We start from the raw sequence: 57,671 nt of genomic DNA, 5'->3' as shown, positions 1-57,671 counted from the left end.
GGGACTGCCCGGCACTTGACTTGATTTGTGGGTGTTCTGACTGCTCAGCCGCGAGTCGGCGCGGCCAGCCGTCCCACGCGCGCGCTCGCGAAAGCGCCCCCGCAAACGACGGCTGCAGAATCGGTCGGCACGCCGGTAGCGTTCATGTCGAACGTATCGGCGTGGTCGCTTCGAAGCGCGCGCCCGAACAGCACGCGGATGACGGCTGCGGATGCTCCACGCCTTCCGACCGCCGTTTTGCGGAGGTCGGACTTGACGGCGAGGGGGCCACATGGCACCGGCAGAGTTGTCATAGTCGCTTCGGGTTGTGCGGAATTCGGCGCACTTTAGCGCCGTTTAGAGAATTTTGTCTAGTTTTACTGTGCAGTCCGGCTCGCAACCATGGGACAAATTACCGCCGCGTATTGGGAGTCGCGTCGAATTTCCAGCAAGATCGGCGTACTGCGTGCTAACTCGCAGCTTACTCGACGCAAGCCACGGCGTACACGCAGCCAATTTTTACAGGCTGTCGAGCGTATGTTTCAACTCGGCCGGGTCGACTTCGCCCAGTTTCGTGGAGCGGATTTTCCCATTTGCGTCGATCACTACGGTAAATGGCAGGCCGCCCGCATTATTGCCGAAGCTACGCGCAAGATCCGCGCCGCCGAAGCCGGTGACGTAGACGGGATAGGCGACCGGCACTTTCTTAAGAAAATCGTTGACGTTCTTCTCGCTATCGACGCCGAGTCCGATGAACGTGATGCCTTTCTTTTCGTAATCGCGCTGCATCGCGGAGAGCGTCGGCATTTCCTTCACGCACGGTCCGCACCACGACGCCCAGAAGTTCACGACGACCGGCTTGCCCTTGAACGCCGCGAGCGGTTGCGACGTGCCCGAAGCGCCCGGCGGCGTCGCCTTCCACAGTTGATCGACGGCGTTGCCGCTCGGCTGCGTCGCGGCCACGGTATCGCCGCCAGTGAACAGATGGCCCGCGTAGAAGCCGCCGACGGTCGCGGCGACGGCGACCACGAGGGCCGCCAGAATGCGTGTGCTTTTCATGAGCGTAGAGAAGATAGATCAGCCGCTGATCTCGAGCGGCGGGACATCGGGGTGATCGAGCAGCGTGCGTACGGCCGCCGCGTTCGCGCGGGCGAGGCGGCCGCGGTTGTCCGCGCGCACCGCGCCGCGCAGATCGTCGGGACCGTAGAGCGCGATATGCACGCCGACCGGCTCCTCGTCGCGTGCGCGATGCAGAAAGCTCAACGTCTCCACATAGCCGCGCCCGGCGAAGTGCCGCGTCTCGGACACGTCGTATTGCACGATCGCGTTCAGCAGATAAATCGCGACTTCCTTGGGATTGTCGCAGAAGCATTGCAGATGAATATCGGAGTGCTCGCCTGCGGTGCCGTTGAGCACCGCGCCCGTCAGATATGGATCGAAGGGTGTCAGGCGCTCCATCCAGTCGAGCGCGACTTCGCGCATCCGGCGCAGCACGGCTGGCTGGCTGTCGCTCTGGAAAATCGCCTGATACTCGCGGATTTCCTCTTCGATCTGGTCGTTATCGGGCAGGAACTCGCCGCCGATCTTCGCCTCGCCGACGACCTGCCGCGCAGCCTTGCGCTTGGCGGTGGAGTAGTCGAGGCCGTCTTCGGCGATCATCCTCGCGGCAGCGATCGCGATTTCCTCGCGCACGCGCTGCGGATCGAAATGTGATTTGCGAACCATGCCGGAATGATACTAGATAAGCTCGAGCGGCCCTTTTGCGGGCCAAGGGCGGCAGGCTTGCGCCGGGGGAAAAGCGCTTAGCCTGCTCGGTTACAATATGCGCCTTCAGGCGCCTTTCTGCACGGGTTTGCCCTCAGGTTCACCGGTACGGCGCCGTTCCTGTTTTCGCATCTCAATCGCCCGCGCGGCGCGACACGGTTTATGCACATCCACATCCTCGGCATCTGCGGCACCTTCATGGGCGGACTCGCCGTCCTGGCGCGCGAGGCGGGCCACAAGGTCACCGGCTGCGACGCCGGCGTCTACCCGCCGATGAGCACGCAACTCGAAGCCCAGGGCATCGAACTGATCGAAGGTTACGGCATCGAGCAGCTCGCGCTCGAGCCGGATCTCTTCGTCATCGGCAACGTGGTGACGCGCGGCAATCCGCTGATGGAAGCCATCCTCGATCGCGGCCTGCCATACACATCCGGCCCGCAGTGGCTCGGCGAGCATGTGCTGAACGGCAAATGGGTGCTCGCGGTGGCGGGCACGCACGGCAAGACCACGACGAGCTCGATGCTCGCATGGCTGCTCGAAGACGCGGGCATGAATCCCGGCTTTCTGATCGGCGGCGTGCCGTTGAACTTCGGCATTTCCGCGCGCCTGACCGATTCGAGCTTTTTCGTCATCGAAGCCGACGAGTACGACACGGCATTCTTCGACAAGCGTTCGAAGTTCGTGCATTACCGTCCGCGCACGGCCGTGCTCAATAATCTCGAATTCGATCACGCCGATATCTTCCCCGATCTCGCGGCCATCGAAACGCAATTCCACCACCTTGTGCGCACGGTGCCGGGCGTCGGGCGCATCGTCACGAACGGGCGCGAGGCGGCGCTGGAACGCGTGCTCACGCGCGGCTGCTGGTCGGGCGTCGAACGCTTCGGCGTCGAAGGCGGATGGCAGGCGCTGCCCGTCGAACAAGGCGCCGCCGTCGACGAGCAGTTCGCCGTGTATTGGGAAGGCGAGCGCCAGGGCGTCGTCGACTGGCAGGTGCAGGGCGAGCACAATCGGATGAACGCGCTCGCTGCGATCGCGGCCGCGCGCTCGGTCGGCGTGCCGGCGGCGCAATCGGCGAAATCGCTCGCGAGTTTTCGCAACGTCAAGCGGCGCATGGAAGTGAAGGGCAGCGTCGACGGCGTCACCGTCTACGACGACTTCGCGCATCATCCGACCGCAATCGAGACGACCGTCGCGGGCCTGCGCACGCGCATCGGCAATTCGGATACGTCGCGCATCCTCGCCGTGCTGGAGCCGCGCTCGAACACGATGAAACTCGGCACGATGAAAGCGCAATTGCCGGCGAGTCTCGCGGGCGCGGATCTCGTCTTCGGCTACGGCGCGCGCGAAGGCCGCGACAAGCTCGGCTGGAATCTCGCAGAAGCGCTGTCCCCGCTCGGCGACAAGGCGCGGGCATTCGACGAAATTGAACCTCTGGTGAAGGCGGTCGCGGCCGCCGCGCGCCCCGGCGACCACGTACTCGTGATGAGCAACGGCGGCTTCGGCGGCGTCCATCAGAAACTGCTCGACGCGCTTTCGGCGCGTGGCGCAGGAGGACATTCGTGATTCTCTATCTGCACGGCTTTCGCTCGTCTCCCCAATCGTTCAAGGCGCGCGTGATGCACGCGCGGCTCGCGGAACTCGGGAGGCTCGGCGAATGGCAGTGCCCGTCGCTGCCGGTGTCGCCGTGCGATGCCGTCGCGCTGGCCGAATCGCTCGCGGCGGGCGAGAAAGCGGGCGATGTGACCGTCGTCGGCAGTTCGCTCGGCGGCTATTACGCGACGTATCTCGCGGAGAAACACGGCTGGCGCGCCGTGCTGCTCAATCCGGCGGTCGTGCCGGATCGCGATCTGAGCCATTTTCTCGGCGAGCAGCCGTTGTGGCACGGCGGCGGAACGATCACCGTGCTGCCGCGCCATCTCGACGAGTTGCGCGCGCTCAAGGTCGAATCGATCACGCGGCCCGAGCGCTACTATCTGATCGCGGCGACGGGCGACGAAGTGCTCGATTACCGCACGATGCTCGACCACTATCCCGGCGTGCGAACTACGCTGATTCAGGGCAGCGATCACGCGATCAGCGACTTCCCGGCTTATCTCGCCGATGTCATCGCGTTCTGCGACCAGGCGCCGCCACCCGTGCGCGCGACCGCAGCCGCCTGAGCCCATTCATTCGCCGGCGCGCGGCAAGCGCGGCCCGGTCCACCGTTTTACGAGAGTATTGAGTGAACGTTTTCTTCGAGGAATCGGGTAGTTTCAAGGCCGGATCGGTGTTGTCGAAACAGGGCGACGCGTTCCAGGTCGAATTGCCGGGCGGCCGGCGCGCGAAAGTGCGCGCGAAAGACGTGCTGATCGAGTTCGAGAAGCCCGCAGCCGGCGATCTGATGCAGGAAGCCGACGCCATCGCGCAGGAGATCGATCTCGACTTCCTGTGGGAATGCGCGCCCGACGAGGAATTTCCGTTCGCCGCGCTCGGCGCGGATTACTTCGGCGACAAGTTCGGACCCGCCGAACGCGCGGCGCTCGTCCTGCGCATGCACGGCGCGCCGGTTTACTTCCGGCGCAAAGGGCGCGGCCAGTATCAGCGCGCGCCGCAGGAACAATTGCAGATGGCGCTCGCGTCGCTCGAACGCAAGCGTCAGCAGGCGCTCGTGCAGCAGGGCTGGGAAGAGGAACTGAAGGCGGGCAAGCTGCCCGATGCGCTGAAGGGCAAGGCGATCGGCCTGCTCACGAAGCCGGACAAGAATTCGATCGAGTACAAGGCGCTCGAAGCGGCGGCGGCGGCGCGCGGCATCTCGCAGGCGCGGCTGATGCTCGAATGCGGCGGCATCGCGTCGCCCCGACAGTTGCACGAGGCGAAGTTCCTGTCGGAGTCCTTCCCGCACGGCATCGGTTTTCCGTCGGTGCAGCCGGGACCGCTGCCCGAGGATTTGCCGGAAGCGCACGTCGAAGCGTTCTCCATCGACGACGTCACCACCACCGAAATCGACGATGCCTTCTCCGTCGAGCATCTTTCGGATGGCCGCGTGCGCGTGGGCATCCACATCGCGGCGCCGGCGCTCGGCATTACGCGTGGCGACACGATCGACGCCATCGCGCGCGGTCGTCTCTCCACGGTCTACATGCCCGGCGACAAGATCACGATGCTGCCCGACAACGTCGTCGACGTGTTCACGCTCGGCGAGGGCGGGCTGCGCCCGGCGCTGTCGCTGTACATCATCGTGAATCGCGAGACGCAGGATATCGTCGCCACTGAAACGCGCGCCGAACGCGTGTTCGTGAAGAGCAACCTGCGCCACAACCATCTCGACGAGTTCGTCACCGAGGAAACGCTCGCGGCCGGCACGGGCGACTATCCGCACAAGGAAGACATCGCCGTGCTGTGGCCGCTCGCGCAGGCGCTCTTCGAAAAGCGTCAGCAGGCGCGCGCGACTTACGGCCTCAAGCGCGAAGTGCAGCGCAACAACGACTTCAACTTTTATGTCGATGGCGAGCACATCACGATCACGCCGCGCCGTCGCGGTTCGCCGCTCGATCTGATCGTCGCGGAACTGGCGATTCTCGCGAATTCGTCGTGGGGCGCGTTCCTCAACGATCACGGCGTGCCGGGCATCTATCGTTCGCAGCGCGGCTTCGGCGGTCCGGGACCGAAACGCACGCGCATGCAGACGACGCCCGCGCCGCACGAAGGCCTGGGCGTCGCGCAATATGCGTGGAGCACGTCGCCGCTGCGCCGTTATGTCGACCTCGTCAATCAATGGCAGTTGCTCGCGTGCGTGCAGCATGGCGTGACGGCCAAGCTCGCCGCGCCGTTCAAGCCGAAGGACGCGGACCTTTTCGCCGTCGTGCAGGGTTTCGACGACACGTACACCGCGTATGCCGATCACCAGCGCCGCATGGAGTATTTCTGGTGCCTGCGCTGGCTCAAGCAGGAGAACAGGAAGCACGTTCCCGCTTCGGTCATCAAGGACGATCTCGTGCGGCTCGAAGAGATTCCGCTGATCCTGCACGTGCCCGGCCTCGGCGTGCATGCGCGCGGCACGCGTGTGATGCTCGAAGTCGTATCGATCGACGAGCTGACGGTCGAAGCATCGTGCCGTCTGCTGCATGTGATCGACGCGCCGTCCGCGAGCGCGCCGGTCGAGGAAGAAGAGGCGGAAGAAGAGATCATCGAGACGAGCGATCTTTCTGCCGAAAGCGAAGCCGAAGCGCAGGCGGAAGCGTCGGTGGAGCAGCCACAACCGGAAACGCCCGACAACGCGCAGGAACCGACGCCATGAAAGACCAATACGCGGTGATCGGCAATCCGATCGAGCACAGCAAATCGCCGTGGATTCACGCGAAGTTCGCCGCGCAGACCGGCGAGCCGATCGAATACGGCCGCATTCTCGGGCCGCTCGATGGCTTCACGCGTGAAGTGAAGGCGTTCATCGCGTCGGGCGGACGCGGCATGAACGTCACCGTGCCGTTCAAGCTCGAAGCGCACGCGCTCGCCGATTCGCTGTCGCCGCGCGCGGCAGCGGCGGGCGCGGTGAACACGCTCGCCTTCGGGCCGGATGGCGTGCGCGGCGACAACACCGATGGCGTCGGCCTCGTGCGCGACATCGAAGTGAATCTCGGCGTGAGTCTGAAAGGCGCGCGCATTCTGCTGCTCGGCGCGGGCGGCGCGGCGCGCGGCGTCGTGCTGCCGATCTTCGATCGCGCGCCGGCGGCGCTCACCATCGTCAACCGCACGGCGGCGAAGGCGCATCAGCTCGTCGATCAGTTCGCGCAGAACGCGTCCGAGTGCGGCGTGCGTTTCTCGGGCGGCGGCGCCGACAGCGCGGAAGCCGGGCAGTACGACGTGATCGTCAACGCGACCGCGGGCAGCCTCGACGCCGCCTTGCCCGATTGCGACGACGGCGCGTTCGGCGCGGGCACGCTCGCCTACGACATGATGTACGGCGCGCAGCCGACCGTCTTCATGCAACACGCGTCGAAGCTCGGTGCGCGCGCATCGGACGGTCTCGGCATGCTGGTCGAGCAGGCCGCCGAATCGTTTTTCATCTGGCGCGGCGTGCGCCCGGATGGCGGCGCGGTGCTGCGCGATCTGCGCGCCGCGCTGGCCGCGAAAGCCTGACATGACCACCGCGCCCGTCGGCAGCCAGGGCAGCCGCTCGCCGCGCGTGCGCAAAGCGGTGCGGCTCGGCCCGGCGCGCTGGATCGCGTACGGCGTATCGGTGCTCGGCATCGCGTTCATCGCGACGCAAATGTGGTTCTTCGCGCAGATCGGCATCTGGACGATCGTCAATCCCGGTCCGACGGCCTTCATGCGCGCCGACGCGTGGACGCTCGCGAAGACGCATCCGGGCATTTCGCTGCAACGCACCTGGGTGCCGTACGAGCAGATTTCGCGCAATCTGAAGCGCGCGATCATCGCTTCGGAAGACGCGAATTTCGTCAATAACAACGGCTACGAAACCGACGCCATCCTTCAGGCGTGGGAGAAGAACAAGGCGCGCGGAAAAATCGTCGCGGGCGGCTCGACCATTTCGCAGCAGCTCGCGCGCAACCTGTTTCTGTCGCGCGAAAAGAGCTATGTGCGCAAGGCGCAGGAGCTCGTCATCACCTGGATGCTCGAGTTCTGGATGGACAAGGAACGCATCTTCGAGATCTACCTGAATTCGGTCGAGTGGGGCAACGGCGTGTACGGCGCAGAAGCGGCGGCGCGGTATTACTACAAGACATCGGCGGCGAAACTGACGGCCTGGCAGAGCGCGCGGCTTGCGGTGATGCTGCCGCGCCCTAAGTATTTCGACGACCATCGCAATGCGCCGTATTTGTCGCAGCGCGCGGGCGTCATCGCACGGCGGATGGGGGCGGCGGAGCTGCCGCAGTGAAATTTAGCTGGCCGCGATAAACAACGCAAAGCCCTGATAATTCAGGGCTTTTTTGTTTTCCAGAAGCTTTCGGCTGCAAGCTTCTCTCCCATTATGTGAGCATGACGATCACATATTGAATAAATCGAAGAGCCGGAACTACAATCCGGCCAAAGCCTGAAACGGCACACGCGGGCGACGACCGGAGCGACTTCCGGCGCGCACGACCAGAACAATGGAGACACGTCATGCATTCGATCGCACGCCCGCGCTCGCGGGCCTCCTTGCACGATTCGTACGCTCATTCCATCGGGGGCGCGCCCGCGTGCGTCATCCGGCGCGCATCGTGATCGACGAGGGATTCGCGCCATGACCAAATTCCAGACCCCTGAAACCGACGTCGCCGAGGCGGGCGCAGCGCGCGCCAAGTCCAACGGCGCGAGCGGGACGAAGCACACACCCGATCCCGACGCCATCGCGCTGCCGAGCGCGCTCGTCGACATCACACCGCAGCAGGCGGGCACGCAGACGCTGTTGCGCGGCCTCGCGATTCTCGAAGCCGCCGCGAACGGCGCGCGCGACCTGCGCGCGTTCGGCGCGGCGCTCGGCACGACGCGCAGCACGACGCATCGGCTCGTGAGCTCGCTCGTGCAAGCGCGCTATCTGCGTCAGGTGCAGGGCGGCTATCTGCTCGGGCCGAAGCTCATCGAACTCGGCACGATCGCGCTCGAACAGATGCCGCTCACGACCGTCGCGCGACCGCATCTGCAGGCGCTCGCCGAGCATACGCACGACACGATCCATCTCGGCGTGCGCGACGGCGACGACGTGCTCTACATCGACAAGATTCCGGGCACGCGCGGCCTGGAGATGCGTTCGCGCGTCGGGCACCGGATGCCGCTCGCGTCGACGGGCATCGGCAAGGCGATGATGCTCGACCTCGAAGCGAACGCGTGGAAGAAGCTGCTGGAAGCGTCGCATCGCGTGCTGGCGAGGATGAGCTTCAAGCCCGACAACCGCCCCGACTTCGACACCTTTCAGCAGCGCATGACGCGCTATGCGCAAGGCGGCTTCACGTTCGATCTCGAAGAGAACGAGGCGTCGATCCGCTGCGTTGCCGCGCCGGTGCGCGATGCGTCGGGCGCGATCGTCGCGGCATTGTCGGTGGCGAGCACCATTCCCTACATGCCGCACGAGCGCATGGAGGAACTGATTCCGGTCGTGCAGCGCGAAGCGCACGCGATCTCCGAGGAACTTGGCTGGCGCGCGCCGCAGGCCGCCCGCAGGATCAAGCGATGACCGCATCCGTTTCCACGCCCGCGCTCGTCGCGCTCGACTGGGGCACGACTTCGCTGCGCGCCTATCTGCTTGGCGCCGACGGTCTCGCCCTCGATACGCGCGCATCGTCGGCGGGCATCATGAATCTGCCGGCGGGCGGGTTCGATCAGGCGTTCGAGCAAACCTGCGGCGCGTGGCTCGACGCGCACGCGCACTTGCCGGTGATCGCGGCGGGCATGGTCGGCAGCGCGCAGGGCTGGGTCGAAGCGCCGTACGTCGAAACGCCGGCGAACGCCGATGCGCTCGTCGCGGGCATCGTCGATGTGAAGACGGCGCGCGGCGTCGTGCTGCATGTCGTGCCGGGCGTGCTGGAGCGCGGCGCGTTGCCCAACGTGATGCGCGGCGAGGAAACGCAGATTTTCGGCGCGCTGGCGAGCGAGCCGGCGCTCGGAAACGCGGGCGGCGCGCTGATCGGACTGCCGGGCACGCACGCGAAGTGGGCGTTCGTCGCCGATGAGCGCATCGAGCGTTTCTACACCTTCATGACGGGCGAGACCTTCAGCGCGCTGCGCGATCACACGATCCTCGGCCGCACGATGCATCCCACCGCGACGCACGACGAACAGGCGTTCCTGCGCGGCGTCGATACGGCGCGCGATGCCGGTCATCCCGGCGTGCTCGCGACGATCTTCAGCACGCGCACGCTCGGCCTCACGGGCCAACTGAGCGCGGAGCAGCAATCGGATTATTTGTCGGGCCTGTTGATCGGCCATGAATTGCGCGGGCTGAACGAAGTGCTTGCGCGCGAACAATCCGCGCTCGCGGGAAAGCCCCTGCGCCTGATCGGCAACGATGCGCTTTGCAATCGCTATCGCGCCGCGCTCGCGCGTTTCGGATGCCACGATGCCGCCACGGTCGCGCACGCCACCGAGCACGGCCTTTATGGAATCGCCGCGCTGGCCGGGCTGGTCGCGGCCAGGCGCGCGGCCTGAAAAGGAGAGAACACGATGCAGCCTCCCATCAATCTGCCGGCGCCCTACGGCATGCACGCCGGTCTCGCAAAGGCGTTCGCCGCGTGCCCGCTGATCGCGATACTGCGCGGCGTCACGCCCGCCGAAGCCGCCGATCACGGCCGCGCGCTCTATGAAGCGGGCTTTCGCATCGTCGAAGTGCCGCTGAATTCGCCGCAGCCGTTCGACAGCATCGCGGCGATCCGTCAGACGCTCCCCGCCGATGCGATCGTCGGTGCGGGAACGGTGCTGCATCCGAGTTACGTCGATAGCGTGAAGGCCGCGGGCGGCGAGCTCATCGTGATGCCGCACAGCGACGCCGATGTCGTGCGTGCCGCGAAGGCGCAGGGTCTCGCGTGCGCGCCGGGCGTCGCGACGCCGAACGAGGCGTTTCTCGCGCTGAAGAACGGCGCGGACGTGCTGAAGATGTTTCCCGCCGAGCAACTCGGCCCAACGGTGACGAAGGCATGGCGCGCGGTGATCGCGAAGGACGTGCCGCTCGTGCCGGTCGGCGGTATTGCGCCGGACAACATGGAGCCGTTCTTGAGCGCAGGCGCGAACGGCTTCGGCCTCGGCTCGGCGCTCTACAAGCCGGGCCAGAGCGCGGACGTCACGGCGCGGCACGCGAAGGCGTTCATCGACGGACTGGCCGTTGCACGAGGCGCAGCCAAATGAACCGCCTCGCCGGCAAGGTCGCGATGGTCACGGGCGCGGGACGCGGCATCGGCGCGGCGATCGCGCTGGCGTTCGCGCGCGAGGGCGCACGCGTCGCGCTCGCGGAACTCGACATCGGCACGGCCCGCGAAACGGCCGAGCGCATCGGGGAAGAAACCGGCGCGAACGTCATCGCGGTCGAAACGGACGTGACGCAAAGCGCATCGGTGAAGGAAGCCGTCGCGCAGACCGAAGCCGCGCTCGGCCCGCTCGACGTGCTCGTGAACAACGCCGGCATCAACGTGTTCTGCGATCCGCTCACGATGACCGACGACGACTGGCGCCGCTGCTTCGCCGTCGATCTCGACGGCGTGTGGAACGGCTGCCGCGCGGTGTTGCCGGGCATGGTCGAGCGCGGGCGCGGCAGCATCGTGAACATCGCGTCGACGCACAGCTTCAAGATCATTCCGGGCTGCTTTCCGTATCCGGTGGCGAAGCACGGTGTGATCGGCCTCACGCGCGCGCTCGGCATCGAGTACGCGCCGAACAACGTGCGCGTGAATGCGATCGCGCCGGGTTACATCGAAACGCAACTGACGCTCGACTGGTGGAATTCGCAGGCTGATCCGAAGGCCGCGCGTCAGGCGACGCTCGATCTTCAGCCGATGAAGCGTATCGGCGAGCCGCGGGAAGTCGCGATGACGGCGGTGTTCCTCGCATCGGACGAGGCGCCGTTCATCAACGCGAGCTGTATCACCGTGGATGGCGGGCGAAGCGCGCTGTACCACGACTGAAGCAAACGAGATCACGAAGGAATGACGCACTGGCCGCTGTGCGGACATCAATCAACAAGAAAGCGGCCACACACTTCGTAGCGCCCGCGCGCGGGCATTTTTCGACATCGGAAAAAGTCGGGAGACAAAAAATGAAACGCAGACTGTTCCTCACGCTGATCGCCGCTGCCACGGCAACGAGCGCGTCCATGATCGCGGCGCCGGTCGCGCAGGCCGCCGACGAGGTCAAGATCGGCTTCCTCGTGAAGCAGCCGGAAGAGCCGTGGTTCCAGGACGAATGGAAGTTCGCCGAAATCGCCGCCAAGGAAAAGGGCTTCACGCTCGTGAAGATCGGCGCGCCGTCGGGTGAAAAGGTGATGAGCGCGATCGACAACCTCGCCGCGCAGAAGGCGCAGGGCTTCATCATCTGCACGCCGGACGTGAAGCTCGGGCCGGGCATCGTCGCGAAGGCGAAGGCCGACAAGCTCAAGATGATGACGGTCGATGACCGCCTCGTCGACGGTTCGGGCAAGCCGATCGAATCCGTGCCGCACATGGGCATTTCCGCATACAACATCGGCAAGCAGGTGGGCGACGGCATCGCCGCCGAGATCAAGAAGCGCGGCTGGGACATGAAGGATGTCGGCGCGATCGACGTGACTTACGAGCAATTGCCGACCGCGCATGACCGCACGGCCGGCGCGACCGATGCGCTCGTCGCCGCCGGTTTCCCGAAGGCGAACATCGTCGCCGCGCCGCAGGCGAAGACCGACACCGAGAACGCGTTCAACGCCGCGAACATCGCGCTGACGAAGAATCCGCAATACAAGCACTGGGTCGCCTACGGCCTGAACGACGAAGCCGTGCTCGGCGCGGTGCGCGCAGCGGAAGGCCGCGGCTTCAAGGCGGACAACATGATCGGCATCGGTATCGGCGGATCGGACTCGGCGTTGAACGAGTTCAAGAAGCCGAATCCGACGGGCTTCTACGGCACCGTCATCATCAGCCCGAAGCGCCACGGCGAAGAGACGTCCGAGCTGATGTACGCGTGGATCAAGGACGGCAAGGCGCCGCCGCCGCTCACGCTCACGACCGGCATGCTGGCTACGCGTGAAAACGTGGCATCGGTGCGCCAGCAGATGGGACTGGCATCGAACTAAGTCTTTCGTGAGGGAAGCGGGCCGCGCGTGCGGTCCGCTCGAGAATAGGAGGCGATGTGTCAGCGACGCTGCGTTTTGACAATATCGGCAAGGTGTTTCCAGGCGTGCGCGCGCTCGACGGCGTGTCGTTCGACGTCAACGCCGGCGAAGTTCACGGTTTGATGGGCGAGAACGGCGCGGGCAAATCGACCTTGCTCAAGATTCTCGGCGGCGAGTATCAGCCCGATTCGGGGCGCGTGCTCATCGACGACAAGGAAGTGCATTTCGCGAGCGCGGCGGCATCGATTGCCGCGGGCATCGCGGTGATTCATCAGGAATTGCAGTACGTGCCGGATCTGACCGTGTCCGAGAATCTGCTGCTCGGCGCATTGCCGAACCGGCTCGGCTGGGTCGACAAGCGCGCGGCCAAGGCGCACGTACGCGAGCGGCTTGCGGCGATGGGCGTCGATCTCGATCCGAATGCGAAGCTGCGCAAGCTGTCGATCGCGCAGCGGCAGATGGTCGAAATCTGCAAGGCGCTGCTGCGCAACGCGCGCGTGATCGCGCTCGACGAACCGACGAGTTCGCTGTCGCATCGCGAGACGGAAGTGCTCTTCAAGCTCGTGCGCGATCTGCAGGCGGATAACCGTGCGCTGATCTACATCTCGCATCGCATGGACGAGATTTACGAACTGTGCAACGCGTGCACGATTTTCCGCGACGGGCGCAAGATCGCCTCGCATCTTTCGCTCGCGGATGTGCCGCGCGAAACGCTCGTGCAGGAAATGGTCGGGCGCGAGATCAGCGACATCTACAACTATCGCGCGCGTCCTTTGGGCGACGTGCGCTTCTCCGTGAAGAACGTGGAGGGCGATGCATTGAGCGCGCCCGCGAGCTTCGAAGTGAAGCGCGGGGAGATCGTGGGCTTCTTCGGGCTCGTCGGCGCGGGACGCAGCGAGCTGATGCATCTCGTCTACGGCGCGGACAGAAAGAAGGGCGGCGACATCGTGCTCGACGGCAAGCCGATCAAGGTTCGCAGCACCGGCGAGGCGATTCGTCACGGCATCGTGCTGTGTCCGGAGGATCGGAAGGAAGAAGGCATCGTCGCGATGGCGACGGTGGCGGAGAACATCAATATTTCGTGCCGGCGACACTATCTGCGCGGCGGGCTGTTTCTGGATCGCAAGAAGGAGGCGCAGACGGCCGAGCGCTTCATCCAGTTGCTGAAGATCAAGACGCCGAGCCGGAAGCAGCGCATCCGTTTTCTTTCGGGCGGCAATCAGCAGAAGGCGATTCTGTCGCGCTGGCTCGCGGAGCCGGACCTGAAGGTCGTGATTCTCGACGAACCGACGCGCGGCATCGACGTCGGCGCGAAGCATGAGATTTACAACGTGATCTATCAGCTTGCGGAGCGCGGCTGCGCGATCGTGATGATTTCGTCGGAATTGCCGGAAGTGCTGGGCGTGTCGGACCGGATCGTCGTGATGCGGCAGGGGCGTATCGCGGGCGAACTGGCGCGCGAGAAGGCGAGCGAACAAACAGTGTTGAGCCTTGCGCTGCCGCAGGCGGAAACGGTCGCGCAGGCGGCGTAAAGACGAGAGGAGCGAATCATGGAAGCAAGAGAAAACATCGTGGGGCAGGCGACGGAAAGCGTCGCGAACGCGCTGATCCCGCAAAAGAACGACAAGCAGAAGTGGTGGCAGCAGATCACGGAATACAGCCTGATCGTGATCTTCATCGTGATGTTCGTGACGATGTCGCTGACCGTCGATCACTTCTTCTCGATCGAGAACATGCTCGGCCTCGCGCTGTCGATCTCGCAGATCGGCATGGTCGCGTGCACGATGATGTTCTGCCTCGCGTCGCGCGACTTCGACTTGTCGGTGGGCTCGACGATCGCCTTCGCCGGTGTTCTGTGCGCGATGGTTCTGAATGCGACGGACAACACGTTCATCGCGATCATCGCGGCGGTGGCTGCGGGTGCGGTGATCGGGTTTGTGAACGGCGCGGTGATTGCTTATCTGCGAATCAATGCGCTGATTACGACCTTGGCGACGATGGAAATCGTGCGCGGGCTCGGGTTCATCGTGTCGCACGGGCAGGCGGTGGGTGTGTCGTCGGATACGTTCATCGCGCTCGGCAGTCTGTCGATGATCGGGATTTCCCTGCCAATCTGGGTCACGCTTGCGTGCTTCGTCGTTTTTGGCGTATTGCTCAATCAGACGGTGTATGGACGTAATACATTGGCTATCGGCGGTAATCCCGAGGCTTCGCGGCTCGCGGGGATCAATGTCGAGCGCACGCGTGTGTGGATCTTTTTGATTCAGGGCGCTGTGACCGCGCTGGCTGGGGTCATTCTCGCTTCGCGGATCACGTCGGGGCAGCCGAATGCCGCTCAAGGCTTCGAGCTCAATGTCATTTCTGCTTGTGTTCTTGGCGGTGTTTCTCTGCTGGGCGGTAGGGCGACGATTTCCGGTGTCGTGATTGGCGTGCTCATCATGGGTACTGTCGAGAACGTCATGAACCTTTTGAATATCGACGCGTTTTATCAGTACCTCGTGAGAGGGGCTATCCTGCTTGCTGCCGTTCTGCTCGATCAGTTGAAGAATCGCGGGTCGCGGGATTGATGTTTTGCGGTTGATGTCGTTGTTGATGTTTTGCCGTTGATGTCGCTGGATTCCGTTTTCGTGTCGGTCTATTAGCACTGCCCCTGTGCGGGGCGGCACCTACTTTCTTTGCTGCTGCAAAGAAAGTAGGCAAAGAAAGCAGCTTTTCAGGCCCGCGGTCACACGCACGTTGGGTAGTACTCTCGTCCCAGGCGGCACTCGCCTAAAGAGTGCCCTCGAAGGACTAACCGGGCTTGGCTCGCGCACGGTCTGCCGCCCGAAGGTGTTGAGAACGCTGGTTCAGCACGAAATGGCTTCGGCACAGCGCTACGCGCTGCCGCCGGGCATGCAAGGGAAACCAGCGGGCGGCAAGTGCAGTGAGATGGAGATGGCAGCAAAGAAGCACGCGCGGACCCGATTGACCGGTCGGCCGCGAAGCGGGCTGGAGCTATTTGGTGCTGAACCAGTTTGGTGTGTGGTGCGAGGTGGCAGACCGTGCGCGAGCCAAGCCCGATGGGGCCTATGAGGGCACTCCTTAGGCAGCCCACGAACGACGAGAGGACTACCCAAATTGCGTGTGACCGCGGGCGTATCGGAAGCTGCTTTCTTTGCTTACTTTCTTTGCAGCAGCAAAGAAAGTGAGTGCCGCCCCGCACAGGGGCAGTGCTAATAGACCACTAAGAAACCGGGATCCGGCGAAAAGCGCAAAGCAAACAAGCGCGACAAGCGCAGCAAGGAGAGACAAAACCCAATGTCAACGATCGAAAAGAACCTCGCAAGATACCCCAGCCTGCAAGGCAAAACAGTGCTGATAACCGGAGGCGCAACTGGCATCGGCGAAGGCTTCGTCGAACACTTCTTCGATCAGGGCGCGAAAGTCGCCTTCTTCGACATCGACACCGACGCTGGCGAAGCGCTCGCCGACCGCCTCGGCGCGGCTCTGCAAGAAGGCCAAACGCGCCCGATGTTCCTCAACGTCGACCTGACCGACATCGACGCATTGCGCAAAGGCATCGCCGACGTAAGAGCCGCCCTCGGCCCCATCAACGTGCTCGTCAACAACGCCGCCAACGACAAACGCCACGCAATCGAAGACGTCACGCCCGAGTCGTACGATGCAGGCATCGCGGTCAACATCCGCCATCAATTCTTCGCGGCGCAGGCCGTCATCGACGACATGAAGCGCGCGGGCGGCGGCTCGATCATCAATCTCGGCTCGATCAGCTGGATGCTCAAGCAAGGCAACTTCCCCGTCTACACGACGTCGAAATCGGCAGTGCAAGGCATGACGCGCGGCCTCGCGCGCGATCTCGGCAAATTCGGCATCCGCGTCAATACGCTCGTGCCGGGCTGGGTGATGACCGAAAAGCAAAAGCGTCTGTGGCTCGACGAGGCCGGCAAGGAAGCAATCAAGCAAGGCCAGTGCATCGACGGAGAACTGCTGCCCGCACACCTCGCGCGCGCGGCGCTCTTTCTCGCATCGGACGACAGCAAAATGATCACGGCGCAGGACATGATCGTCGACGGAGGATGGGCCTGATGAATCCGATGCGAGCGCAACTTCTCATCGACAGCCAGTGTTCGCTCGGCGAAGGCGCGACGTGGTGCGCCGCGAGCGGCCGCTTCTGGTGGACCGATATCGAAGGCAAGAAGCTGTGGCGCTACGATCCGCGCGACGGCGCGAGCGAATCGTTCGACATGCCCGAGCGGCTCGCCTGCTTCACGCCGTGCGCCGATGCGCGTTTCCTGCTGCTCGGCCTCGCATCGCGGCTCGCGTTCCATGAAATCGCGACGGGCAAGATCGAAACCATCATGGAAGTCGAAGCCGATCTGCCGACGCGCCTCAACGACGGCCGTTGCGACCGCGAAGGGCGCTTCGTGTTCGGCACGAAACACGACGTGGACGATGCGCAACCGGTCGGCGCGTTTTATCGGCTGAACGCGGATCTGTCGCTGGAAAAGCTGCCGCTCGGGAATTGCGCGATCTCGAATAGCATCGGCTTCTCGCCCGATGGCGCGACGATGTACTACTGCGACTCGCCCACGCGTCAGATTCGCGTATGCGACTATCCGACGTTCGACAACGACCGCGTGTTCGTCGAGCTGACGGATGCGACCGGCGTGCCCGACGGCTCGATCGTCGATGCGGACGGCGGCTTGTGGAACGCGCAGTGGGGCGGCGCGCGCGTCGTGCGCTACGGAAGCGACGGCCGCGAGACGGCGCGCATCGGCGTGCCGAGCGCGCAGCCGAGTTGCGCCGCGTTCGGCGGCGCGGACTTCGGCACGCTGTATGTGACGACGGCGCGCATCGGCCTCGGCGAAACAGACGCGCACGCAGGCGGCGTGTTCGTCGCGACGCCCGGTGCACGCGGCATCGCGGAAGCCGTATTTGCGGGCAAGGCGTAACCAGAACACGAGGCGGCGCGCGATCGACGCGCCGCCCGACTCATCCCGGCAACGCCGGGTTCTTCGCCTCTCGATGGAGCACGAGTCATGGCTGTCGCGCGAACAGAGCAAAGACCGAATCCTGCATCGACGTCCAAGGAACAGGCGAACGCCCGCCGTGCGCGTCTCGCCGCCGCCACCGAACCGCCGATCCGTCCCGGCCCGAGCACCGCGGTCGTCGCGATGGGCGGCGCCGATGTCGACGGCTGCATCACGCTCGCCAACGCGCATTTGCGGCTCGAGCTGGCACCGTCGCTCGGCGGCGGCATCACGCGCTTCGACTGGCGGCACGAAGGCACGCTCGTGCCGATCTTCCGGCCGTGCGTCGAGCCGGGACCGGACACCGATCCGAATCAGCTCGCGTGCTATCCGCTTTTGCCGTATTCGAACCGCATCGGCAACGGACACTTTCAGTTTTCCGGACGCTCGATCGACGTGCCGTGCAATCGCGCGGGCGAACCGCTGCCGCTGCACGGCGATGGCTGGCTCGGCGCGTGGGAAGTCGCGGAGCAGGATTCCGCGCGCGTGCGTCTCACGCTCGATTGCAGCGGCGGCACGCCTTACGCGTTTCGCGCCGCGCAGACTTACACGCTCGACGAAGCGACGCTCGCCGTGACGCTCGATGTCGAAAATACCGGCGACGAAGCGCTGCCGTTCGGCCTCGGGCTGCATCCGTTCCTGATGCGCGAGGCGGACACGGAGTTGTCGGCGGCGGCGGGCGGCGTGTGGCTGTGCGGCGACGACTGGCTGCCTGTGCGGCATGTTCCGACGCCGCCCGCGTGGCAATTCGGCGTTGCGTATCCGATGCCATCGGAAATGGTCAACAACGCGTTCACCGGATGGAGCGGGCGCACGAGCGTGCTGTGGCCGAAGCGCCGCCTGTCGCTGACGATCGCCGCCGACACCGATTACTACGTGCTCTACGCGCCGCCCGGCGAAAGCTTTTTCTGCTTCGAGCCGGTCGATCATCCGATCAACGCGGTGAATCTGCCCGGCGGTGGGGAAGCGAACGGCATGACTGTGCTCGAACCGGGCGAACGCTTGTCGCGGGAATTCCGCTTCACCGTCGAGCGCACCGGGGAAGCGACGCGGCGCGGAAGGCCGCGCACGCGGGCAGGCGCGAAGGCGCGGGCACGGGACGCGGCGCGCTGATCCGCGCCGGAAGCGCGACGGAAGCGCGACGGAAGATGACGCCACGCACGCTAAAATGCGTGGCATCGACGTTTTCAACATCTTCCCGCCATGTCCTTCATCGAATCGCTCAATGCCGCGTGGTCGCGGACTCAATCGCTTCTGTGCGTCGGCCTCGACCCGGAGCCGGCGAAGTTTCCCGGCGCACTCAACGGCCGCGCCGACGCGATCTTCGAGTTCTGCAAGACCATCGTCGATGCAACCGCGCCGTATGCATCGTCGTTCAAGCCGCAGATTGCGTACTTCGCGGCGCATCGCGCGGAAGATCAGCTCGAAGCGCTGATCGCGCATATCCACGAGAAGCACGCCGGCATTCCGGTGATTCTCGATGCGAAGCGCGGCGATATCGGCAGCACGGCCGAGCAGTACGCGAAGGAAGCGTTCGAGCGCTATCGGGCCGATGCCGTCACCGTGAATCCGTACATGGGCTTCGATTCCATCGAGCCGTATCTCGCGCATGAGGGCAAGGGCGTGATCGTGCTGTGCCGCACGTCGAACGCGGGCGGCTCCGATCTGCAATTTCTCACGACCGATGGCAAGCCGCTGTATCAGGTCGTCGCCAGGCTCGCGGCGGAAAAGTGGAATGACAAGGGCCAGTTGGGCCTCGTCGTCGGTGCGACGTTTCCGAAGGAAATCGAAACGGTACGCGGGATCGTCGGCGACATGCCGCTTCTGATTCCGGGCATCGGCGCACAGGGCGGCGATGTCGAAGCAACCGTGCGCGCGGGCCGCACCGCGAACGGCACGGGCATGTTGATCAATTCGTCGCGCGCGATCATCTACGCCGGCAAGGGCGATGATTACGCGCAAGCCGCGGCCGAAGCCGCGAAGAAGACGCGCGATACGATCAATCAGTATCGGTGAGCGCGCGCTTCAACTATCGGCAATAGGCGCGAACAGCGCCTCGATGTCTTCGGCGGAGAACTTCTCCACCGCGCGCGCATCTTCGGACAGAATGCCCGCCGCGAGCGCTTAACGATGGCGATGTACAACGGCGGCTCGGTCGGCAATGTGACGTTCGATTGCGGCCGAAGGTCTTCCGACCCATCCAGCGGGCCACCTGATCCTTGCTGAACGTGACGGAATCGGCCGGATTGTCGATGCGCTTGTTCATGCGATCGACGCGCGCTCAGCGCTCGCTCTGATCCATGAACTCCAGCAGCCTGCGCAACGCATGCGCGGCGGCCTGCGTTCGCACTTGTTCGCGGTCGCCCTTGAAATGCTGGGTCTCGATCTGCGTATTCAGACGATTGCTCCATCCGAAGCACACGGTACCGACCGGCTTCGCCTCGCTGCCGCCCGCCGGTCCCGCCACGCCCGTAATCGACACCGAGACCTGCGCGCGGCTGTTGCGCAGCGCGCCTTCGGCCATGGCCTTCGCGACCGGCTCGCTGACCGCGCCGTGCTGTTCGATCAGCGTCGCGGGCACGCCGATCATCTCGATCTTCGCGAGATTCGAATACGTGACGAAGCCGCGCTCGAACCACGCGCTGCTGCCCGAAATATCGGTGATGGCGGTCGCGACCATGCCGCCCGTGCACGACTCGGCGGTGGCGAGCATCAGCCGTTCGGCGTGCAGCTTGTTGCCGACGCGAATCGCAAGTTGGTGAACGACGGTGTCGGTTGGCATGGCGGTGGTCTCGATGGATGGAAAAAATCAGACGGTCATGCGCCAGAGCGCGATCACGAGCAGCGTGAAGAACGCCGCGACGAGATCATCGAACATGATGCCGAAACCGCCTTTCAACCGGCGATCGAAATATCGGATGGGCGGCGGTTTCACCATGTCGAAGAAGCGGAACACGACGAACGCCCACAATTGCCCGGTGAAGGTCGCGGGCGTGACGAGCAGCAGCACGAGCCAGAACGCGACGATCTCGTCCCACACGACCGGCGACGGATCGTCGGTGCCCATTTTCTTCGCGGTGAAGCCGGTGAACCAGCATCCGGCGATGAAGCCGGCGACGATCAGCGCGCCCCATTCCGCGACCGTCAGATGCGGATTGAACACGACGAACGACACCCATGCGAATAACGTGCCGACCGTGCCCGGCACGATGGGAGACAGTCCGCTGCCGAAGCCGAGCGAAAGAATATGAAGCGGATGGTCGAGCATGAAGCGCGCGCTCGCCCGGCGCGGCTTGCTGCGCGGCGCGGCCGGGTCGCCCGCTAGCGTGGGGTCAGTCTGCATGGAAATGATCGAAGCCTTGCAACGTCAGGGAGAGCGGGGCGCCCGACGCATCGCGCCAGGCGATTGCGGGCGCACCGGATGACTCGATTGTACCGATGCGCGTCAGCGGCACTTTCACGTCCGTCGCGATTTTGGCGAGCGCGTCGCGGGCATCGATGGGCGCGGTGAAGCAGAGCTCGTAGTCGTCGCCGCCCGCGAGCGTGCATTGTCGGCGCGCGGTTTCGGGCAGCGCGCGCACGGCATCGGAGCACGGCACGGCATCGGCATCGACGACCGCGCGCACGCCCGAACGCTTCAGGATGTGCATGAGATCGCCCGCGAGGCCATCGGAGATATCGAGCGCCGCGTGCGCCACGCCGCGCAACGCCATGCCCAACGCGACGCGCGGTTCCGGGCGCTCCAGCGCGCGCCGCCAGGCGGAAGCTTCCGGCGCGGACCACTCGCCGCGAATCGCGCCGAGGCCCGCGCGCGCGTCGCCCAAGGTGCCGGATATGTAGATGTCGTCGCCGGGACGCGCCGCATCGCGACGCAATGCCGCACCCTGCGGCACGTCGCCGAACACCGTGATGCAGATGTTGAGCGGCCCGCTCGTCGTATCGCCGCCGACGAGCGCGCAATCGTGACGTTCCGCGAGCGCGAAGAGACCGTTGCTGAACGCTTCGAGCCACGTTTCGTCGGCGCGCGGCAACGCCAGCGCGAGCGTGAACGCGTGCGGCTTCGCGCCCATCGCGGCGAGATCGGACAGGTTCACCGCGAGCGCCTTGTGACCGAGCGCGTACGGATCGACATCGGGAAAGAAGTGGCGTCCTTCGACCAGCATGTCCGTCGAAATGGCGAGCTGATGGCCAACCGGCGGCGCGATAAGCGCGCAGTCGTCGCCGATGCCGAGCGGCTTCGCGGCCTCCTCGTCATGACGCGGGGAAGGCGCCGTCGCGCGGCGTGCAAAGAAACGGTCGATCAGTGAAAACTCGGAGAGCATGCGTCGGCGCTTGAGGTTGATTGTTGCAATGCACGATGAAAAACACAGCGCGCCGAAACCGGCGCCGCATCTCGAAAACACTCGGCCGATGCCCGCGAAGGCTTGCCGGACGGACCGACCAGACGTTTTCCAGTCATGGCACTTGTAGCCGAAATGCATGGAGCGCGGTCCGAAACCGCGACTGATTGGCGCTACAATGCGTTCGAACTTCCATTCTAATTCCCGCACTGCTAGCCCGCCTTATGACGACTGACGCCAATACCAAGTTGCGCGAAGCTGCGCTCGACTATCACGAGTTTCCGGTTCCCGGGAAGATCGCGATCGCCCCCACCAAGCAGATGATCAACCAGCGCGACCTCGCGCTGGCTTACTCGCCGGGCGTCGCGTTCGCGTGTGAAGCGATCGTCGAAGATCCGCTGAACGCCGCGCGCTTCACCGCGCGCAGCAATCTCGTCGGCGTCGTCAGCAATGGCACGGCCGTGCTGGGCCTCGGCAACATCGGGCCGCTCGCATCGAAGCCGGTGATGGAAGGCAAGGCCGTGCTCTTCAAGAAGTTCGCCGGCATCGACGTGTTCGATATCGAGCTGAACGAAAGCGATCCGCACAAGCTCGTCGACGTGATCGCCGCGCTCGAGCCGACTTTCGGCGGCATCAATCTGGAAGACATCAAGGCGCCGGACTGCTTCATCGTCGAACGCGAATGCCGCAAGCGCATGAAAATTCCCGTCTTCCACGACGATCAGCACGGCACGGCCATCGTCGTCGCGGCGGCGATCACGAACGGTCTGAAGGTGGTCGGCAAGAACATCGGCGAAGTGAAGCTGGTCGCGTCGGGCGCGGGCGCGGCGGCGCTGGCGTGCCTGAATCTGCTCGTCGATCTCGGCATGAAGCGCGAGAACATTTTCGTGACGGATCTGGCCGGCGTCGTCTACAAGGGCCGCACGGAGCTGATGGACCCGGACAAGGAGCTCTTCGCGCGCGAAACGAGCGCGCGCACGCTCGCCGAAGTGATCGAAGGCGCGGACGTGTTCCTCGGGCTTTCGGCCGGCGGCGTGCTCAAGCAGGACATGGTCAAGCAGATGGCCGCGAAGCCGCTGATTCTCGCGCTCGCGAATCCGACGCCGGAAATCCTGCCGGAACTCGCGCTCGAAGTGCGCCCGGACGCCGTGCTCGCCACCGGCCGCACGGATTATCCGAATCAGGTCAACAACGTTCTGTGCTTCCCGTTCATCTTCCGCGGCGCGCTCGATGTCGGCGCGACCGTCATCACGAAGGAAATGGAAATCGCTGCGGTGAACGCCATCGCGGAACTGGCGCGTCAGGAGCAGAGCGATATCGTCGCGACGGCTTATGGCATCCAGGATTTGTCGTTCGGCCCGGAATATCTGATTCCGAAGCCTTTCGATCCGCGTCTCATCGTGAAGATCGCGCCGGCCGTCGCGAAGGCGGCGATGGACAGCGGCGTGGCGACGCGTCCGATCGAGGACATGGAAGCGTACGAGCAGCATCTGCAGCAGTTCGTCTATCACAGCGGCACGACGATGAAGCCCGTGTTCCAGCTCGCGCGCAGCGTCGAGCCGGAGAAGAAGCGCATCGTGTTCGCGGAGGGCGAGGAAGAGCGCGTGCTGCGCGCGGTGCAGATCGCCGTCGATGAAAAGATCGCGAAGCCGATTCTCATCGGCCGTCCGGCGGTCATCCAGCAGCGCATCCAGAAATTCGGCCTGCGTCTCGCGCCGGGCGTCGATTTCTCCGTGGTCGATACGGACCACGACGAGCGCTATCGCGATTTCTGGCAGACGTACGCGAAGATGATGGCGCGCAAAGGCATCAGCCAGCAGATGGCAAAGCTCGAAATGCGCCGCCGCACGACGCTGATCGGCGCGATGCTCGTGCAGAAGGGCGAAGCCGACGGCATGATCTGCGGCACGGTGAGCACGACGCATCGTCATCTGCACTTCATCGATCAGGTGATCGGAAAGAAGGAAGGCGCGAACGTGTACGCGGCAATGAACGCGCTCGTGCTGCCGGGGCGTCAGATTTTCATCGTCGATACGCACGTGAACGTCGATCCGACGCCCGAGCAGCTCGCCGAAATCACGATGCTCGCGGCGGAAGAAGTGAAGCGCTTCGGCATCGTGCCGAAGATCGCGCTCCTGTCGCATTCGAACTTCGGCACCAGCAATGCGCCGACCGCGCAGAAGATGCGCGACGTGCTCGCGATCCTCAAGGAACGCGCGCCCGATCTCGACGTCGACGGCGAAATGCACGGCGACGTGGCGCTCGATGCGCGTCTGCGCAAGGAAGTGCTGCCCGAATCGACGCTCGAAGGCGACGCGAACCTGCTGATCCTGCCGAACATCGACGCGGCGAACATCTCGTACAACCTGCTGAAGACGGCGGCGGGAAGCGGCATCGCGATCGGGCCGATCCTGCTCGGCGCGGCGAAGCCGGTTCACGTGCTCACTTCATCGGCGACGGTGCGGCGAATCGTCAACATGACGGCATTGCTGGTGGCGGATGCATCGGCGGCGCGCTGATCGCGGCTTGCTTTGACCAAGAACGCGGCGGGCTTTCCCGCCGCTTTTTTTGCGCGAAAAAAAAGCGTGCCGTGGACACACGGCACGCCGCGAAAAAAGCAAAGGAGTGTTTGCTTTACACGCAAAAAGCGGGATCGAACGGCAAGCGCGATGCCGCGAAACTGGCGACGAGTGAGGCGGCTCGTCCAACGCTTCAGATCCCACGAGCAGATTATTATCCTGACTGGGATAAAAATCTCTCAGATTTCGGCTAATTCTTCGGATGATTACGTCATCAGAATTTGCGGGATCGGTCCAAACTGCGAAAAAATTTCCGATTTTCGGGCGAACGTTGCTTCGCCCTGTCATTAGCGATACCCTTACATCTTTCATGGTCGTGAATTCTGGTGTAACGCGAGGACAACCGTTTGGTGACACGCGCGAGGGCTCTTTCGTTTTTCGTCGCCTTGAGCGTCCTGTTGGGCGCGTGCGGCAAGGATGAACCTCGAAGCGGCGTTCAGGAGATGGTTGCTTCGGCGAGTCCGGCGCCCGTCTCGCCGGCCGAACCGGTCCGTGAAGCGCAGGTGCGGCAACCGCAAGCGACCGGCGAGCAGGAGCGCGACGGGCTGGCCACCGTCTACATTGCGCAGTTGCCCAAGCAGGCGGTCGCAACCTTGCGGCTGATCGAAGCGGGCGGCCCTTTCCCTTTCGAGAAGGACGGCGTCGTGTTCGGCAATCGCGAGCGTTTGCTTCCGCGGCATCCACGCGGCTACTACCACGAATACACCGTTCCCACGCCTCGCGCGCGGGATCGCGGCGCGCGCCGGATCGTGTGTGGCGGTCCGAAGAAGAAGCTCGACGATTGCTACTACACGGACGACCACTACGCCAGTTTCAAACGCATTGCGGATCAACTACGGGATTAACGGCATGAGCGACAACATCTACGCGCACGACCACAGCGTCGCGGGTGATCTTTTCGCCACCGGCGATGGCAACCTGTTCCAGCGAGTATTGCGGCTACGCATGACAGAACACGACAACAGACCCGACGACGAGACCAGGCCCGAGGAGCTCCATCCGCAAGAGGATTCGGAATCGCTGTTCGCAACCGTGCGGCCGAACATCGTGCAGTCGATTCGCGCGTTCCGGGTGCAGGATCTCGCGGACGAAGCGAACCGCCTCGGCCAGCATTTCCTGTACGCGTATCTCGGCCATGCGCAGAGCAAACAGGAAGTGCTCGAGACTATCGCTCTTTCGTTTCTCTTTCCCAAACACTTCGGCAAGAACTACGACGCGCTTTACGATTCGCTCACCGATCTCGTTCACAAGGCGGGCTCGCAACCGGGTTTCGTGATCGTGCTGGAACAACTGCCGATCGCGCAGAAGTTCGACAAGGAAGGCCGCGAAGTGCTGCTGGACGTATTCCGCGACGCGGCGGAATTCTGGGCGGAAAGGAAAGTGGCTTTCCGCGTGTTCTATTCGTTCGTCTGAGCATTCGAACCAAGGCCGGCGCAAAGCAGGAAAATAGCCCGATGGGTTTCCATCGGGCTATTTTTTTACCAGCCGCCCCAGCGCGCGGCCAGCGCCGCCAACACCGCAATGCCCGCCGTCTCCGTGCGCAGCACGCGCGGGCCGAGCCCGAGCGTGGAAAAACCCGCATCGACGATCGCGGTTTCTTCCGCGGGCGAAAAACCCGCTTCCGGCCCGATCAGCAAAGTGACGGGACTCGCCGGCGGATCGACGGGCAACGATGCGAAGCTGACTTCGGCGCGCGGCGAGAGAAGGAGGCGCAGTTCGCCGTCGATGGCGGCGGGCAGGTCGGCGAGCCAGGCGCCGAGATCGCGTGGCGGCGCAACCTCGGGCACGCGATTGCGCCCGCATTGCTCGCACGCCGCGCGCGTGAGCGCCTGCCAGTGCGCCTGACGACGCAATGCGCGCTCGCCGGCGAGACGCACGACGCCGCGCTCGGCCGTGATCGGCGCAATGCCCGAGACGCCGAGTTCCACCGCCTTCTCGATGAGCCAGTCCATCTTGTCGCCGCCCGCGACGCCTTGCGCGAGCGTCACGCGATACGGCGGCTCGGCTTCGCGATCGCTGTGTTCGTCGATGCGCGCGGTCGCCGCGCGTTTGGCGATATCGACGAGCTCGCCGCGATATTCGCCGCCGCGGCCATCGAAGAGTGTGATTGCATCGCCCGTTTGCAGACGCAGGACGTGCACATGACGCACGACGTCATCCGGAAGGGCGAAGGTTTGGCCTGCGCAGAGCGGGCCGTCGACATGAAAACGTGGCATGAATGATTGATCGCGGACTCGGCCGTCCGCGGATAGTGAGAATGCCTGCGCGCTCAGCGCAGATGCCGCGCGATCGCCCAGCGATAGCCGTCCGGATCTTCGATCTGCGCGAAGCGGTCGCCCCAGAACTGGTCCTGCGGCTCGATGAGCGCCTTCGCGCCGACTGCGAGCGCCTGATGGAACGTGGCGTCGACGTCATCGACGTATAAATAGAAGGACTGCGGCGCCATTTGCCCCGCGCTCTTCGGCGTGCGCGCCTGCGAACCGTACGCGCCTTCGGGCGCGAACATCACGATCAACTGCCCGCGATACGTCATCTCGACATGGATGACCGTGCCGTCGTCGTTGACGCTGTCGCGCACCGCGAAGCCTAGCGCTTTTTCATAAAACGCAATGCTCACGCGTGCGTCGCGCACGGTGAGATACGGAGTCAGCCAGGGCACGTCGGCGGGGCGAGGGTCGGTCATCGAAAGCACTCCTTGAAGCCTTGCTGCTGCACATTGGGAAACATTTTGCCATGAAGACGTACGATCAATGGACCGGCAAGGAACCTGCGCGATACGCCGCGCGCCGGACGGATTTCGCCAGATGAACGTCCGTTGACCGCGCGCGTTACCGTGTAAGGTCACGGATTGTCATGCCGCCGTGACAGTGCGGCGACGCGTGAAGTGCACGGAACATGCCCGCGCCCGGGACGTCCGGACGCACCGGATTTGCGCCCTTACAGACGCGTGTCAATCGGACCGGTCTGTTAGAATGATGGGCTTCCGATCCTCGTCGTTTCTCGTCGTTTCCAAGTCGTTCCGGTCCTGAAAACGTGGTGTGTGCGGGTCCGGCCCGAGTGAGAAGTACTGCAAGAGAAGCACCGCGGATCATTTCAGCACCTGCCCAGACTCGACATGACGATCCCGACCTCCAGCCAGACCGCCCTCATGGCCAACGCAATCCGCGCGCTCGCCATGGACGCCGTTCAACAAGCCAACTCCGGCCATCCCGGCATGCCGATGGGCATGGCGGAAATCGGCGTCGCGCTGTGGTCGCGCCATCTGAAGCACAATCCCGCGAATCCGCACTGGTTCGATCGCGACCGTTTCGTGTTGTCGAACGGTCACGGCTCGATGTTGCTGTATTCGCTGCTGCACCTCACCGGCTACGACCTGCCGATGAGCGAGCTCAAGAACTTCCGTCAACTGCATTCGAAGACGCCGGGCCATCCGGAATACGGCATCACGGCCGGCGTCGAGACGACCACGGGCCCGCTCGGCCAGGGCGTCGGCAATGCGGTCGGCATGGCGCTCGCCGAGGCGCTGCTCGCCGCCGAATTCAACAAGGCTGACGCGAAGATCGTCGATCACTACACGTACGTGTTCCTCGGCGACGGCTGCCTGATGGAAGGCATTTCGCACGAAGCGTGCTCGCTCGCGGGCACGCTCAAGCTCAACAAGCTGATCGCGCTGTACGACGACAACGGCATTTCCATCGACGGCCACGTCGAGCACTGGTTCCACGACGACACGCCGAAGCGCTTCGAAGCGTATGGCTGGAACGTGATCCGCGCCGTGGACGGCCACAACGTCGATGCAGTCGATGCCGCTATCGCCGCCGCGAAGAAGTCGGACAAGCCGACGCTGATCTGCTGCCGCACGGTCATCGGCAAGGGCGCGCCGACGAAGGCGGGCGGTCACGACGCGCACGGCGCGCCGCTCGGCGACAAGGAAATCGCGGCGACGCGCGCGGCGATCGGCTGGAACTACGGTCCGTTCGAAATTCCGCAGGAAGTGTATGCGGCGTGGGACGCGAAGGAACAAGGCACGCACGCCGAAGCGGAATGGAACAAGGCGTTCGACGCCTACCGCGCGAAGTACGCGTCGGAAGCGAGCGAATTCACGCGCCGCATGAGCGGCGAGCTGCCCGCGAACTGGGCCGAAGCTGCCGCGAAGATCATCGAGGACGCGAATCAGAAGGCCGAAACCATCGCGACGCGCAAGGCCTCGCAGAACGCCATCGAAGGGCTGGCCGCGGCACTGCCGGAACTGCTCGGCGGCTCGGCCGACCTGACCGGCTCGAACCTCACCAACTGGAAGGCTTCCAAAGCCGTTCGCGCCGCAGGCGACGCCGAAAACGCGAATCCGGAACACGCGGGCATCCAGTGGGGCAATCACATCAACTACGGCGTGCGCGAGTTCGGCATGTCGGCTGCGATCAACGGCATCGCGCTGCATGGCGGCTATCGTCCGTTCGGCGGCACGTTCCTGACGTTCTCGGACTACAGCCGCAACGCGCTGCGCGTCGCCGCGCTGATGAAGTCGCGCTCGATCTTCGTCTTCACGCACGATTCCATCGGTCTCGGCGAAGATGGTCCGACGCATCAGTCGATCGAACATGTGTCGAGCCTGCGCCTGATCCCGAATCTGCAGACGTGGCGTCCGGCCGATACGGTCGAAACGGCGGTCGCGTGGACGCATTCGATCGCGCACAACGGCCCGTCGACGCTGATTTTCAGCCGCCAGAATCTGCAATTCTCGCCGCGCAACGACATTCAGATCGCCAACATCGCGAAGGGCGGCTACGTGCTGCGCGACTGGAACGACGATATCCCCGCGCGCAAGATCATCCTCATCGCGACCGGCTCGGAAGTGCAGCTCGCGATGCAAGCCGTCGAGGCGCTGGCGAAGGAAGGCATCGGCGCGCGCGTCGTGTCGATGCCGTGCACGAACGTCTTCGACAAGCAGGACGCCGAGTATCGTGAGCGCGTGCTGCCGAAGGGCGTGGCGCGCGTGGCGATCGAAGCGGGCGTGACGGATTTCTGGCGCAAGTATGTGGGCCTCGAAGGCGGCGTGGTCGGCATCGACACGTTCGGCGAGTCGGCTCCGGCGGGCGCGCTGTTCAAGCATTTCGGCTTCACGGTGGAGCATGTTGTCGCGACGGCGAAGGCCGTCCTCGCCGCGCAGTAAAATTCGCGGTCAGCGAAGCAGGTTTTTTTAAGCCAAGGAGATAGACCATGACGATTCGCGTTGCAATCAACGGCTATGGCCGTATCGGCCGCAACACGCTGCGCGCCCTCTATGAAAACGGCAAGAAGCACGACATCGAGATCGTCGCCATCAACGACCTCGGCGATGCCAAGACCAACGCGCACCTGACGCAGTACGACACGGCGCACGGCAAGTTCCCGGGCGAAGTGTCGGTGGACGGCGATTACCTCGTCGTCAACGGCGACAAGATCCGCGTTCTGGCGAACCGCAACCCGGCCGAACTGCCGTGGGGCGAGCTGAAGGTCGACGTGGTGATGGAGTGCACCGGCTTCTTCACGACGAAGGAAAAGGCGAGCGCGCACATCAAGGGCGGCGCGAAGAAGGTCATCATCTCGGCGCCGGGCGGCAAGGACGTCGACGCGACCATCGTGTACGGCGTGAATCACAACGTGCTGAAGGCGTCGGACACGGTCATCTCGAACGCATCGTGCACGACGAACTGCCTCGCGCCGCTCGTCAAGCCGTTGAACGACAAGATCGGCCTGGTGAACGGTCTGATGACCACGATCCACGCGTACACGAACGACCAGGTTCTGACGGACGTGTACCACGAAGACCTGCGCCGCGCGCGCTCGGCCACGCACAGCCAGATCCCGACGAAGACGGGCGCTGCTTCGGCCGTCGGCCTCGTGCTGCCCGAGCTGAACGGCAAGCTGGATGGCTACGCGATCCGCGTCCCGACGATCAACGTGTCGGTCGTCGATCTGTCGTTCATCGCCGCGCGCGATACGACGGTCGAAGAGATCAACAAGATCATGAAGGAAGCGTCGGAAGGCGAACTGAAGGGCGTGCTCGGCTACAACGATGCGCCGCTGGTTTCGATCGACTACAACCACAACCCGGCTTCGTCGACGTTCGATTCGACGCTCACGAAGGTGTCGGGCCGTCTCGTGAAGGTGTCGAGCTGGTACGACAACGAATGGGGCTTCTCTAACCGCATGCTGGATACGGCGGTCGCCCTCGCGAACGCGAAGTAAGTTTCAGCCTGCTGAAACGACAAAGCCGCTCTTCGGAGCGGCTTTTTTTCGCCTCAAGCTTTGCTCGGAACGGGAAAATGCACGCCCGCACGCTGCGCCGCGTTGACGATGTGACCTTCGATCGCGCGGCCGGCCTTCTCGCCGTCGCGCGCCTTCAGAGCCTCGATGATGACCGCGTGTTCGTGATACGTCGATAACACCAGTTCGCGCCGATAGAACGGCAGCCGCTGGCTCTCCTTCATGATGTCGGCGCTGCCGCGCAGGATCGATTCGATCGCCGCATTGCCCGCGAGACTCACGATACGCATGTGAAACGCGAAGTCGAGTTGCGCGGCTTCTTCCAGCGCCGATTCGGTCAACGCGGCGTGCAGCGAGTCGAGATTGTCGTCGAGCCAGTCGATGTCCGCGTCGCCGATCGAATGCGCCGCGAGCCGAGCGACGAATCCCTCCAGCGCGAAGCGCATCTGATAGGTGTCGGGCAACGACGCCTGATCGGCGAAGCGCCACGGATGTGCGTTGCTTGCCTGCGCACTGCTGACATACACGCCTTTTCCGGGCCGGATATGCAGCATGCCGAGCGCTTCGAGCGTCGAGAGCGCCTCGCGTAGCGACGCCCGGCTGATCGCCAATTCTTCCGATAGCTGCCGCTGCGCCGGAAGCAGACTCCCGACCGGATACATGCTCGATTCGATGCGCTCGCGAATGGTCGCGATGGCGGCGTCGGTCACGGTATGCGGGACGTTTTTCATAGGAAGAAAACTGAATTGGCCGGTCTGACCGCCATTGTATGCGCGTGCCGTGCGCGCGTGTGAACGACCGTGTCGCGGCCATTTCCGTACCCGGCCGGAACAGGGTAAACCGCTACCAAAGCTTCCTTGACGGCTCTATATCGGCTTTCTAATATTCCCCATCACAGCACTGGTCCGACCAGTCGGAACAGTCGCTCTGGTCCCGAGACATTACACGAGGAGACGGTCGTGTCGAGATTTCTGAATTCGCTGTTCGGCAGGGTGATGATCGCGCTGGTCATCGGCGTGGTGGTCGGCGCGCTGTTTCCGCATTTCGGCCAGTCGTTGCGGCCTTTGGGCGACGGTTTCCTGAAGCTCATCAAGATGGTGATCGGGCCGATCGTGTTCTGCGTCGTCGTGAGCGGCATGGCGAGCGCGGGCGATCTGAAGAAAGTGGGACGCGTCGGGCTGAAGGCGGTCGTCTACTTCGAGATCATGACGACGCTCGCACTTGTCATCGGCGCGCTGCTCGCATGGTTCACGCGGCCGGGCGTCGGCATGAACATCGATCTGCATTCGCTCAATGCCGCGTCGCTCGCGACCTACACGGAGCACGCAAAAAGCCTGAAGGACACCGCGGGCTTCCTGTTGAAGATCATCCCCGACACCGCGATCGACGCTTTCGCCAAAGGCGACATCCTGCAAGTGCTCGTGTTCGCGATCCTGTTCGGCTCGGCGCTCTCGATGCTCGGCGAAAAGGCACAGCGCGTGACGGTTTTCATCGACGAGCTGTCGCATGTGTTTTTCCGCATCATGGCGTTCATCATCAAGCTCGCGCCGCTCGGCGTGCTCGGCGCGATCGCCTTCACGACCGGCCAGTACGGCGTCGCGTCGCTCAAGCAGCTCGGCCTGCTCGTGATTGTGTTCTACGCGAGCTGCTTCCTGTTCGTGTTCGTCGTGCTGGGTATCGTGATGCGCCTCGCGGGCTTCTCGATCTTCAAGCTCGTGCGCTATCTGCGCGAGGAATTGTCGATCGTGCTCGGCACCGCGTCGTCGGATGCCGTGCTGCCGCAGATCATGCGCAAGCTCGAATGGATGGGCGTGAAGGATTCGACCGTCGGTCTCGTGATTCCGACCGGCTACTCGTTCAACCTCGACGGCTTCTCGATCTATCTCACGCTCGCGGTGATCTTCATCGCGCAGGCGACCAACACGCCGCTGTCGATGCATGACCTGATCGTCGTCGTGCTCGTGTCGCTGGTGACGTCGAAGGGCGCGCACGGCATTCCCGGCTCCGCCATCGTGATTCTTGCCGCGACGCTCTCCGCCATTCCCGCCATTCCCGTGCTCGGCCTCGTGCTGATCCTGCCGGTCGACTGGTTCGTCGGCATCGCGCGCGCGGTGACGAATCTGATCGGCAACTGCGTCGCGACGGTGGTCGTCGGCGTCTGGGAGAACGACATCGACCGGGCGCGCGCCAAACGCGTGCTAGATCAGGACGCCGAGTATCGCTTCGTGCCCGCCGCGCCGCAATCGGAGCAAGGCGCGCACGGCAACGAACACGCGCACGCGATCTGACTCGACGCAACCCGGGCATTGAAATGACCGACTGTCGCGACACGCACCTCGCGGAATCGCGCATCTTCGGAGGAATCGAATGAAAACATTGACGCTCGAACCGCTCACGCGCGAAGCCTTCGCCCCGTTCGGCGATGTCATCGAACTCGAAGGCGCGCGTCATTTCCCGATCAACGCGGGCACGACGGAGCGCTTTCACGATCTCGCGAACGTGGAAGTCGGCTTCGAAAGCGGAGGGCGGCCGCTTATCAACGTGTTTCGCGGCCAGCCGCGCCCACAGCCGGTCGTGGTTTCGATGATGGAGCGCCATCCGCTCGGCAGTCAGGCTTTCGTGCCGCTCGCGGACGTGCGCTATCTCGTGGTCGTCGCGCCTGCGGGCGAGTTCGATGCGGCTGGTCTGCGGGCCTTTTACGCGCGCGGCTGGCAGGGCGTGAACTATGCGCGCGGCGTGTGGCATCACCCGCTGATCGTGCTCGACGAGCCGGGCGATTTCATCGTCGTCGATCGCGGCGGCGACTTGCCGAATTGCGACGAAATCGACCTGCCCGAACGTTACGCGCTGATCGAAGCGGCCGCGCGCGCAGCTTGATACAACATGCGGTAATCGAAATGCAATTGCGAATCGATCGCATGCGCATAACATGAAACGTACGGGCGAAACGAAACCGCCGTCCATCGCGAGATGAACGGCGGTTTTTTCATCCGCGCGCCCAAGAGCGGCGCGCGAAGCTCAATGCTTGCGGTGCGGGCAGTTTTCCTTCGTGCATGCGCCGTACAGCGCGAGCGCATGCTCGTGGAGCTTGAAACCGCGTTCCTTCGCGATCGATTGCTGACGGCGTTCGATCTCCGCATCGAAAAACTCTTCGACGCGGCCGCAGTCGATGCACACGAGGTGATCGTGGTGCGATCCCTCGTTGAGCTCGAAGACGGCCTTGCCCGATTCGAAATTGCTTCGCGACAGCAGGCCGGCTTGCTCGAACTGCGTGAGCACGCGATAAACCGTCGCAAGACCGATATCGAGCTCTTCGTTGAGCAGGCTTCGATACACGTCTTCAGCGGTCAGATGGCGCACCGGACTGTGCTGGAAAATTTCGAGAATCTTGAGGCGGGGCAGGGTCGCCTTGAGCCCGATATTCTTGAGATCGGCGGGATTGGTCATGGCTAGGCATCCCTAGAGTACAATTCAAGGTTCTCATAGTAATGCGTTTTGCCAAATCCTGACATCCCAAGCGGCGTCAAGGCGTCAAGGTGAATTAGCTGAATGAGGGCCGAAATGAGTGCGGCCTTGAAGCGCCTCGCGTGAAAGGTGAAATGTTTTCCAAATATTTATCGAATTGCAGGGAGAGCCGTCGCATGCGGGGAACCGTAATAGCAGCAACCTTGGCCGCATTGCTCGCCGGCTGCTCGACGTACGACAGCGTCACGCAGAAGATCGCGCAAAGCATCACGCCGTACCGGATAACGGTTGTGCAAGGCAATTTCGTTTCGGCGGAAGCCGCGGCGCAGATGCAGGTCGGCATGTCGCGTGATCAGGTGAAGCAACTCCTCGGCACGCCGCTTCTGACGGACATGTTCCACGCCGATCGCTGGGACTACGTGTTCTATTTCAAGCGTGGGTCGACATCCGTCGTTCAGCAGCGTGACTTCGTCGTCAACTTCGCGAGCGATCGCGTCGTGAGCTGGTCGGGCGGCGAGAATCTGCCGTCGAACCTCGAGCTGCTCGCCGAAATCGACGGCGACAAGGGCGTCAAGGTCGCGAAGCCCGCGACGCCGGCGGCGGCATCCGCGCCGGTGGCGTCGACCGCGGCGGTGACAGCGCCGGTCGGCGAGCCGTCGACGCAACCGAATACGGCAGCGGCATTTGCCGGCGATGCGAACCAGGAAGCCGCGCAGGCCGCGAACCGCGCAACGGCGCAAGTCGAAATGCCGACGGGGCGTCAGCGCTCCTCGGCGTTCAGCAGCGCGCCGACGAGCTCGGGCGGCGCGCCGGGTTCCACCAACAGTTCCGGCAGCAACTCGCAGATTCAGCTGCAGCGCCGCCCGCAGACGATCAACATTCCGGACAGCAGCGCGGTCGGTCCGGCGGGTTCGTCGCCGGCTCCGGCCAACGCAAGCGGCCAGGCGCAGTTCTATCTGCCGCAGCAAAGCCAGTAAGCAGTTCAGCCGCTCGAGGACGAAGCCGCGCCATGCGTCGACGCGGCGCCGCTTCATCCGCACAGCCCATTCGCATCATCCGTCGCGCGTGCCGCGCGCGATTCAACACGAGACTGCCATGAAGATCGCCATTGCCGGCGCGTCGGGCCGCATGGGCCGGATGCTGATCGAAACCGTCCTCAACGAGCCCGAAGCGCAACTCGCCGGCGCCCTCGACCGCCCCGGCGCGCCGCAGCTCGGACAGGACGCGGGCGCGTTCCTCGGCAAGACCACGGGCGTGTTGCTGACGGACGACATCGAGCGCGTGTTCGCCGACGCCGACGCCCTCATCGACTTCACGCGTCCCGAAGGCACGATGGCGCATCTGGAAGCGGCGCTGCGGCACAACGTGAAGATGATCGTCGGCACGACCGGCTTTTCGGACGAGCAAAAGGCGCAACTGAAGCAGGCGGGCGAGAAGATCGGCGTCGTGTTCGCGCCGAACATGAGCGTCGGCGTGAACGTCACGTTGAAGCTGCTCGAATTCGCCGCGAAGCATTTCGCGACCGGCTACGACATCGAGATCATCGAGGCGCACCATCGTCATAAGGTGGATGCGCCGTCGGGCACCGCGCTCGGCATGGGCGAAGTGATCGCCAAGGCGCTCGGCCGCGATCTGAAGGACTGCGCCGTGTACGCGCGCGAAGGCGTGACCGGCGAGCGCGATCCGTCGACGATCGGCTTTTCCGCGATTCGCGGCGGCGATATCGTCGGCGATCACACGGTGCTCTTCGCGGGCATCGGCGAGCGCATCGAGATCACGCACAAGTCGGCGAGCCGTCTGTCGTACGCGCAGGGCGCGCTGCGCGCCGCGCGTTTCCTCGAAGGGCACGACAAGGGCTTCTTCGACATGCAGGACGTACTCGGCCTGCGCTGATTTTTTATGGCAGCAACGGGCGTCATTCATTACCTTCAATCCGGCGATGCCGTGACGCACGCGGTCGCGGGTCTGCTGCTCGCCATGTCGCTCGCGAGCTGGTGTTTCCTGCTCGTGAAGGCGTGGATTCTGGCGCGCGCCAAGTGGCAAGGTCCGCGCGCATTGCAGCGTTTCTGGCAGGCGCCGAGTTTGAAGGATGGCATCGGCGCATTGCAGCGCGCGGATCGCGAGCGTGTGTTTCTGCCACTCGCTGAAGCCGCGTGGCGCGCATCGGAAGCTGAAATGCCCGGCGCGATGCTCGCCCGCGTCGAGCGCAGCGAGCGCGTGTTGCGCGCGCTGCGTCATGCGTTGCTGCGTTCGCAACGAAGGCTCGAATTCGGTCAGGTTCTGCTCGCATCGGTGGGGAGCACGGCGCCTTTCGTCGGCTTGCTCGGCACCGTCTGGGGCATTTATCACGCGCTGTCGAACATCGCGTCGAGCGGTCAGGCGATGATCGAAAACGTCGCCGGGCCGGTCGGCGAGGCGCTCATCATGACGGCGTTCGGTCTCGTCGTCGCGATTCCCGCCGTGCTCGCGTACAACATTCTCGGGCGCTACGTGCGGCAGATTTCCGAGGAACTCGACGGATTCGCGCACGATCTGCATGCGTTCGTGTGCGGTCCGGCCGAATAGGAACGCGGCGATGGCCTTCGGCGGACTCGACAAGAAGACGAACGGTGCGCCGATGGCGGACATCAACATGACGCCGCTCATCGACGTCATGCTCGTGCTGCTCGTCATCTTCATCATCACCGCGCCGCTTTTCACGCACGCGATCCGGCTCGATTTGCCGAAAGTCTCGTCGCAGCCCGCGCGCGAGACGCCGCAAACCGTCACGCTGTCCATCGACGACGCCGGCAAGCTCTTCTGGAACGACACGCCCGTCACTTTCGATCAGATGCGCGCGCGTTTCGCCGACGCGGGCAAGAGCGCGCAGAAGCCGGAACTGCATCTGCGGGCGTCGAGCGCGACGCGCTACGACGTCATCGCGCAGGTAATGGGCGCGGCGCAGCAGGCCGGTCTGGAGCGCATCGGCTTCGTCACGCAGCCCGCGAAACCGCAGCAGCCAGCGCGCGCGCAATAAGCGCGCGAACCGGCGCGCATCGAACGGTATAATCGCGGTTTCCCCGTTCGGCGGGCCTTGGCCCGAGCCAGCAGGCCCGAATTCCGACGCCGCGCCGTGTCAGCAATGCCGCAGCGCCCGGACTCGTTGCCCGAATCGATAGCGGCGAGTCCCAAAGTCCGTTCCCAGCATTTGCCGAAAGCCAAACCACACCATGCACGATAAATACGCACCCGCCGACGTCGAATCCGCCGCGCAGAGCAACTGGCGCGCGAACGACGTCTACCGGACGACCGAGACGTCGGCCAAGCCCAAGTTCTATTGCGTCTCGATGCTGCCGTATCCGTCGGGCAAGCTGCACATGGGTCACGTGCGCAACTACACCATCAACGACGTGATGTACCGTTACTTGCGCATGAACGGCCACAACACGCTGATGCCGATGGGCTGGGACGCGTTCGGCATGCCCGCCGAAAACGCGGCGATGGCGAACAACGTGCCGCCGGCGAAGTGGACGTACGAGAACATCGCGTACATGAAGAAGCAGATGCAGTCGATGGGCCTCGCCATCGACTGGTCGCGCGAAGTCGCCACCTGCTCGCCGGATTACTACAAGTGGAACCAGTGGCTGTTCCTGAAGATGCTGGAAAAGGGCATCGCGTACAAGAAGACGGGCACGGTCAACTGGGATCCGGTCGATCAGACCGTGCTCGCCAACGAGCAGGTCATCGACGGGCGCGGCTGGCGCTCGGGCGCGCTCGTCGAAAAGCGCGAAATCCCGATGTACTACCTGCGCATCACCGATTACGCGGATCAACTGCTCGACGATCTCGACGGCCTCGGCTGGCCCGAGCGCGTCAAGATCATGCAGCAGAACTGGATTGGCAAGAGCTTCGGCGTGAACTTCGGCTTCCCGTATGAAATCGACGGCGAAGCGAAACTGTTGCGCGTATTCACCACGCGCGCCGACACGATCATGGGCGTCACGTTCGCGGCGGTCGCGGCGGAGCATCCGCTCGCCACGCGCCTCGCGCGCGACAACGCCGATCTCCAGGCGTTCATCGACGAATGCAAGCGCGGTGGCGTGGCCGAAGCCGATGTCGCGACGATGGAAAAGAAGGGCGTGCCGACCGGCTTCTTCGTCACGCATCCGCTGACGGGCGCACAAGTCGAAGTGTGGATCGGCAATTACGTGCTGATGTCCTACGGCGAAGGCGCGGTGATGGGCGTGCCGGCGCACGACGAGCGCGATTTCGCGTTCGCGAAGAAGTACAAGCTGCCGATCAAACAGGTGATCGATGTCGAGGGCAAGACGTACTCGACCGACGCCTGGCAAGAATGGTACGGCGACAAGACCGCGGGCAGGCTCATCAACAGCGGCAAGTACGACGGCCTGACGACGGAAGAAGCCATCGACGCGATCGCCGCCGATCTGAAGGCGAAGAACCTCGGCGACAAGCAGGTCACCTGGCGTTTGCGCGACTGGGGCATCTCGCGCCAGCGCTACTGGGGCACGCCGATTCCGATCATCCATTGCCCGTCGTGCGGCGACGTGCCGGTGCCGGAGAAAGATCTGCCGGTCGTGCTGCCGGAAGACCTCGTGCCGGACGGCTCGGGCAACCCGCTCGCGAAGTCGGAAGCGTTCGTGAACTGCACGTGCCCGAAGTGCGGCGCGGCGGCGAAGCGCGAAACCGACACGATGGACACCTTCGTCGATTCGTCCTGGTACTTCTCGCGCTACACCGCGCCGGACGCGCCGACGATGGTCGACGAGCGCACCGATTACTGGATGCCGATGGATCAGTACATCGGCGGCATCGAGCACGCGATTCTGCACCTCTTGTACTCGCGCTTCTGGACCAAGGTCATGCGCGACATGGGCCTCATCAAGTTCAGCGAGCCCGCGAAGAATCTGCTCACGCAGGGCATGGTGCTGAACGAAACGTTCTATCGCGAGGACGCGAGCGGCAAGAAGACTTGGTACAACCCGCTCGAAGTCACGGTCACGCACGATGAAAAGGGCCGCCCGACGGGCGCGACGCTGAACGCGGACGGCCAGCCGGTCGTGCTCGGCGGCGTCGAGAAGATGTCGAAGTCGAAGAACAACGGCGTCGATCCGCAAACGCTGATCGATCAGTACGGCGCCGACACGGCCCGCCTTTTCGTGATGTTCGCCGCACCGCCCGAGCAGTCGCTCGAATGGTCGGGCGCGGGCGTCGAAGGCGCGAGCCGCTTCCTGCGCCGCGTGTGGTACTTCGCGCATGACAACGCCGATGCGCTGCGTCAGCACGCGAAGCTCGACGCATCGAAACTCGGCGACGCCGAGAAGACCTTGCGCCGCGAAATCTATACCGTGCTGAAGCAGGCCGATTTCGACTACGGCCGTCTGCAGTACAACACGGTCGTGTCCGCCGCCATGAAGATGCTCAACGCGGTCGAAGGCGCGAAGAACGTCGGCGCCGGCGTGCTGAACGAAACCTTCGGCGTGCTGTTGCGCGTGCTGTATCCGGTCGTGCCGCACATCACGTTCCAGTTGTGGTCGGAACTCGGCTACGAGAAGGAATTCGGCCCGCTCCTCGACGCGCCCTGGCCGAGGGTCGACGAAGCCGCGCTCGAGCAGTCGGAAATCGAGCTGGTGCTGCAGGTCAACGGCAAGGTACGCGGTGCGCTGACGGTCGCGAAGGAGGCATCGCGCGAAGACATCGAAAAGGCCGCGATCGCGCACGAAATGTTCGAGAAGTTCGCCGAAGGCCGCACACCGAAGAAGGTGATCGTGGTGCCGGGGCGTCTCGTCAACGTGGTCGTCTGATGCGCACAACCAAGGGAGTGGATGTGACCGGCAAAGTCAGCGCGAGCAGGCGCTCGTTTCTCTCGTTCGTCCCGCTCCTCGGCGGCGCGGCGATGCTGTCCGCGTGCGGCTTCCAGCTTCGCGGCCAGCAGGACTACGCGTTCAAGCGGCTCGCGATCACCGGCGGCACGCCGCAGATGGTCGCGCGCCTCGAGCGCATGGTTCAGGGCGGCAGCGACACCGTGATCGTCAAACCGTTCGAGAAGCCGGACGCGACGCTCAATTTGAATGAAGGCCAGGGCATGCGCACGCTGAGCCTGAACGCGCAGGGCGTGATCCAGGAATACGAGCTCGTCTTCTCGCTGAACTACACACTGCTCGGCGCCGACGGCACGTTACTGATTCCGCCGAGCACCATCGCGCTGAATCGCTCGATGACATACAGCGATCAATACACGCTCGCGAAATCGCAGGAAGCGACGCTGCTCTACAACGACATGCGCAACGACGCCGTCGATCAGCTGACGCGCCGTCTCGCGACCGTGCGTTCGCTGCATCCGGCGCCGGGCGAGCAGACGCCGGGCGTCTCGCCGCGCGCGCCGCTGCCGGTGCCGCCGCTTTGATCGGCCGGGTTCGCTTGGCATCATGCAACTGAAGCTCGACGCGCTCGAAGCGCATCTCGCGAAAGGCCTGAAAGGGCTGTACGTCGTCTACGGCGACGAGCATCTGCTCGCGCAGGAAGCGTGCGACCGCATTCGGGCAACGGCGCGCGCGGCGGGCTTCACCGATCGCACGGTGTTCACGGTCGAGCGTGGATTCGACTGGAGCGCGCTCATCGGCGCAACGCAGTCGATGTCGCTGTTCGGCGACCGTCAACTGATCGAACTGCGCATTCCGACCGGCAAGCCCGGCAAGGAAGGCGCGGAAGCGCTGAAGACGCTCGCCGACGCCGATAACCCGGACGTCGTGACACTCGTCACGCTGCCGCGTCTCGACGGCGCGACGCAGAAATCCGGCTGGTTCACGGCGTTGCTGGGCGCGGGCGTCGCGTTGAAGGTCGATCCGATCGAGCGCGCGCAATTGCCCATGTGGGTTGGCCAGCGCCTCGCGCAGCAAGGCCAGCGTGTCGCGCCGGGCGAGGAAGGGCGGCGCGCGCTGTCGTTCATCGCGGAACGCGTGGAAGGCAATTTGCTCGCCGCGCATCAGGAAATCCAGAAGCTCGGGCTGCTGTATCCCGAGGGCGTGCTCACGTTCGAGCAGATTCACGACGCGGTGCTGAACGTCGCGCGCTACGACGTGTTCAAACTCAACGAAGCGATGCTGACGGGCGATGTCGGCCGTCTCGCGCGCATGCTCGATGGCCTCAAAGGCGAAGGCGAGGCGGCAGTGCTCGTGCTGTGGGCGCTCGTCGAGGAAGTTCGCACGCTGCTGCGCATCAAGCGCGGCGTCGCATCGGGCAAGCCGCTCGCGACACTCATGCGCGAGAACCGCGTCTGGGGCCCGCGCGAACGGCTGATCGGCCCGGCGCTCTCGCGCGTGACGGACGAGGCGCTGGAAAAGGCGCTGTCGCTGGCGGCGCGGCTGGATCGGCAGGTGAAGGGACTGTCGGGCAGCACGGGCAAGCGCGGCAGCGAGCCGCCGCCGGATCCGTGGGCCGGCATGTTCGAACTGGCGATGGCCGTCGCGCACGGCGGCAAGACGGCGCAGCGCGCGCCAGCGCCACGACCGCGTCGCTAGAACGCTTCCGTCACGCGCTGTTGCAATCTGTGCAACAGCTTAGAATGAACTTTTCGACGCGCGCAGCGCCGACGCAACGAGACCCACGATGAACATCGATCAATACATGACCGACCTCGGCCGCCGCGCCCGCAAGGCGTCGCGCGCGATGGCGCGGGCGTCCACGGCGGCGAAGAACGCGGCGCTCATCAAGGTGGCCGACGCCATCGAGCGCGAGCGCGAAGCGCTTAAGGAAGCGAATGCGCGCGATCTCGCCCGCGCGCGCGAGAAGGGTCACGACGCGGCGTTCATCGACCGCCTGACGCTTTCGGACAAGGCGCTGAACACGATGGTCGAAGGCTTGCGTCAGGTCGCCGCGCTGGCCGATCCGATCGGCGAGATCAGCGGGCTCAAGTTCCGTCCGAGCGGCATTCAGGTCGGGCAGATGCGCGTGCCGCTCGGCGTGATCGGCATCATTTACGAATCGCGGCCCAACGTGACCATCGACGCCGCCGCGCTCTGTCTCAAATCCGGCAACGCGACCATTCTGCGCGGTGGCTCCGAGGCGCTCGAGTGCAACACGGCGCTCGCGAAGCTGATCGGCGTCGGGCTCGAAGCGGCGGGCTTGCCGCAGGACGCGGTGCAGGTCGTCGAGACGGCGGATCGCGCGGCGGTCGGCAAGCTCATCACGATGACCGAATTCGTCGACGTGATCGTGCCGCGCGGCGGCAAGAGCCTGATCGCGCGCCTGATGGAAGAAGCGCGCGTGCCGATGATCAAGCATCTCGACGGCATCTGCCACGTCTACGTCGACGATCGCGCCGATCTCGCGAAAGCAGCGGCCATTTGCGACAACGCGAAGACGCATCGTTACGGCACCTGCAACACGATGGAAACGCTGCTCGTCGCGCGCGGCATCGCGAACGAGGCGCTGCCGCAACTCGCGCGCGCGTTCCAGGCGAAGGACGTTGAGTTGCGCGTCGATGGGCAAGCGCGCGCCGTGCTCGAAGCGGCGCACGTCGGCTCGCTCGTCGATGCGACCGAAGAAGACTGGAGCACGGAATATCTGGCGCCGGTGCTGGCGATCAAGGTCGTCGGCGATCTCGACGAGGCGATCGAGCACATCAACACATACGGCTCGCACCACACGGACGCCATCGTCACCGAAGACCACGACCGCGCGATGCGCTTCCTGCGCGAAGTCGATTCGGCGAGCGTGATGGTCAACGCATCGACGCGTTTCGCGGACGGCTTCGAATTCGGTCTCGGCGCGGAAATCGGCATCTCGAACGACAAGCTGCATGCGCGCGGACCGGTCGGTCTCGAAGGGCTCACGTCGCTCAAATATGTCGTGCTGGGGCGCGGCGAAGTCCGTCAATGAAAATCAGAACCGATGCTCTGGATCAAATCGCTGCATATCGTGCTCGTCGCTTCATGGTTCGCGGGGCTGTTCTATTTGCCGCGCATCTTCGTGAACCTTGCGATGGAGAAAGACCCCGCGGCCACCGCGCGTCTGCTCCTCATGGCGCGCAAGCTCTTTCGCTTCATGACGTTCATCGCCGTGCCCGCGCTCGCGTGCGGGCTGTGGCTGTGGCTCGTCGTGGGCATCGGCGCGGGGCAGGGCTGGCTGCACGCTAAGCTGACGATCGTCGTCTTGCTGATCGCCTATCACGCATATTGCGGGCGCTTGCTGCACACGTTTCAGCGCGGCGAAAATAAGCGTTCGGACAAGTGGTATCGGATGTATAACGAGCTGCCGGTGCTCGGGCTGCTCGGCGCGACGCTGCTCGTCGTGATCAAGCCGTTCTGACGCGTTCCTGCTTCACCAGATCGAGGACCATTTCCCCGAACACTTCGGGACGGCCGTCGAAGAAACGCTGGACCACATTCTTCTCGAGCATGTAGCGGCGCAGCGATCCGCGTTCTTCGTGATTGTTCGCGAGCCTGACCGCCGCTTCGACATATTCCTCGACCGTGTCCGCGACCAGCCAGCCGGGCATGTACGCGCGCATGAACATGGCGCCGTCGATGCGCTCGAACACTTCCCGCCCTGTCTTGCACACGCCCGGCAAACCGACGGTGAACGCGTCCACGATGCCGTTCGTGTTGCCGAACGGGAAGGGGCTCAGGAACATGTCCATGTCGTTGAGATAGCGGATGTATTTCATGTAGGGCTGCTGCGGAACGATTAGCGCGTTCCGTTTCGCAAACGTCTCCACGGCGGATTTCGCCAGGTGCAACAGCGCGACGGCGTTTCCACCGCTAGTCAGAAAATGGAAGCGGACCGGGGCGCGGCTGCGCTCGGAAATTTTTCGGCATGCCGCCAGAAAACCGGGCGAGAGCTTCATCAGGCTGGCAGCAATGCCTATGTTGATTTCCGCCGACGGCTTCTTTGCCGGAAAGTCGATCGCCTTCATCGCGCCCGAAGGTCGATAAGGCTGGCCATCTTTCGGAAGTCTCAATAGCTTTTCGCTGAAACATGCCGGATCGCCGACGTAATCGTCTTCCACGCTGACGTAATCGATACAGTCCGAGCGAGTGGTCGCGGGATGGCCCAATGCCGCGATCTGAATCGGCGCGAGCCGCATGTTCGACACGTTGAGCGTCAACAACGACATGCCCACGCTCGGCATGTAGAGGACGTCGGGGCATTCGCGTTCGGCGAATTCGCGAATCGCGGCGAGTGTGCGACGGAAGCCTTCTTTGACTGGCAATTCGATCACGCGCGTGAAGACCTGCCGTCCGAGTTCGCCTATTGCGTCGGCATCGCACATCGCGACGATATCGAAACGAGCGCGCGCGGCCTGCAAATTGAGCGAATGAGTACGCATGATCGAATGGCCATCGCCGAATGCTTCGAGCACGACGAGCATGAGCGGTCGGGCTCGTTCGGCCCGTCGCGACGCGGTGAGCTTCGTGTCGAGATCGGTCAGGCCCGTCGCCGCGAGCGTCTTGCGCACGAGCTTGTTGATGCTGCGTTTGATTGCATGCCTGTCCTCGATTTCGGCATAGGTGCAGTGCATGTAAAGGCCCAGCAGCGGGTCCATCTCGATTTCCCAGAGATCGCTCTGCTGGTCAAGTGTCCTGTCGAGCCAGCTGAGGAGCGCCTCACGTTTGCGGTGCGCTTCGGTTGTGCCGGGAAGCATTTCGCCGGCTGTCGCAATGGCGAGATTGAGCGTCGGGATGGGGTCCGCACGCATGCAGGCGGAATAATCCATCGTCAGGCGCGATTCGGAATTGCACAGCAGATTGAGCCGTTTCACCGCGTCAGGATAGGGCAGTTCCACGGTTCCATCCTCGTGGACCACCGGAAGAAAACCCCGTGCGAGATGGTCTGCATTGGTAAGCGGCGCCGCGCCGAGAAAGCGCTGGACAAGCGAGCGGCAGCCTGAGAATTTCAGAAACCGCGATTCCGTGAGCGTGATTTCCGTATTCCCGAGGAGTGCAACGATGGCCGCCGCCACGCGGCTGACGAAGCGTTCGAGTTGGCGCTCCCTGCTGGGTGTCGGCCATATCGCGGAAGGCGCCACAAGAGTCAGCAAATCAGGAAATGGAACATCGCGCAGGTAATGATCGAATTCGCAAAGCAGCGCGATGGCTTCGTCCGGCTTTCCGCCATAAACACAGGATTCGAAGCGCTCGACAGTGAAGGAACAGTCCATGTTGCATGGTCCTGCAAGACATCCGGTTTGTGGGAAGAATAGGCGATGCATCGCCCTTCGTTCGACGTCGAAGCGAACTTCGCCGCTTACGCACCCACCCGCCGCCCTTCGAGCACGTCCTTCGCTTCCGCAAGCTTTTCCGCCAGCGCGGGTCCCCGCGCCAGGGCGAGGCCGACCGCCAGAATGTCGCCGATCGCGAGATGCGAAACGCGCGATGTCATCGGCGAAAAAATGTCGGTGTCTTCATCGACGTTCGCGAACAATCCGACTGTCGCGAGACGCGCGAGCGGCGAGTTGCCGTGCGTGATCGCGATAACCTTCGCCCCGCCGTTCAGCGCCGATCGGCACGCATCGAGAATGTCTCGCGTGCGTCCTGTATTCGATATCGCGACGACTACATCGCCCGCACCGAGAAGCGCCGCCGAGGTGGTGTAGGTGTGCGGGTCCGAGTATGCGACAGACGGCACGCCCAACCGAAAAAATTTGTGCTGCATGTCGAGCGCGGCGATGCCCGACCCGCCCGCGCCGTAGAACTCGATGCGCCGTGCATCCGCGAGCATCGCGATTGCCGCCGCGACGCTGTCCGACGACAGGCTGTTGCGCACCGCGATCAATGCGCCGATGGTCCGGTCGAGCACCTTCGCCGCGACGCCTGCGGCCGGTTCGTCGGTGCGTACGTCGCGATACACCGTGGGAACATCCGCTGCTACGCCTTGCGCCAAGCGAATCTTGAACTCGCGAAATCCCGAAAAGCCGAGCGCCTGACAGAAACGCGCAATCGTCGGCTGGCTGACGCCCGCGCGCGCGGCGAATTCGGTCATCGACAGGTCGAGCACCTCGCGCGGCGCTTCCAGCACGTACTCAGCCAGCTTGCGCTCGGACGGACGCAGTTGCGCGCGCATCGCTTCGACTTGGGACAGCAACATCGGAATTCTCGCCTATTCTGAAAATTGCTACGGACTATAACGGATGATCGGTTTTGTACAAATACTACATACGTCGTATTCGGAATCTTAGGGAAATCCCGTAAACGTCCGTGTGGTAAGCGTCTTGTTCATGTGACTGCTTGTCGCTCTGGCCAGGTTTTCGATTGTCATCGTGTAGTTTTTCTCCTAAACTCGCGAGACACGGCGCCCATCACAAGACAACGATTCAAACGCCGTCCCTCGCAATGTTCAACCCAATCTCAACGGCAGGCAGCCGGGAGTGAGACGAAGGAGCTTCGATGGTTTCCCCGCATCCGCAACTCAAGAACGTCACCGATCGCATCATCGAACGCAGCAAGCCGACGCGCGCAGCCTATCTCGCGCGCATCGACGCGGCGCACGGCCTGTTCCCGGCGCGCGGTGCGCTGTCCTGCGCCAATCTCGCGCACGGCTTCGCCGGCCTCGAGGGCCAGGAAAAGTTCGCGATCAAGGCGGTGCGCGAGCCGAACATCGGTATCGTGTCGTCTTACAACGAGATGCTCTCCGCGCACGCGCCGTACAAGAGCTTTCCGGACATCATCAAGCAGGCGGCGCGCGCGCATGGCGGCATCGCGCAATTCGCGGGCGGCGTGCCGGCTATGTGCGACGGCATCACGCAAGGCAACGCGGGCATGGAGCTGTCGCTGTTCTCGCGCGAAGTCATCGCGATGAGCACGGCCGTGGCGCTGACGCACAACATGTTCGACGCGGCGCTGTGCCTCGGCGTGTGCGACAAGATCGTGCCCGGACTCGCGATCGGCGCGCTGCAGTTCGGCCATCTGCCGACCATTTTCGTCCCAGCCGGCCCGATGACGAGCGGTCTCACTAACGACGAAAAAGCCAAGGTGCGCCAGGAATTCGCGACCGGCAAATGCGATCGCGGCGCGCTGCTCGAAGCCGAAGCGGCGGCGTATCACGGTCACGGCACCTGCACGTTCTACGGCACCGCCAACAGCAATCAGATGCTGATGGAAGTGATGGGCCTGCATCTGCCGAGCGCGGCGTTCGTGCATCCGCATACGGAACTGCGCGACGCGCTCACCGCCGAGGCCGCGCGCCGCGTGCTCGATATCACGCTCGAACGCGGCAACTACACGCCGATCGGTCATGTCGTCGATGAAAAGGCGATCGTGAACGGCATTGTTGCGCTGCTCGCGACGGGCGGTTCGACCAATCACACGCTGCATCTCGTGGCGATCGCGCGGGCGGCGGGCATCGTGATCGACTGGAACGATTTCGACGAGCTGTCGCAGGTCGTACCGCTGCTCGCGAAGATCTACCCGAATGGCAAGGCCGACGTGAATCACTTCCACGCAGCAGGCGGCGTCGCGTTCCTCGTGCGCAATCTGCTCGAAGGCGGGCTGCTGCATGAGGACGTGCAGACGGTCGTCGGCAAAGGGCTGTCGCATTACACCAAGGAGCCGAAGCTCATCGACGGCAAACTGCAATGGGTCGACGGCGCGGCAGAGAGCCACGACACGAAGGTGCTGCGCGCGATCGGCGAGCCGTTCCAGCCGGACGGCGGACTGCGGCTGATGCAGGGCAAGCTCGGGCGCGGCGTCATCAAGATTTCGGCGGTGGCGCCGGAGCATCGTGTGGTGAAGGCGCCGGCCATCGTGTTCAATTCGCAGGAAGAAGTGCAGGAAGCGTTCGACAAGGGCGAACTGAAGCGCGATTTCGTCGCCGTCGTGCGTTTCCAGGGCGCGCGCGCGAATGGCATGCCGGAGTTGCATCGATTGACGCCGCTTCTGGGCGTATTGCAGGATCAGGGCTTCCATGTCGCGTTAGTGACCGATGGACGCATGTCGGGCGCATCGGGCAAGGTGCCGGCGGTCATTCACGTATCGCCGGAAGCGCTGCTGCAAGGTCCGCTCGGCAAGGTCCGCACCGGCGACATGCTCGTGATCGACGCGCCCGCGGGCGTGCTCGACATCGAAATCGATGCGAACGAGTGGGCTTCACGCGAAGTCGAGGCGCCGCTGCATCAGGCGGAGAACGAAGCGGGCTTCGGCCGCGAGTTGTTCGGCGTGTTCCGCAGCGCGGCGTTGCCGGCGGAGCAGGGCGCGTCGGTCTTCGGCGCGTTGATCGGCGCGGCAGCAAGCCACGACGGACACGCGCACGCGACGGCCGCCGCGCCCGAACGAAACGCGCTTCGCGACAATGCGCGGGCGGCTGCGTCGGCGCTGAACAAGGCGCACGCCACGAATCACTGAACGGAACAACGAAGGGCGTAACGCCCGGAACCTGAGAGAAACCCGCGGACAGACCCCAAGGGCGCCGCTCAAAAACCAGGAGTCGCATCAAATGAAAACGGTAAGCGAAATCGTGCGTCTGGGACCGGTGATCCCGGTTCTGGCTTTCGAAACGATCGAGCAAGGCGAGCACGTGTCGCGTGCGCTGCATGCGGGCGGCGTGAAGGTGCTGGAAATCACGCTGCGCACGCCGGCGGGCATCGGCGCGATCGAGCGCGCGAGCCAACTGGCGGACGATATCGTCGTCGGCGTGGGCACCATCACGAAGCCGGAGCATTGCGCGCAGGCGAAGAAGGCGGGCGCGCAATTCGGCGTGTCGCCCGGTCTCACGAAGGACATGCACAAGGCCGCGCAGGACGCCGGATTGCCGCTCCTGCCGGGCGTGATGACGCCAAGCGATATCATCACGGCGATGGAACTCGGCTATGAAATCGTCAAGTTCTTTCCGGCGCAACAGGCGGGCGGCATTCCGATGCTTCAGGCGTTCTACGGACCGTTCCCGAACCTGAGATTCTGTCCGACGGGCGGCATCACGGCGGAAACCGCATCGAGCTTCCTGGCGCAGCCGAATGTGGTGTGCGTCGGTGGGTCGTGGCTCACGCCGAAGGCCGCGCTCGCCGCGCAGAACTGGGAAGAAGTCACACGCCTCGCGCGGGCGGCGAGCGAATTGGCGCCGCATAAGTAAATTGCTGCACTAATCGAAAACGCGTCACGGCCGTGCAAGCGGCCGGGCGCGTATTGTTTTTTCGCCTTTCGGTCGGGGCAATTCGTGCCCGACGATGCTCCTCTTCCGACATGCTTTCGCGTGCGCCGTCAGTCGAGCGCGCGAACATCAAGCTTTTTCGTCAAGCGATTCGATCAATATTTGAATCGGATAAATCCAAATTTCGAAACGCATTGTGTTTAAGACGTTTTGCGCATTTTAAGACTCGGATAAGACTAGTCTCATTAATCCCTGATTCACTGGGAATTCTAGAGATTCTTCTATATATTTAGCTTTCAGAAGTTCCCCGATATATCCAATCGCGGAAGCGAAGAAGATCAGGACGGTTCGGCGCATTCTGCACCATTCCTCCTTGCTTCCGCGCGATGCTGCTCGCACCAGCGCCGATCCCGCCGCACCAGCGTTCAACCGTGCCGGCCGAAAGATCGACTTGCCGCGGAACCTCTTCTTCAGAAAGCGAAATTTAATATCTTTAGGATGCCAATCCGATGACCATCCGAGTCGGAATATCAGTCGTCACGCATCAAGGCCAAAACATCTGGCAAAACGGCCTGGGCCAGAACGTGATCTTTCTGTCGGAAGCGCTTCAAAAGCTTCCGTTCATCGAGAGTGTTTCGCTCATCGACGTGGGCGACCAGAACGCATTGCCTCCGCAAGTGGACGCCGCGTCGAAAGGCCTGCGCATCATGCGGATTCATGAGGCGACCGACGCCGTCGACGTCATCTTCGAAATGGGCGGCGCGCTCGACACCGAATGGCTCGATCTCATGCGCGCGCGTGGCAAGAAAGTCGCGTATTACTGCTGCGGCCAGCCGTACGTGGGGCTCGTCGAAGCGCCAGTGTTCGACAAGCCCGTGCACGTCATGCGCGCGGACCGTTACGACCAGGTCTGGCTGATGTCGAAGGATCGCGCGTCCGTCCCGATGATGCGTACGCTGCATCGCTGTCCCGTTCATATCATTCCGTTCATCTGGCATCCGCAGTTCATCGAGAGCCGCATCGTCGAAGTCGAGGAGCACGGTCTGCGCTACGGCTACGAGCGCCGCGCGGACAAGTCGGCTCAACCTGCCATCCAGCCGCAAGGTTTCCGGGTCGCAATGTTCGAGCCGAATATTTCGGTGGTGAAAACATCGAGCATTCCGATGCTCGTCTGCGAAGAGGCGTATCGCGCGGATCGTTCGAGCGTGTCCGCCATGCATGTGCTCAATTCCATGCACATGAAAGATCACCCGACGCTCATGTACATGGCCAACTCGCTCGACATCGTGAAAGACTCGAAGGCGACGTTCCATGGCCGTAACGATATCGCCGGCTTCATGGCGCAATTCGCCGATGCAGTCGTGTCGCATCAGTGGGGCAACGATCAGAATTACCTGTATCTGGATGTGCTCTACGGCGGCTATCCGCTCGTCCACAATTCGCCGTGGCTGAAGGATGCCGGCTACTACTATCCGGGCTTCGACGCGCAAGAGGGCGGACGTCAGCTGCTGCGCGCGTTCCGCGAGCATGACGATAATCTCAATGCATATCGCGCAAACGCGCAGCGCGTCATCGACGCGGTCAGTCCTTTCAATCAAGCCAACCTGGATGCGTTCGCCGAACGGTTGATCAACCTTTGTGAGGGCAGCAAGCTCGAGGTAGGCGTATGAACATGCAAAGCAAATCCCGCATGCCGGAGCGGATCAACGTCGGCGTTTCCATTTTCATCCGCAAAGGCGAGCAGTCGCTGTGGGAAAACGGCATCTTCCAGAACTGCCTTTATCTCGTGATGTTGCTCATGCGCTCGCCGCGCGTGAAATCGACTTATCTGGTGACGGGCGGCGGCGACGGCGGCCCCGAAGACGCAAAGCGTTTCCTGTCCGATTCGCCTGTGCCGCTCATCGACATGGAAACGGCCATGTCCAAGCTCGACGTCATGATCGAAATGAGCGCGCAACTCAGCAAGGAATGGGCGATCAAGTTCCGCGAGAAGGGCGGCAAGGTCATCACGATGCGCGTCGGTAACGACTATGTCATCGATATCGAGCGCATGGTCTTCAATCTCCAGCACGCGCTGCTGATTTCGGGCGCGCCTTACGACGAAGTCTGGACGCTGCCGGAATACGAAGTCAGTTGCAAACCGTACTTCGAAACGCTCTTCCGCGCGCCGGTCAAGCTCATGCCGCACCTGTGGAGTCCGGTCGTGCTCGAACGCGAAGCGGCGAAGCTGTCGAACGGTCAGAAGTTCGGTTATCAGCCGGGGCGCCGGCGTTGGCGCGTCGGAATTTTCGAGCCGAACGTCTGCATGGTGAAAACGAGCTATATCCCGATGCTCGCCTGCGACGTGGCGCATCGCGAGAATCCGGACATGCTCGAACGCGTATGGGCCTACAACACGTTCAAGCTGAAGGATCACGCGGCGTTCGTCGGTTTCGCGCACAGTCTCGATTATGTGAGACACGGGCTCGGCAACTTCGAAGGACGCTTCCCGTTCGCGCAGATCGTGCCGGCTTCCGTCGACGCGGTCGTGAGCCATCAGTGGGAAAACCCGCAGAACTACGTGTATTACGAAGCGCTCTACGGCGGCTATCCGCTGATTCACAACTCGCATCTGATCGGCGAGTGCGGCTATCGCTATCACGATTTCGATTGCGAAGAAGGCGGCCGCGCGTTGCTTCGCGCCTTCGCCGAGCACGATGCCAATCTCGAAAGCTATCGCGCGACCGCGAAGAAATTCCTTCACACGCTCGATCCGGAAAACGAAGACAACGTGCGGATCTACACGCAGGCGATCGAGGCCGTCTACGCGAAGGCGTGAGTTCGGGATTCAGGCATCTGCCGCGAGGCAACGGAGTTAAATGGAATGAAGAAGTTGCGAATTGGCATCACGATCGGCCTGTTTCACGAGGCCGAAACGTTGTGGAACAACGGTATCAAGCAGAACGCGGTGTTTCTCGCGGAAGCGCTCAAGAACTGTCCGAACGTCGAGAGCGTCGTGCTCGTCAACACGACGCATGTGGCGATCACGAACCAATTGCCCTGGGATCTCGAGCGCTGGCCCACCGTCACATTCGATGACGCGAAGGACAAGGTCGATGTGCTGATCGAACTCGGCGGCCAGATCGACGCGAACGCGACGGCTTATCTGAAAGAGCGGGGCGCGCGGCTCATCTCTTATTGTTGCGGTTTCGAATACGTCCACGCGATGGAGTCGATTCTGTTCAACAGACCCACTTTCGGCGACAACCTGTTCGTCAACCAGCGCTATGACGACATCTGGATGATTCCGCAAGTCGCGAACATCAGCGCGCCGTACTTCGAGGTGATGCGTCGTCAAACCGCGCGGGTCGTGCCGTTCATCTGGAGCCCGATGTTCCTGAACGCGCGTACCGTTTCGTTGCCGCATTCGGGCGAGTATCAGCCGCACGCGGGGCCGCGTCGCCTGAGCGTGATGGAGCCGAATATCAACGTCGTGAAATTCTGTCTCTATCCGGCGATGATCGCGGAATTGGCGTATCGCGAACGGCCGGACGACATTCAGCTGCTTCAGGTGACCAACGCGCAGAATCTCGCCACGCAGTGCCGCGAATTCATTGTGTTGATGAACCAGCTCGACATCGTGCGGAACCACAAGGCGGTGTTTCTCGGACGCTTCGACACGCCGACATATCTTGCCGAGCATACGGATATCGTCGTGTCGCATCAGTGGGAAAATCCGCTGAATTACTTCTATCTGGAGGTTTGCTGGCAGGGTTATCCGCTTGTCCACAACGCTACGTTGTGTACCGATCTGGGTTACTACTACCGCGACAATAACGTTGCCGAAGGGGCACGCCGCGTGGTCGAGGCAATCGATCAGCATGATGCGAACGTGGGCCGTTACCGGGACGAGCAGCGCGCGGCAATCGCGCGTTTTCTGCCAGACAACGCGGAACTGGTAAGCGGATACGCCGGTTTGCTCGATGAACTTGTGAAAAAGCCGCTGCGTTAAATCTCTACAAAACGCGGTTCGGCTCGACGCCGAGGCTGATCACTTAGATCAGCCTCGGCGTTTTACTTTGACGTGTTGATTCCCGTTCGTCTGCTTTTCTCAATGAGCGGTGCGACTTTGCGCCTCAGCTTTGCGTCCAAAATAAGAACAAATAAGACATATCCGAGCATTAGTTAATCGGACTGGCAATATGGTCCGTTTGAATCGGATTAATCCGAAACACGGCAAAACATCTTCCTCCGCTTTTTCCACCTCACTTGCGCGAATTTAGGACATGTCCGCTTCATCGAAGTGGCGAGTCTGAATATTCTCTGCAGTGGTCAAAGTTGTTTCCTTTGTTTTTGTGAAGACGCTCGTTTTTGTGGGTCAATTCGGTTTATGAATAAGTCATACCGCAGTATTTGGAATGAGAAGGTAGGGACGTTCGTTGCAGTCGCCGAGACTGCAATGGCGCGAGGCAAGAAGAGTTCTGGCGGCGCGGTATGCGACCTAGAAGACGGTCAGAGCGCCATATTAGCGGCTTACCGGCAGGAAGATAACGATCCGCGCGACGTGTTCCGTGTGGCGGCAGGCGTCGGCGCGTCGGTGGCGATGCTATTTGGCGGTTCGACGGCTTGGGCTCAGAACTCCTCGATGTCGCTGTGCGATGGCGGCACCGGATACGTTTACAAGTCCAACTCAGCGACACCGACAGCTGATTCCGGTACCTACTGCGCCGGCGGCTTTAGCGGAGTCGTACTAAGCGCCGGCACCGGCTCCAGCGCCAATTCAATCTCCATCAGTAACACTACCGGCATCACGTTCACCGGAAATAACATCGCCTTCTCGAACGGGAACGTGAGTTTCTCAGGCAAGAACCTTGTCAACCTGAAAGACGGGAACATCGCGGTCGGAAGCATGGACGCCATCAATGGCGGGCAATTGTTCACGGTGTCCAGTTCGGCGTCGACCAGCATCAGTTCCCTGTCGACGTCGGCCGTCACGTTCGACACGACGTCGACCGGAGAGACGGACTACAGCAACATCACGCTGGCCGGCAAGGACGGAACGACCATTCACAATGTGAGTACCGCCATCGCCCCGACTGACCTTGTCAACAAGGCGCAGTTGGATGCGCTGTCCAGCCAGATTGCGAACATAACGACTTCCGATAACCCGTTGTTCGCAGCGGACGGCAATCGTGCAACCGAAGCGGCTGTAGCAAGCGGCACCCATGCGACGGCAAGCGGCGCGAAGGCTCAGGCAACGGGTGCGAACTCGGTCGCCAACGGCTCGAGCGCGGTTGCCAGCGGCGTCGGCGCGGTGGCTATCGGTGCGAACACGCGGGCAACGGCGGATGACTCCGTCGCGCTGGGCGCGAGCTCGGTGGCTGATCGTGCGAACACGGTGTCGGTTGGCGCAGCGGGTAGCGAGCGCCAGATCACCAACGTGGCTGCCGGTACGGAAGGCGCGGATCTGGTCAACGTCAACCAGTTGAACGATGCGGTCACGCAATCGAACAGCTACACCGACAGCGTCGTGAATGGCATGCAAGGCGCCGTCGCCGAGGTGGGTCGTAACGCCTACTCGGGCATCGCTGCGGCAACGGCGTTGGCGATGATCCCGAACATCGACCAGGACAAGATCATGTCGGTCGGTGTGGGCGGTGCGACGTATCAGGGTTACGCGGCAGCGGCCGTTGCGGTCAACCTCCGTGTCACCCAGAACCTGGTGCTGAAGGCCGGTGCTGGTTCGAGCCGCAACGGAACGGTGTACGGCGCTAACGCTTCGTACCGCTGGTAAGAGTGAGCGCCTGACCTGACGGTCAGGGAGTCTGGGCAATCGTGTTGTCACGCGATTGCCCAGATCGATCACTCGCCATTTGTCGACCATTACCTGTCAAACGCGAAATGTCTAAATTATTTTTCACGATCCTCGCTGCAGTCGGAGTGCTCTCCGCTTGCACGACGGACACGGGCTTGAGCTACTCCGCTCAAAATTTGAATGTTGCCGGTCAAAGCGGGGCGCAACGCGTCACCTGTTCGGGGCTGTTCGAATCGCAGAACAGTTGCGTGTCGAAGGCTGCCCGGATTTGCGAGGATCGCCAAGTAATCGTGGTTCAAGCCCTCGACAACCCGCAGCTCAGGCCAGGCGGAAGCCGCGCGCGCCAATTGGACTTCCAGTGCGCAGCGGCAACGAAGCCGGCGGCCTGATGCATTGCAAATCGTTCGGGCGAGAAGGCTTGAACTTCCATTCGAAACCGACGCTTACATGAGCGTCGGTTTTTTTTCGGCCGCGTTTCGCACGCGCGCGCTTCTCGCTGCCATTTCTCGGCCGACTTCCTCGCTTACAAGTAAAATTCCGTTGCCCAGCGCCGTGTTTGCGCTTGCCGGATGTTGCCGTGTGTGCAGTGCAACGACGGCAAACGCATACATAGCGCAAAAAACCTCAACAAAATCAAGGAGGCGTTATGCCAGCCGTCCACGGGAGCATGCTACTGCTCTACGCGGTGATCGCGATCGCGGTTCTGATCCTGATGATCGCCCGCTATAAGGTTTACCCGTTCCTCGTTCTCATGATCGTGTCCGTATTGCTTGCCCTCGCGGTCGGCATGCCGATGGACAAAATCGTGAAGTCGTTCGAAACCGGCAACGGAAATACGCTCGGTCACATTGCTGTCGTCGTCGGCCTTGGCACGATGCTCGGCAAGATGATGGCCGAATCGGGCGGAGCCGAGCGCATCGCCAATACGCTGATCAATCTCTTCGGTGAGAAGAACATTCACTGGGCCATGATGGTCGTCGCGATCATTGTCGGCTTGCCGGTGTTCTTCGAAGTGGGCTTCGTGCTGCTGATCCCCATTGCGTTCAACGTCGCGAAGCGCACCGGCAAGTCGCTGCTGCTGATCGGCCTGCCGATGGTCGCGGGTCTCTCGGTCGTGCACGGTCTGATTCCGCCGCACCCGGCCGCGTTGCTCGCGGTGCAGGCGTATCACGCGGATATCGGCAAGACGATCGCCTACGGTCTGCTCGTCGGCGTGCCGACTGCGATCGTCGCCGGCCCGCTGTTCGCGCTGCTGATCCACAAATACATCAAGCTGCCCGACGCCAACGCGCTCGCCGACCAGTTCACCCAGAAGCACGGCGATACGGAGAAGACGCGCGATTTGCCGAGCTTCGGCATCACGTTGTTCACCATTCTGCTGCCGGTCATTCTGATGTTGATCGGTAGCTGGGCCGATCTGGTCTTCACGCCGAAAACGCTGCCGAACGATTTGCTGCGCTTCATCGGCCAGTCGGATATGGCACTGTTGATCGCCGTGCTGGTCAGCTTCTGGACCTTCGGCGCGAAGCAGGGCTTCAACCGTGAGCAGATTCAGAAGTTCTGCGGCGAGTGCTTGGCGCCGATCGCGGGCATCACGCTGATCGTCGGCGCGGGCGGCGGTTTCGGCCAGGTTCTGCGCGATAGCGGGATCTCGCAGCAGATCGTCGCGAGCGCCTCATCGGCGAGTCTGTCGCCGCTGTTGCTTGGCTGGTTCGTCGCCGCGCTGATCCGTCTGGCGACGGGCTCGGCCACGGTCGCGATGACCACCGCCTGCGGCATCGTTGCGCCGATCGCCGCCGCGGCCGGCGGTCACACGAGCCCGGAACTGCTGGTGCTCGCCACCGGCTCCGGCTCGCTGATCTTCTCGCATGTGAACGACGGCGGCTTCTGGTTGATCAAAGAGTATTTCGGGATGACGGTCGGTCAGACGTTCAAGACGTGGTCGTTGCTCGAAACGATCATCTCTCTGATGGGCCTGGGCTTGACCTTCGTGCTCGCGATGTTCGTGTAAGGAGACTTCGATGATTTTGATCGCAATGGGCGTGTCGGGTGCCGGCAAGTCCCTCATCGGCGAGATGCTGGCGGAGCGGCTGCACTGCACTTTCACCGACGGCGACGCGTTCCACAGCGCCGCGAACAAGGAGAAGATGCACAAGGGCATCCCGCTGACCGACGAGGATCGCTGGCCGTGGCTCAAGACCATTCGTGCCGCGATCGAGGAAAAGCAGCGTGCGGGCGAGACGGCGGTATTTACGTGCTCGTCGCTGAAACGCTCGTATCGCGACATCCTGCGCGACGGCGATCGCGACGTGTGCTTCATCTATCTGCACGGTACGATGGATGTGCTTCGCGAGCGTCTCGGTTCGCGCACCGGACACTTCTTCGATCCCTCGCTGTTGCAGAGCCAACTCGACACGCTGGAAGAACCTGGCGAGGACGAGGCGATTACGGAAAGCATCGAGCTCACGCCCGAGCAGATCGTCGACAACGTGATCGAGAAGTTGAAGACGCGCAAATGACGCGCCAATGAAAAAAGCCCCGGAATTGAACTGCACCCCAAAAGTTGGACACCCGTTCAACGATTTGGGGTGTTTTTTCATGAGCAAGTACAGCGCACGACTC

Annotated in this window: 51 protein-coding genes; 40 read left to right on the top strand and 11 right to left on the bottom strand. The window is 63.2% G+C overall.

All coding sequences use genetic code 11. From position 1 onward, the window contains the following. Positions 1–498: 498 nt before the first annotated feature. Positions 499–1,038 carry a TlpA family protein disulfide reductase gene (locus NCS67_RS10860; RefSeq protein WP_175982757.1) on the bottom strand — a complete coding sequence of 180 codons (540 nt, stop codon included), beginning with the start codon at positions 1,036–1,038 and terminating at the stop codon, positions 499–501. A gap of 18 nt (positions 1,039–1,056) precedes the next feature. Then, a complete protein-coding gene (locus tag NCS67_RS10855; RefSeq protein WP_250435200.1) occupies positions 1,057–1,704 on the bottom strand; it encodes a UDP-N-acetylmuramate--alanine ligase in 648 nt (215 codons plus the stop codon). Positions 1,705–1,905: 201 nt separating this feature from the next. Here NCS67_RS10855 and mpl point away from each other — a divergent pair, with 201 nt between their 5' ends. The 16 genes from mpl (at position 1,906) to pyrF (ending at position 19,560) form a co-directional block, all read left to right on the top strand. Beyond that, complete coding sequence (mpl, locus tag NCS67_RS10850) at positions 1,906–3,309, top strand: UDP-N-acetylmuramate:L-alanyl-gamma-D-glutamyl-meso-diaminopimelate ligase (protein ID WP_250435199.1); 1,404 nt, start codon at positions 1,906–1,908, stop codon at positions 3,307–3,309. Beyond that, positions 3,306–3,905 (top strand): YqiA/YcfP family alpha/beta fold hydrolase, encoded by a 600-nt coding sequence (locus NCS67_RS10845; RefSeq protein WP_008342897.1) that lies wholly within the window; start codon positions 3,306–3,308, stop codon positions 3,903–3,905. Before mpl ends, NCS67_RS10845 begins: the two co-directional genes overlap by 4 nt. 62 nt (positions 3,906–3,967) lie before the next feature. Then, positions 3,968–6,022 carry a ribonuclease catalytic domain-containing protein gene (locus tag NCS67_RS10840; protein WP_250435198.1) on the top strand — a complete coding sequence of 685 codons (2,055 nt, stop codon included), beginning with the start codon at positions 3,968–3,970 and terminating at the stop codon, positions 6,020–6,022. Then, positions 6,019–6,861 carry a shikimate dehydrogenase gene (gene aroE / locus NCS67_RS10835; protein WP_250435197.1) on the top strand — a complete coding sequence of 281 codons (843 nt, stop codon included), beginning with the start codon at positions 6,019–6,021 and terminating at the stop codon, positions 6,859–6,861. The genes NCS67_RS10840 and aroE overlap by 4 nt, the downstream gene beginning before the upstream one ends. Position 6,862: 1 nt before the next feature. Then, a complete protein-coding gene (gene mtgA, locus NCS67_RS10830) occupies positions 6,863–7,621 on the top strand; it encodes a monofunctional biosynthetic peptidoglycan transglycosylase (protein ID WP_250435196.1) in 759 nt (252 codons plus the stop codon). Positions 7,622–7,969: 348 nt separating this feature from the next. Then, positions 7,970–8,899 carry an IclR family transcriptional regulator gene (locus NCS67_RS10825; protein ID WP_008342893.1) on the top strand — a complete coding sequence of 310 codons (930 nt, stop codon included), beginning with the start codon at positions 7,970–7,972 and terminating at the stop codon, positions 8,897–8,899. Then, complete coding sequence (locus NCS67_RS10820) at positions 8,896–9,870, top strand: 2-dehydro-3-deoxygalactonokinase (protein WP_250435195.1); 975 nt, start codon at positions 8,896–8,898, stop codon at positions 9,868–9,870. Before NCS67_RS10825 ends, NCS67_RS10820 begins: the two co-directional genes overlap by 4 nt. 15 nt (positions 9,871–9,885) lie before the next feature. Beyond that, positions 9,886–10,563, top strand: a complete 678-nt coding sequence (locus NCS67_RS10815) for a 2-dehydro-3-deoxy-6-phosphogalactonate aldolase (protein WP_008342891.1) — start codon at positions 9,886–9,888, stop codon at positions 10,561–10,563. After that, on the top strand, positions 10,560–11,336 hold the full coding sequence (locus NCS67_RS10810) for an SDR family oxidoreductase (RefSeq protein ID WP_008342890.1): 777 nt from the start codon (positions 10,560–10,562) through the stop codon (positions 11,334–11,336). The genes NCS67_RS10815 and NCS67_RS10810 overlap by 4 nt, the downstream gene beginning before the upstream one ends. Positions 11,337–11,467: 131 nt before the next feature. Next, positions 11,468–12,475 (top strand): arabinose ABC transporter substrate-binding protein, encoded by a 1,008-nt coding sequence (locus tag NCS67_RS10805; RefSeq protein ID WP_008342889.1) that lies wholly within the window; start codon positions 11,468–11,470, stop codon positions 12,473–12,475. A gap of 56 nt (positions 12,476–12,531) precedes the next feature. Then, positions 12,532–14,046 (top strand): L-arabinose ABC transporter ATP-binding protein AraG, encoded by a 1,515-nt coding sequence (gene araG, locus NCS67_RS10800; protein WP_250435194.1) that lies wholly within the window; start codon positions 12,532–12,534, stop codon positions 14,044–14,046. Positions 14,047–14,064: 18 nt separating this feature from the next. Then, a complete protein-coding gene (araH, locus tag NCS67_RS10795) occupies positions 14,065–15,081 on the top strand; it encodes an L-arabinose ABC transporter permease AraH (RefSeq protein ID WP_239295155.1) in 1,017 nt (338 codons plus the stop codon). 730 nt (positions 15,082–15,811) lie between these two features. Continuing rightward, a complete protein-coding gene (locus NCS67_RS10790) occupies positions 15,812–16,600 on the top strand; it encodes an SDR family NAD(P)-dependent oxidoreductase (protein ID WP_239295154.1) in 789 nt (262 codons plus the stop codon). Next, positions 16,591–17,466 (top strand): SMP-30/gluconolactonase/LRE family protein, encoded by an 876-nt coding sequence (locus tag NCS67_RS10785; protein WP_250435193.1) that lies wholly within the window; start codon positions 16,591–16,593, stop codon positions 17,464–17,466. Before NCS67_RS10790 ends, NCS67_RS10785 begins: the two co-directional genes overlap by 10 nt. 87 nt (positions 17,467–17,553) lie before the next feature. Continuing rightward, positions 17,554–18,657 carry an aldose 1-epimerase gene (locus NCS67_RS10780; protein WP_239295152.1) on the top strand — a complete coding sequence of 368 codons (1,104 nt, stop codon included), beginning with the start codon at positions 17,554–17,556 and terminating at the stop codon, positions 18,655–18,657. A gap of 90 nt (positions 18,658–18,747) precedes the next feature. Further along, entirely contained in the window at positions 18,748–19,560 is an 813-nt protein-coding gene (gene pyrF / locus NCS67_RS10775) for an orotidine-5'-phosphate decarboxylase (protein ID WP_250435191.1), read from the top strand. Positions 19,561–19,825: 265 nt separating this feature from the next. On the opposite strand, the gene NCS67_RS10770 is transcribed toward pyrF, so the two are convergent. Genes NCS67_RS10770 through thiL form a run of 3 tightly spaced genes read right to left on the bottom strand, consistent with a single transcriptional unit; the run spans position 19,826 to position 21,866 of the window. After that, positions 19,826–20,326, bottom strand: a complete 501-nt coding sequence (locus tag NCS67_RS10770; RefSeq protein WP_008342881.1) for a CinA family protein — start codon at positions 20,324–20,326, stop codon at positions 19,826–19,828. A gap of 27 nt (positions 20,327–20,353) precedes the next feature. Then, on the bottom strand, positions 20,354–20,887 hold the full coding sequence (locus NCS67_RS10765; RefSeq protein WP_239295150.1) for a phosphatidylglycerophosphatase A family protein: 534 nt from the start codon (positions 20,885–20,887) through the stop codon (positions 20,354–20,356). Beyond that, positions 20,877–21,866, bottom strand: a complete 990-nt coding sequence (gene thiL / locus NCS67_RS10760) for a thiamine-phosphate kinase (RefSeq protein WP_250435189.1) — start codon at positions 21,864–21,866, stop codon at positions 20,877–20,879. Before thiL ends, NCS67_RS10765 begins: the two co-directional genes overlap by 11 nt. A gap of 242 nt (positions 21,867–22,108) precedes the next feature. Between thiL and NCS67_RS10755 the strand changes: the two genes are divergently transcribed. The 3 genes from NCS67_RS10755 to NCS67_RS10745 all read left to right on the top strand — a co-directional run bounded on the left by NCS67_RS10755 (position 22,109) and on the right by NCS67_RS10745 (position 25,876). Continuing rightward, positions 22,109–24,403, top strand: a complete 2,295-nt coding sequence (locus tag NCS67_RS10755) for an NADP-dependent malic enzyme (RefSeq protein WP_008342878.1) — start codon at positions 22,109–22,111, stop codon at positions 24,401–24,403. 410 nt (positions 24,404–24,813) lie between these two features. Beyond that, positions 24,814–25,308 (top strand): guanyl-specific ribonuclease, encoded by a 495-nt coding sequence (locus NCS67_RS10750; RefSeq protein ID WP_033537314.1) that lies wholly within the window; start codon positions 24,814–24,816, stop codon positions 25,306–25,308. Positions 25,309–25,312: 4 nt separating this feature from the next. After that, complete coding sequence (locus NCS67_RS10745) at positions 25,313–25,876, top strand: barstar family protein (protein ID WP_008342876.1); 564 nt, start codon at positions 25,313–25,315, stop codon at positions 25,874–25,876. Positions 25,877–25,941: 65 nt separating this feature from the next. On the opposite strand, the gene NCS67_RS10740 is transcribed toward NCS67_RS10745, so the two are convergent. Continuing rightward, complete coding sequence (locus tag NCS67_RS10740) at positions 25,942–26,679, bottom strand: 16S rRNA (uracil(1498)-N(3))-methyltransferase (RefSeq protein WP_008342875.1); 738 nt, start codon at positions 26,677–26,679, stop codon at positions 25,942–25,944. Between the two features lie 53 nt (positions 26,680–26,732). Beyond that, positions 26,733–27,146 (bottom strand): VOC family protein, encoded by a 414-nt coding sequence (locus NCS67_RS10735; RefSeq protein ID WP_008342874.1) that lies wholly within the window; start codon positions 27,144–27,146, stop codon positions 26,733–26,735. A gap of 432 nt (positions 27,147–27,578) precedes the next feature. Here NCS67_RS10735 and tkt point away from each other — a divergent pair, with 432 nt between their 5' ends. Next, positions 27,579–29,633: a transketolase gene (gene tkt / locus NCS67_RS10730; RefSeq protein ID WP_239295147.1), complete on the top strand. Its 2,055-nt coding sequence runs from the start codon at positions 27,579–27,581 to the stop codon at positions 29,631–29,633. 47 nt (positions 29,634–29,680) lie between these two features. Further along, complete coding sequence (gene gap / locus NCS67_RS10725; RefSeq protein WP_008342872.1) at positions 29,681–30,691, top strand: type I glyceraldehyde-3-phosphate dehydrogenase; 1,011 nt, start codon at positions 29,681–29,683, stop codon at positions 30,689–30,691. 53 nt (positions 30,692–30,744) lie between these two features. Here the strand turns inward: gap and NCS67_RS10720 are convergent, their stop codons facing one another. After that, positions 30,745–31,440 carry a FadR/GntR family transcriptional regulator gene (locus tag NCS67_RS10720; RefSeq protein ID WP_034471690.1) on the bottom strand — a complete coding sequence of 232 codons (696 nt, stop codon included), beginning with the start codon at positions 31,438–31,440 and terminating at the stop codon, positions 30,745–30,747. Between the two features lie 228 nt (positions 31,441–31,668). Between NCS67_RS10720 and NCS67_RS10715 the strand changes: the two genes are divergently transcribed. Next, positions 31,669–32,997: a C4-dicarboxylate transporter DctA gene (locus NCS67_RS10715; protein WP_250435187.1), complete on the top strand. Its 1,329-nt coding sequence runs from the start codon at positions 31,669–31,671 to the stop codon at positions 32,995–32,997. Positions 32,998–33,076: 79 nt separating this feature from the next. Further along, positions 33,077–33,586, top strand: a complete 510-nt coding sequence (locus NCS67_RS10710) for an ureidoglycolate lyase (RefSeq protein ID WP_008342867.1) — start codon at positions 33,077–33,079, stop codon at positions 33,584–33,586. Positions 33,587–33,727: 141 nt separating this feature from the next. Here NCS67_RS10710 and fur read toward each other — a convergent pair whose 3' ends face one another. After that, a complete protein-coding gene (gene fur / locus NCS67_RS10705) occupies positions 33,728–34,156 on the bottom strand; it encodes a ferric iron uptake transcriptional regulator (protein WP_008342866.1) in 429 nt (142 codons plus the stop codon). Positions 34,157–34,350: 194 nt separating this feature from the next. Here fur and NCS67_RS10700 point away from each other — a divergent pair, with 194 nt between their 5' ends. The 9 genes from NCS67_RS10700 to NCS67_RS10660 all read left to right on the top strand — a co-directional run bounded on the left by NCS67_RS10700 (position 34,351) and on the right by NCS67_RS10660 (position 43,483). Continuing rightward, positions 34,351–35,151: an outer membrane protein assembly factor BamE gene (locus NCS67_RS10700; protein WP_033537302.1), complete on the top strand. Its 801-nt coding sequence runs from the start codon at positions 34,351–34,353 to the stop codon at positions 35,149–35,151. Between the two features lie 118 nt (positions 35,152–35,269). Further along, entirely contained in the window at positions 35,270–36,067 is a 798-nt protein-coding gene (dapB, locus tag NCS67_RS10695) for a 4-hydroxy-tetrahydrodipicolinate reductase (RefSeq protein ID WP_008342862.1), read from the top strand. A gap of 6 nt (positions 36,068–36,073) precedes the next feature. Beyond that, on the top strand, positions 36,074–36,739 hold the full coding sequence (locus NCS67_RS10690; protein ID WP_239295143.1) for a MotA/TolQ/ExbB proton channel family protein: 666 nt from the start codon (positions 36,074–36,076) through the stop codon (positions 36,737–36,739). A 10-nt stretch (positions 36,740–36,749) separates the two neighbouring features. After that, complete coding sequence (locus tag NCS67_RS10685) at positions 36,750–37,190, top strand: ExbD/TolR family protein (RefSeq protein ID WP_239295142.1); 441 nt, start codon at positions 36,750–36,752, stop codon at positions 37,188–37,190. A gap of 193 nt (positions 37,191–37,383) precedes the next feature. Next, positions 37,384–39,978, top strand: coding sequence for a leucine--tRNA ligase (gene leuS, locus NCS67_RS10680; protein ID WP_250435184.1), 2,595 nt, complete (start codon positions 37,384–37,386; stop codon positions 39,976–39,978). Between the two features lie 92 nt (positions 39,979–40,070). After that, positions 40,071–40,580 (top strand): LPS-assembly lipoprotein LptE, encoded by a 510-nt coding sequence (locus tag NCS67_RS10675; protein ID WP_409014118.1) that lies wholly within the window; start codon positions 40,071–40,073, stop codon positions 40,578–40,580. Between the two features lie 22 nt (positions 40,581–40,602). Continuing rightward, positions 40,603–41,694, top strand: a complete 1,092-nt coding sequence (gene holA / locus NCS67_RS10670) for a DNA polymerase III subunit delta (RefSeq protein WP_250435182.1) — start codon at positions 40,603–40,605, stop codon at positions 41,692–41,694. Between the two features lie 88 nt (positions 41,695–41,782). Then, the gene (locus NCS67_RS10665) at positions 41,783–43,054 is read left to right on the top strand and encodes a glutamate-5-semialdehyde dehydrogenase (RefSeq protein WP_250435180.1); all 1,272 of its coding nucleotides are present in this window, start codon (positions 41,783–41,785) and stop codon (positions 43,052–43,054) included. Positions 43,055–43,066: 12 nt separating this feature from the next. Continuing rightward, complete coding sequence (locus NCS67_RS10660) at positions 43,067–43,483, top strand: CopD family protein (protein ID WP_008342849.1); 417 nt, start codon at positions 43,067–43,069, stop codon at positions 43,481–43,483. Here the strand turns inward: NCS67_RS10660 and NCS67_RS10655 are convergent. Together NCS67_RS10655 and NCS67_RS10650 are read right to left on the bottom strand one after the other, a co-directional pair. Continuing rightward, a complete protein-coding gene (locus tag NCS67_RS10655; RefSeq protein WP_250435177.1) occupies positions 43,470–45,335 on the bottom strand; it encodes a hypothetical protein in 1,866 nt (621 codons plus the stop codon). The genes NCS67_RS10660 and NCS67_RS10655 overlap by 14 nt on opposite strands. Before the next feature lie 86 nt (positions 45,336–45,421). Next, on the bottom strand, positions 45,422–46,261 hold the full coding sequence (locus NCS67_RS10650) for a MurR/RpiR family transcriptional regulator (RefSeq protein WP_241814131.1): 840 nt from the start codon (positions 46,259–46,261) through the stop codon (positions 45,422–45,424). Between the two features lie 299 nt (positions 46,262–46,560). Here NCS67_RS10650 and edd point away from each other — a divergent pair, with 299 nt between their 5' ends. The 8 genes from edd (at position 46,561) to NCS67_RS10610 (ending at position 57,568) form a co-directional block, all read left to right on the top strand. Then, positions 46,561–48,513, top strand: a complete 1,953-nt coding sequence (gene edd / locus NCS67_RS10645) for a phosphogluconate dehydratase (protein ID WP_239295135.1) — start codon at positions 46,561–46,563, stop codon at positions 48,511–48,513. Between the two features lie 91 nt (positions 48,514–48,604). Further along, complete coding sequence (eda, locus tag NCS67_RS10640; protein ID WP_250435175.1) at positions 48,605–49,237, top strand: bifunctional 4-hydroxy-2-oxoglutarate aldolase/2-dehydro-3-deoxy-phosphogluconate aldolase; 633 nt, start codon at positions 48,605–48,607, stop codon at positions 49,235–49,237. A 527-nt stretch (positions 49,238–49,764) separates the two neighbouring features. Continuing rightward, positions 49,765–50,925, top strand: a complete 1,161-nt coding sequence (locus NCS67_RS10635; RefSeq protein ID WP_284504071.1) for a DUF2827 domain-containing protein — start codon at positions 49,765–49,767, stop codon at positions 50,923–50,925. Continuing rightward, the gene (locus NCS67_RS10630; RefSeq protein WP_250435173.1) at positions 50,922–52,073 is read left to right on the top strand and encodes a DUF2827 domain-containing protein; all 1,152 of its coding nucleotides are present in this window, start codon (positions 50,922–50,924) and stop codon (positions 52,071–52,073) included. Before NCS67_RS10635 ends, NCS67_RS10630 begins: the two co-directional genes overlap by 4 nt. 45 nt (positions 52,074–52,118) lie before the next feature. Beyond that, a complete protein-coding gene (locus NCS67_RS10625) occupies positions 52,119–53,246 on the top strand; it encodes a DUF2827 domain-containing protein (protein WP_250435171.1) in 1,128 nt (375 codons plus the stop codon). A gap of 378 nt (positions 53,247–53,624) precedes the next feature. Beyond that, positions 53,625–55,028: a YadA-like family protein gene (locus NCS67_RS10620; protein ID WP_284504070.1), complete on the top strand. Its 1,404-nt coding sequence runs from the start codon at positions 53,625–53,627 to the stop codon at positions 55,026–55,028. Positions 55,029–55,695: 667 nt separating this feature from the next. Further along, positions 55,696–57,060, top strand: a complete 1,365-nt coding sequence (locus NCS67_RS10615; protein ID WP_239295129.1) for a GntP family permease — start codon at positions 55,696–55,698, stop codon at positions 57,058–57,060. A 10-nt stretch (positions 57,061–57,070) separates the two neighbouring features. Continuing rightward, positions 57,071–57,568: a gluconokinase gene (locus NCS67_RS10610; RefSeq protein ID WP_250435167.1), complete on the top strand. Its 498-nt coding sequence runs from the start codon at positions 57,071–57,073 to the stop codon at positions 57,566–57,568. Positions 57,569–57,671 lie beyond the last annotated feature (103 nt).

This window comes from Caballeronia sp. ATUFL_F2_KS9A (genome assembly GCF_023630765.1).
Lineage (GTDB): Bacteria > Pseudomonadota > Gammaproteobacteria > Burkholderiales > Burkholderiaceae > Caballeronia > Caballeronia zhejiangensis.
Note: the sequence above shows the minus strand (reverse complement) of the source record. Positions and strands in the feature narration are given on the sequence as shown.

Excerpts from the sequence above, each read along its gene's own strand:
- NCS67_RS10635 (WP_284504071.1), top strand. The coding sequence starts at position 49,765 with ATGACCATCCGAGTCGGAATATCAGTCGTCACGCATCAAGGCCAAAAC.
- fur (WP_008342866.1), bottom strand. The coding sequence starts at position 34,156 with ATGACCAATCCCGCCGATCTCAAGAATATCGGGCTCAAGGCGACCCTG.
- gap (WP_008342872.1), top strand. The coding sequence starts at position 29,681 with ATGACGATTCGCGTTGCAATCAACGGCTATGGCCGTATCGGCCGCAAC.
- tkt (WP_239295147.1), top strand. The coding sequence starts at position 27,579 with ATGACGATCCCGACCTCCAGCCAGACCGCCCTCATGGCCAACGCAATC.
- NCS67_RS10860 (WP_175982757.1), bottom strand. The coding sequence starts at position 1,038 with ATGAAAAGCACACGCATTCTGGCGGCCCTCGTGGTCGCCGTCGCCGCG.
- NCS67_RS10690 (WP_239295143.1), top strand. The coding sequence starts at position 36,074 with ATGGCAGCAACGGGCGTCATTCATTACCTTCAATCCGGCGATGCCGTG.
- NCS67_RS10805 (WP_008342889.1), top strand. The coding sequence starts at position 11,468 with ATGAAACGCAGACTGTTCCTCACGCTGATCGCCGCTGCCACGGCAACG.
- NCS67_RS10825 (WP_008342893.1), top strand. The coding sequence starts at position 7,970 with ATGACCAAATTCCAGACCCCTGAAACCGACGTCGCCGAGGCGGGCGCA.
- edd (WP_239295135.1), top strand. The coding sequence starts at position 46,561 with ATGGTTTCCCCGCATCCGCAACTCAAGAACGTCACCGATCGCATCATC.
- leuS (WP_250435184.1), top strand. The coding sequence starts at position 37,384 with ATGCACGATAAATACGCACCCGCCGACGTCGAATCCGCCGCGCAGAGC.
- aroE (WP_250435197.1), top strand. The coding sequence starts at position 6,019 with ATGAAAGACCAATACGCGGTGATCGGCAATCCGATCGAGCACAGCAAA.
- NCS67_RS10655 (WP_250435177.1), bottom strand. The coding sequence starts at position 45,335 with ATGGACTGTTCCTTCACTGTCGAGCGCTTCGAATCCTGTGTTTATGGC.
- NCS67_RS10755 (WP_008342878.1), top strand. The coding sequence starts at position 22,109 with ATGACGACTGACGCCAATACCAAGTTGCGCGAAGCTGCGCTCGACTAT.
- eda (WP_250435175.1), top strand. The coding sequence starts at position 48,605 with ATGAAAACGGTAAGCGAAATCGTGCGTCTGGGACCGGTGATCCCGGTT.
- NCS67_RS10780 (WP_239295152.1), top strand. The coding sequence starts at position 17,554 with ATGGCTGTCGCGCGAACAGAGCAAAGACCGAATCCTGCATCGACGTCC.
- NCS67_RS10630 (WP_250435173.1), top strand. The coding sequence starts at position 50,922 with ATGAACATGCAAAGCAAATCCCGCATGCCGGAGCGGATCAACGTCGGC.
- NCS67_RS10665 (WP_250435180.1), top strand. The coding sequence starts at position 41,783 with ATGAACATCGATCAATACATGACCGACCTCGGCCGCCGCGCCCGCAAG.
- holA (WP_250435182.1), top strand. The coding sequence starts at position 40,603 with ATGCAACTGAAGCTCGACGCGCTCGAAGCGCATCTCGCGAAAGGCCTG.
- NCS67_RS10650 (WP_241814131.1), bottom strand. The coding sequence starts at position 46,261 with ATGTTGCTGTCCCAAGTCGAAGCGATGCGCGCGCAACTGCGTCCGTCC.
- NCS67_RS10700 (WP_033537302.1), top strand. The coding sequence starts at position 34,351 with ATGCGGGGAACCGTAATAGCAGCAACCTTGGCCGCATTGCTCGCCGGC.
- NCS67_RS10685 (WP_239295142.1), top strand. The coding sequence starts at position 36,750 with ATGGCCTTCGGCGGACTCGACAAGAAGACGAACGGTGCGCCGATGGCG.
- NCS67_RS10820 (WP_250435195.1), top strand. The coding sequence starts at position 8,896 with ATGACCGCATCCGTTTCCACGCCCGCGCTCGTCGCGCTCGACTGGGGC.
- dapB (WP_008342862.1), top strand. The coding sequence starts at position 35,270 with ATGAAGATCGCCATTGCCGGCGCGTCGGGCCGCATGGGCCGGATGCTG.
- NCS67_RS10735 (WP_008342874.1), bottom strand. The coding sequence starts at position 27,146 with ATGACCGACCCTCGCCCCGCCGACGTGCCCTGGCTGACTCCGTATCTC.
- NCS67_RS10620 (WP_284504070.1), top strand. The coding sequence starts at position 53,625 with ATGAATAAGTCATACCGCAGTATTTGGAATGAGAAGGTAGGGACGTTC.
- NCS67_RS10720 (WP_034471690.1), bottom strand. The coding sequence starts at position 31,440 with ATGAAAAACGTCCCGCATACCGTGACCGACGCCGCCATCGCGACCATT.
- araH (WP_239295155.1), top strand. The coding sequence starts at position 14,065 with ATGGAAGCAAGAGAAAACATCGTGGGGCAGGCGACGGAAAGCGTCGCG.
- NCS67_RS10610 (WP_250435167.1), top strand. The coding sequence starts at position 57,071 with ATGATTTTGATCGCAATGGGCGTGTCGGGTGCCGGCAAGTCCCTCATC.
- NCS67_RS10790 (WP_239295154.1), top strand. The coding sequence starts at position 15,812 with ATGTCAACGATCGAAAAGAACCTCGCAAGATACCCCAGCCTGCAAGGC.
- NCS67_RS10770 (WP_008342881.1), bottom strand. The coding sequence starts at position 20,326 with ATGCCAACCGACACCGTCGTTCACCAACTTGCGATTCGCGTCGGCAAC.
- NCS67_RS10675 (WP_409014118.1), top strand. The coding sequence starts at position 40,071 with ATGCTGTCCGCGTGCGGCTTCCAGCTTCGCGGCCAGCAGGACTACGCG.
- NCS67_RS10765 (WP_239295150.1), bottom strand. The coding sequence starts at position 20,887 with ATGCAGACTGACCCCACGCTAGCGGGCGACCCGGCCGCGCCGCGCAGC.
- NCS67_RS10710 (WP_008342867.1), top strand. The coding sequence starts at position 33,077 with ATGAAAACATTGACGCTCGAACCGCTCACGCGCGAAGCCTTCGCCCCG.
- NCS67_RS10660 (WP_008342849.1), top strand. The coding sequence starts at position 43,067 with ATGCTCTGGATCAAATCGCTGCATATCGTGCTCGTCGCTTCATGGTTC.
- NCS67_RS10745 (WP_008342876.1), top strand. The coding sequence starts at position 25,313 with ATGAGCGACAACATCTACGCGCACGACCACAGCGTCGCGGGTGATCTT.
- mpl (WP_250435199.1), top strand. The coding sequence starts at position 1,906 with ATGCACATCCACATCCTCGGCATCTGCGGCACCTTCATGGGCGGACTC.
- NCS67_RS10615 (WP_239295129.1), top strand. The coding sequence starts at position 55,696 with ATGCCAGCCGTCCACGGGAGCATGCTACTGCTCTACGCGGTGATCGCG.
- pyrF (WP_250435191.1), top strand. The coding sequence starts at position 18,748 with ATGTCCTTCATCGAATCGCTCAATGCCGCGTGGTCGCGGACTCAATCG.
- NCS67_RS10740 (WP_008342875.1), bottom strand. The coding sequence starts at position 26,679 with ATGCCACGTTTTCATGTCGACGGCCCGCTCTGCGCAGGCCAAACCTTC.
- NCS67_RS10810 (WP_008342890.1), top strand. The coding sequence starts at position 10,560 with ATGAACCGCCTCGCCGGCAAGGTCGCGATGGTCACGGGCGCGGGACGC.
- NCS67_RS10625 (WP_250435171.1), top strand. The coding sequence starts at position 52,119 with ATGAAGAAGTTGCGAATTGGCATCACGATCGGCCTGTTTCACGAGGCC.
- mtgA (WP_250435196.1), top strand. The coding sequence starts at position 6,863 with ATGACCACCGCGCCCGTCGGCAGCCAGGGCAGCCGCTCGCCGCGCGTG.
- thiL (WP_250435189.1), bottom strand. The coding sequence starts at position 21,866 with ATGCTCTCCGAGTTTTCACTGATCGACCGTTTCTTTGCACGCCGCGCG.
- NCS67_RS10815 (WP_008342891.1), top strand. The coding sequence starts at position 9,886 with ATGCAGCCTCCCATCAATCTGCCGGCGCCCTACGGCATGCACGCCGGT.
- NCS67_RS10785 (WP_250435193.1), top strand. The coding sequence starts at position 16,591 with ATGGGCCTGATGAATCCGATGCGAGCGCAACTTCTCATCGACAGCCAG.
- NCS67_RS10855 (WP_250435200.1), bottom strand. The coding sequence starts at position 1,704 with ATGGTTCGCAAATCACATTTCGATCCGCAGCGCGTGCGCGAGGAAATC.